51 protein-coding genes (1 of these 51 cut by a window edge) are annotated in these 57046 nt (G+C 66.2%); 12 read left to right on the top strand and 39 right to left on the bottom strand.

The annotated features are described in order from the left end of the window. Together G3N92_RS01500 and hemE are read right to left on the bottom strand one after the other, a co-directional pair. Positions 1–907, bottom strand: a 907-nt coding sequence (locus tag G3N92_RS01500; protein ID WP_206125677.1) for a DEAD/DEAH box helicase family protein, incomplete at its 3' end; no start/stop codon positions are given. A gap of 483 nt (positions 908–1390) precedes the next feature. Beyond that, positions 1391–2485 (bottom strand): uroporphyrinogen decarboxylase, encoded by a 1095-nt coding sequence (hemE, locus tag G3N92_RS01505; protein ID WP_339385907.1) that lies wholly within the window; start codon positions 2483–2485, stop codon positions 1391–1393. Between the two features lie 167 nt (positions 2486–2652). Here hemE and G3N92_RS01510 point away from each other — a divergent pair, with 167 nt between their 5' ends. Next, the gene (locus G3N92_RS01510) at positions 2653–3468 is read left to right on the top strand and encodes a transporter substrate-binding domain-containing protein (RefSeq protein WP_241014503.1); all 816 of its coding nucleotides are present in this window, start codon (positions 2653–2655) and stop codon (positions 3466–3468) included. A 729-nt stretch (positions 3469–4197) separates the two neighbouring features. On the opposite strand, the gene G3N92_RS01515 is transcribed toward G3N92_RS01510, so the two are convergent. The 19 genes from G3N92_RS01515 to G3N92_RS01605 form a co-directional block, all read right to left on the bottom strand. After that, positions 4198–6030: an AMP-binding protein gene (locus G3N92_RS01515; RefSeq protein WP_241014504.1), complete on the bottom strand. Its 1833-nt coding sequence runs from the start codon at positions 6028–6030 to the stop codon at positions 4198–4200. A gap of 164 nt (positions 6031–6194) precedes the next feature. Next, positions 6195–6620 (bottom strand): F0F1 ATP synthase subunit epsilon, encoded by a 426-nt coding sequence (locus tag G3N92_RS01520; RefSeq protein ID WP_206125680.1) that lies wholly within the window; start codon positions 6618–6620, stop codon positions 6195–6197. A 147-nt stretch (positions 6621–6767) separates the two neighbouring features. Then, on the bottom strand, positions 6768–8162 hold the full coding sequence (gene atpD, locus G3N92_RS01525) for a F0F1 ATP synthase subunit beta (protein ID WP_206125681.1): 1395 nt from the start codon (positions 8160–8162) through the stop codon (positions 6768–6770). 72 nt (positions 8163–8234) lie between these two features. After that, positions 8235–9113, bottom strand: coding sequence for a F0F1 ATP synthase subunit gamma (gene atpG / locus G3N92_RS01530; protein WP_206125682.1), 879 nt, complete (start codon positions 9111–9113; stop codon positions 8235–8237). Positions 9114–9185: 72 nt separating this feature from the next. After that, the gene (atpA, locus tag G3N92_RS01535; protein WP_206125683.1) at positions 9186–10727 is read right to left on the bottom strand and encodes a F0F1 ATP synthase subunit alpha; all 1542 of its coding nucleotides are present in this window, start codon (positions 10725–10727) and stop codon (positions 9186–9188) included. A gap of 44 nt (positions 10728–10771) precedes the next feature. Further along, entirely contained in the window at positions 10772–11311 is a 540-nt protein-coding gene (locus tag G3N92_RS01540; RefSeq protein ID WP_206125684.1) for a F0F1 ATP synthase subunit delta, read from the bottom strand. Positions 11312–11313: 2 nt separating this feature from the next. Further along, positions 11314–11784, bottom strand: coding sequence for a F0F1 ATP synthase subunit B (locus G3N92_RS01545; RefSeq protein WP_206125685.1), 471 nt, complete (start codon positions 11782–11784; stop codon positions 11314–11316). A 130-nt stretch (positions 11785–11914) separates the two neighbouring features. Next, positions 11915–12184 (bottom strand): F0F1 ATP synthase subunit C, encoded by a 270-nt coding sequence (gene atpE / locus G3N92_RS01550; RefSeq protein ID WP_013696170.1) that lies wholly within the window; start codon positions 12182–12184, stop codon positions 11915–11917. A gap of 76 nt (positions 12185–12260) precedes the next feature. Further along, entirely contained in the window at positions 12261–13112 is an 852-nt protein-coding gene (gene atpB / locus G3N92_RS01555; protein ID WP_206125727.1) for a F0F1 ATP synthase subunit A, read from the bottom strand. A gap of 154 nt (positions 13113–13266) precedes the next feature. Further along, the gene (locus G3N92_RS01560) at positions 13267–13794 is read right to left on the bottom strand and encodes an ATP synthase subunit I (protein WP_206125686.1); all 528 of its coding nucleotides are present in this window, start codon (positions 13792–13794) and stop codon (positions 13267–13269) included. Between the two features lie 254 nt (positions 13795–14048). After that, positions 14049–15179 (bottom strand): SLC13 family permease, encoded by a 1131-nt coding sequence (locus G3N92_RS01565; RefSeq protein ID WP_206125687.1) that lies wholly within the window; start codon positions 15177–15179, stop codon positions 14049–14051. A gap of 7 nt (positions 15180–15186) precedes the next feature. After that, complete coding sequence (locus G3N92_RS01570) at positions 15187–16074, bottom strand: ParB/RepB/Spo0J family partition protein (RefSeq protein ID WP_206125688.1); 888 nt, start codon at positions 16072–16074, stop codon at positions 15187–15189. Positions 16075–16112: 38 nt separating this feature from the next. Next, positions 16113–16883: a ParA family protein gene (locus tag G3N92_RS01575; protein WP_206125689.1), complete on the bottom strand. Its 771-nt coding sequence runs from the start codon at positions 16881–16883 to the stop codon at positions 16113–16115. A 56-nt stretch (positions 16884–16939) separates the two neighbouring features. Then, the gene (gene rsmG, locus G3N92_RS01580; protein WP_206125690.1) at positions 16940–17629 is read right to left on the bottom strand and encodes a 16S rRNA (guanine(527)-N(7))-methyltransferase RsmG; all 690 of its coding nucleotides are present in this window, start codon (positions 17627–17629) and stop codon (positions 16940–16942) included. Next, entirely contained in the window at positions 17626–19596 is a 1971-nt protein-coding gene (gene mnmG / locus G3N92_RS01585; protein ID WP_206125691.1) for a tRNA uridine-5-carboxymethylaminomethyl(34) synthesis enzyme MnmG, read from the bottom strand. The genes rsmG and mnmG overlap by 4 nt, the downstream gene beginning before the upstream one ends. A gap of 160 nt (positions 19597–19756) precedes the next feature. Continuing rightward, the gene (locus tag G3N92_RS01590) at positions 19757–20503 is read right to left on the bottom strand and encodes an ABC transporter ATP-binding protein (protein WP_206125692.1); all 747 of its coding nucleotides are present in this window, start codon (positions 20501–20503) and stop codon (positions 19757–19759) included. Then, on the bottom strand, positions 20500–22299 hold the full coding sequence (locus tag G3N92_RS01595; RefSeq protein WP_206125693.1) for a branched-chain amino acid ABC transporter ATP-binding protein/permease: 1800 nt from the start codon (positions 22297–22299) through the stop codon (positions 20500–20502). Before G3N92_RS01595 ends, G3N92_RS01590 begins: the two co-directional genes overlap by 4 nt. 4 nt (positions 22300–22303) lie before the next feature. Then, positions 22304–23359, bottom strand: coding sequence for a branched-chain amino acid ABC transporter permease (locus G3N92_RS01600; protein WP_206125694.1), 1056 nt, complete (start codon positions 23357–23359; stop codon positions 22304–22306). A 167-nt stretch (positions 23360–23526) separates the two neighbouring features. Beyond that, complete coding sequence (locus G3N92_RS01605) at positions 23527–24657, bottom strand: ABC transporter substrate-binding protein (protein ID WP_241014512.1); 1131 nt, start codon at positions 24655–24657, stop codon at positions 23527–23529. Positions 24658–24673: 16 nt separating this feature from the next. Between G3N92_RS01605 and G3N92_RS01610 the strand changes: the two genes are divergently transcribed. Beyond that, a complete protein-coding gene (locus G3N92_RS01610; protein WP_206125696.1) occupies positions 24674–24997 on the top strand; it encodes a hypothetical protein in 324 nt (107 codons plus the stop codon). A 524-nt stretch (positions 24998–25521) separates the two neighbouring features. On the opposite strand, the gene G3N92_RS01615 is transcribed toward G3N92_RS01610, so the two are convergent. The 6 genes from G3N92_RS01615 to G3N92_RS01640 all read right to left on the bottom strand — a co-directional run bounded on the left by G3N92_RS01615 (position 25522) and on the right by G3N92_RS01640 (position 32463). Further along, on the bottom strand, positions 25522–26496 hold the full coding sequence (locus G3N92_RS01615) for a branched-chain amino acid ABC transporter permease (RefSeq protein ID WP_206125728.1): 975 nt from the start codon (positions 26494–26496) through the stop codon (positions 25522–25524). Continuing rightward, positions 26496–27380: a branched-chain amino acid ABC transporter permease gene (locus G3N92_RS01620; protein WP_206125697.1), complete on the bottom strand. Its 885-nt coding sequence runs from the start codon at positions 27378–27380 to the stop codon at positions 26496–26498. Before G3N92_RS01620 ends, G3N92_RS01615 begins: the two co-directional genes overlap by 1 nt. A 100-nt stretch (positions 27381–27480) precedes the next feature. Further along, positions 27481–28683 (bottom strand): ABC transporter substrate-binding protein, encoded by a 1203-nt coding sequence (locus G3N92_RS01625; RefSeq protein WP_206125698.1) that lies wholly within the window; start codon positions 28681–28683, stop codon positions 27481–27483. 79 nt (positions 28684–28762) lie between these two features. Then, positions 28763–29524 (bottom strand): ABC transporter ATP-binding protein, encoded by a 762-nt coding sequence (locus tag G3N92_RS01630; RefSeq protein ID WP_241014513.1) that lies wholly within the window; start codon positions 29522–29524, stop codon positions 28763–28765. Positions 29525–29562: 38 nt separating this feature from the next. Beyond that, positions 29563–30342, bottom strand: a complete 780-nt coding sequence (locus G3N92_RS01635) for an ABC transporter ATP-binding protein (protein ID WP_206125700.1) — start codon at positions 30340–30342, stop codon at positions 29563–29565. Positions 30343–30771: 429 nt separating this feature from the next. Further along, positions 30772–32463 (bottom strand): GMC family oxidoreductase N-terminal domain-containing protein, encoded by a 1692-nt coding sequence (locus G3N92_RS01640; protein ID WP_206125701.1) that lies wholly within the window; start codon positions 32461–32463, stop codon positions 30772–30774. A 135-nt stretch (positions 32464–32598) separates the two neighbouring features. Between G3N92_RS01640 and G3N92_RS01645 the strand changes: the two genes are divergently transcribed. Together G3N92_RS01645 and G3N92_RS01650 are read left to right on the top strand one after the other, a co-directional pair. Beyond that, entirely contained in the window at positions 32599–33498 is a 900-nt protein-coding gene (locus G3N92_RS01645; protein ID WP_206125702.1) for a LysR family transcriptional regulator, read from the top strand. 229 nt (positions 33499–33727) lie between these two features. Beyond that, complete coding sequence (locus G3N92_RS01650) at positions 33728–34258, top strand: class IV adenylate cyclase (protein ID WP_206125703.1); 531 nt, start codon at positions 33728–33730, stop codon at positions 34256–34258. Positions 34259–34330: 72 nt separating this feature from the next. Here the strand turns inward: G3N92_RS01650 and G3N92_RS01655 are convergent, their stop codons facing one another. After that, positions 34331–34822: an Lrp/AsnC family transcriptional regulator gene (locus G3N92_RS01655; RefSeq protein ID WP_206125704.1), complete on the bottom strand. Its 492-nt coding sequence runs from the start codon at positions 34820–34822 to the stop codon at positions 34331–34333. Between the two features lie 139 nt (positions 34823–34961). Here G3N92_RS01655 and phhA point away from each other — a divergent pair, with 139 nt between their 5' ends. Both phhA and G3N92_RS01665 read left to right on the top strand, forming a co-directional pair. After that, complete coding sequence (gene phhA / locus G3N92_RS01660; RefSeq protein WP_241014506.1) at positions 34962–35873, top strand: phenylalanine 4-monooxygenase; 912 nt, start codon at positions 34962–34964, stop codon at positions 35871–35873. Between the two features lie 37 nt (positions 35874–35910). Then, positions 35911–36276, top strand: coding sequence for a 4a-hydroxytetrahydrobiopterin dehydratase (locus G3N92_RS01665; protein ID WP_206125705.1), 366 nt, complete (start codon positions 35911–35913; stop codon positions 36274–36276). A gap of 232 nt (positions 36277–36508) precedes the next feature. Here G3N92_RS01665 and G3N92_RS01670 read toward each other — a convergent pair whose 3' ends face one another. After that, entirely contained in the window at positions 36509–36739 is a 231-nt protein-coding gene (locus G3N92_RS01670) for a DUF3717 domain-containing protein (protein ID WP_206125706.1), read from the bottom strand. A 107-nt stretch (positions 36740–36846) separates the two neighbouring features. Between G3N92_RS01670 and G3N92_RS01675 the strand changes: the two genes are divergently transcribed. Together G3N92_RS01675 and G3N92_RS01680 are read left to right on the top strand one after the other, a co-directional pair. After that, complete coding sequence (locus G3N92_RS01675; protein ID WP_206125707.1) at positions 36847–37539, top strand: response regulator transcription factor; 693 nt, start codon at positions 36847–36849, stop codon at positions 37537–37539. A gap of 118 nt (positions 37540–37657) precedes the next feature. Next, the gene (locus tag G3N92_RS01680) at positions 37658–39214 is read left to right on the top strand and encodes a sensor histidine kinase (RefSeq protein WP_206125708.1); all 1557 of its coding nucleotides are present in this window, start codon (positions 37658–37660) and stop codon (positions 39212–39214) included. A gap of 87 nt (positions 39215–39301) precedes the next feature. On the opposite strand, the gene G3N92_RS01685 is transcribed toward G3N92_RS01680, so the two are convergent. The 7 genes from G3N92_RS01685 to mnmC form a co-directional block, all read right to left on the bottom strand. Further along, a complete protein-coding gene (locus G3N92_RS01685) occupies positions 39302–39841 on the bottom strand; it encodes an SET domain-containing protein-lysine N-methyltransferase (RefSeq protein ID WP_206125709.1) in 540 nt (179 codons plus the stop codon). Positions 39842–40110: 269 nt separating this feature from the next. Then, positions 40111–41223, bottom strand: coding sequence for an NADH:flavin oxidoreductase/NADH oxidase (locus G3N92_RS01690; protein ID WP_206125710.1), 1113 nt, complete (start codon positions 41221–41223; stop codon positions 40111–40113). A 202-nt stretch (positions 41224–41425) separates the two neighbouring features. Next, complete coding sequence (locus G3N92_RS01695) at positions 41426–42136, bottom strand: glutamine amidotransferase (protein WP_206125711.1); 711 nt, start codon at positions 42134–42136, stop codon at positions 41426–41428. 40 nt (positions 42137–42176) lie between these two features. Beyond that, a complete protein-coding gene (locus tag G3N92_RS01700) occupies positions 42177–42818 on the bottom strand; it encodes a MarR family winged helix-turn-helix transcriptional regulator (protein WP_206125712.1) in 642 nt (213 codons plus the stop codon). Between the two features lie 515 nt (positions 42819–43333). Next, complete coding sequence (locus G3N92_RS01705; protein ID WP_206125713.1) at positions 43334–44449, bottom strand: YbdK family carboxylate-amine ligase; 1116 nt, start codon at positions 44447–44449, stop codon at positions 43334–43336. 57 nt (positions 44450–44506) lie between these two features. After that, positions 44507–45721 (bottom strand): cation:proton antiporter, encoded by a 1215-nt coding sequence (locus tag G3N92_RS01710; protein ID WP_206125714.1) that lies wholly within the window; start codon positions 45719–45721, stop codon positions 44507–44509. A 753-nt stretch (positions 45722–46474) separates the two neighbouring features. Beyond that, positions 46475–48448, bottom strand: a complete 1974-nt coding sequence (mnmC, locus tag G3N92_RS01715; protein ID WP_206125730.1) for a bifunctional tRNA (5-methylaminomethyl-2-thiouridine)(34)-methyltransferase MnmD/FAD-dependent 5-carboxymethylaminomethyl-2-thiouridine(34) oxidoreductase MnmC — start codon at positions 48446–48448, stop codon at positions 46475–46477. A gap of 380 nt (positions 48449–48828) precedes the next feature. On the opposite strand from mnmC, the gene G3N92_RS01720 reads away from it, so the two are divergent. Then, positions 48829–49107 carry an HU family DNA-binding protein gene (locus G3N92_RS01720; protein ID WP_006401505.1) on the top strand — a complete coding sequence of 93 codons (279 nt, stop codon included), beginning with the start codon at positions 48829–48831 and terminating at the stop codon, positions 49105–49107. 95 nt (positions 49108–49202) lie between these two features. Here the strand turns inward: G3N92_RS01720 and G3N92_RS01725 are convergent, their stop codons facing one another. After that, complete coding sequence (locus G3N92_RS01725) at positions 49203–50510, bottom strand: GTP-binding protein (protein ID WP_206125715.1); 1308 nt, start codon at positions 50508–50510, stop codon at positions 49203–49205. Positions 50511–50751: 241 nt separating this feature from the next. Beyond that, positions 50752–51207 carry a lytic transglycosylase domain-containing protein gene (locus G3N92_RS01730; RefSeq protein ID WP_206125716.1) on the bottom strand — a complete coding sequence of 152 codons (456 nt, stop codon included), beginning with the start codon at positions 51205–51207 and terminating at the stop codon, positions 50752–50754. Positions 51208–51573: 366 nt separating this feature from the next. Between G3N92_RS01730 and gspD the strand changes: the two genes are divergently transcribed. Genes gspD through gspF form a run of 3 tightly spaced genes read left to right on the top strand, consistent with a single transcriptional unit; the run spans position 51574 to position 56631 of the window. Further along, entirely contained in the window at positions 51574–53931 is a 2358-nt protein-coding gene (gene gspD, locus G3N92_RS01735) for a type II secretion system secretin GspD (RefSeq protein WP_206125717.1), read from the top strand. Then, on the top strand, positions 53928–55409 hold the full coding sequence (gspE, locus tag G3N92_RS01740) for a type II secretion system ATPase GspE (RefSeq protein WP_206125718.1): 1482 nt from the start codon (positions 53928–53930) through the stop codon (positions 55407–55409). Before gspD ends, gspE begins: the two co-directional genes overlap by 4 nt. Positions 55410–55413: 4 nt before the next feature. Next, the gene (gene gspF / locus G3N92_RS01745; protein ID WP_206125719.1) at positions 55414–56631 is read left to right on the top strand and encodes a type II secretion system inner membrane protein GspF; all 1218 of its coding nucleotides are present in this window, start codon (positions 55414–55416) and stop codon (positions 56629–56631) included. Positions 56632–56782: 151 nt separating this feature from the next. Here the strand turns inward: gspF and G3N92_RS01750 are convergent, their stop codons facing one another. After that, positions 56783–57046: the 3' portion of a type II secretion system protein N gene (locus tag G3N92_RS01750; protein WP_206125720.1), read on the bottom strand. It continues 147 nt past the right edge of the window; the window shows 264 of its 411 coding nt (coding positions 148–411); the start codon falls outside the window, past its right edge — the gene reads right to left on this strand; its stop codon occupies positions 56783–56785.

Below are 57046 nucleotides of genomic sequence, written 5' to 3' on the forward strand. Positions count from 1 at the left end.
GCCGCGCGCGCTCGCCCTCGGCCAGCCCGCTGTGCAGCGTGACGATCGCGCCGGGCGGCAGCACGGCCGCGAAGCGCGCGCGAAACGCCGCCTCGAACTGCGGCGTCAGGTTGATTTCGGGAACCATCACCAGCGCCTGCGCGCCGGGCCGTTCGTCGAGCAGCGCGGCGAGCGCGTGCAGGTAGACCTCGGTCTTGCCGCTGCCGGTCACGCCGTGCAGCAGGAACGGCGCGAAGCCGCGCGCGGCGCGGATCGCATCGAGCGCATCGGTCTGCTCGGCGTTCAGCGCCGGGGGCACAGGCGCGGACACCCGGTTATCCACCGCTTGTCCACCGGCGTCGGCCACCGGGATTTCGTCGCAGGCGGCCCAGCCCGATTCGCACCAGGCGTCGAGCGTGGCCTGCGCCTTCGGATGCAGCGCACGCAGTTCGGGCAACGTCAGCGAGGCTTCGTCGCGCAGTGCCTCGGCGAGCCGGCGCAGCGCGGCGGCGCGCGCGGGCAGGGCGTCGGGCAAGGCCTCGCGGCCGGCCGGCAGCAGGCGGTAACGGATTTCGGGAGCGAGCAGGCGGCCCCAGCGCGACGCATCGCGCAGCGCCTGCGGCAGCGCCGGCAGCGCCACTTCGCCGCGCCCGCGCTGGTAGTAATCGGCCGCGAACGCGACCAGATCGAGCCACGCATCGGCCAGCGGCGGCAGCTCCGCGCAGAGCTCGGCCACGTCGCGCAGGCGGTTCGCGGGCACCTCGGTGTGAGTGGCGACTTCGCAGACAAGCCCCACCGCCAGCCGCTTTCCGAACGGCACCTGCACCAGCATGCCGACCTGCGGCGGCACCGCGCCGCGATAGCGGTAGTCGAACAGCGTCTGCAGCGGATGATCGAGCGCGACGCGCACGTAGAGATCCCTGCTCATCGGCCGCCCAGCGTGCCTGACGAAGCCATCGATGGCGCGATCGACGGCCGGCTCTCGGCCGGCGACGCGAAGTTAAAGTAAAACATCACTTTCGGCGCTAAGTTTCGGATTCTGATTAGGAATCGGCGGAAGCCGGCCCGGCCTGTGGATAACTTTGTTGAGAACTCGATCTTGACTGTCTCAAACTGGCCTCTCCGCGTACCGGACGCTGCTTTTCGGGGCATCGGACCGCCTGTCGCGGAGCCTTGTCCAGCAAGGCTGCTATCCGATTTTCAACGCAATAGCATGGGCATTTTGTGGATGGGGCGCTCTACCGCGCCGCAACGAGCAAAATGTGCATAAGTCAAGTCTTGACAAGCCGGGAAGTGCCGCTCGGCGGGCACCTGCGCCCCGATTACGCCGGCAGGCCCGGCCGCCGCGCGCTGCGGCGCAGCATCGCGGCCCGCCGATCGAACCCGTGCGGGGCCGCCCCTCGGCCGGCGTTCAGCCCAGCGAACCGGCGCGCAGCGTGCGGCTATGGCGATGCACTTCGTCCACCAGCTCCGCGACGCTTTCGGGCGGCGTGAACTGCGAAATGCCGTGGCCCAGGTTGAAGATGTGGCCCGGGTGATTGCCGTAGCTGTCGAGCACCGCGCGGGCTTCCATGCGGATCGTCGCCGGCGGCGCGAACAGGATGGTCGGATCGAGGTTGCCCTGCAGCGCCACCGAGCCGTTCACGCGCGCGCGGGCCTGGCCGAGATTGACCGTCCAGTCGAGGCCGACCGCATCCACGCCGCTGGCCGCGATGTCCTCGAGCCAGAGGCCGCCGCCCTTGGTGAAGGTGATGACCGGAATCTGTTCACCGTCGTGGTTGCGCTTGAGCTGGGCCACCACGCGTCGGATCGGATCGAGCGACAGGCGCTGATACGCGCCGTCGGCCAGCGCGCCGCCCCAGGTGTCGAAGATCATCACGGCCTGCGCGCCCGCTTCGATCTGCGCGTTCAGGTAGGCGGCCACCGCGTCGACGTTGACGTCGAGGATCTGCTTCATCAGGTCGGGCCGCGCGTAGGCCATCGATTTCACGGTGCGGAAATCGTCCGAGCCGCCGCCTTCCACCATGTAGCAGGCGAGCGTCCACGGGCTGCCCGAGAAACCGATCAGCGGCACGCGCTGGCGGCCCTGCGCATCGGTCAGCGCGCGGCGGATCTCGCGCACGGCGTCGGTCACGTAACCGAGCGTCGCGCCGATGTCGGGCACGGCGAGCTTGGCGACGTCGGCTTCGGTGCGCACCGGGTGCGCGAATTTCGGCCCTTCGCCCTGCAGGAACTCGAGGCCGAGACCCATCCCGTCGGGAATCGTCAGGATGTCGGAGAACAGGATCGCGGCGTCGAGCGGGTAGCGCTCGAGCGGCTGCAACGTCACTTCGGTCGCGTATTCCGGGTTCTTCGCGAGGCCGAGGAAGCTGCCGGCGCGCGCGCGCGTCGCGTTGTACTCGGGCAGGTAACGGCCGGCCTGGCGCATCAGCCAGATCGGCGTGTAGTCGGTCGGCTGGCGGCGAAGCGCGCGCAGGAAGGTGTCGTTGAGCAGGTTATGAGCCACGATATGAGCGACGAAGCGTGTGCAAACGCGCATTCTACCGGAGCCGCCCGCCGGCGGCGGCGGCCCGCTATCATCGGGCCACAGACGACACACGACGAAAGGCGCGCCGCACGCCGCCCTTCGCCGCTTCCGGAGACAGATCGATGATTCCCGCCCGCCGCGCTTCCATGTTCGCGTCAACGCGCCTGGCCGCCTGCGCACTGGCCGCCTGCGCCACGTTCGCCGCCGGTGCGGCCCATGCCGCGACCGACGCCGATTCCGCCGCCCCGGCCGCCGCCCCCGCCTCGCGGCTCGACGCGGTGCTCGCGCGCGGCACGCTGCGCGTCTGCACCACGGGCGACTACCGGCCCTATACGTATTACCGGCCCGACGGCCGTTTCGAAGGCATCGACATCGACCTGGCCGAATCGCTCGCGCGCTCGCTCGGCGTGAAGACCGCGTTCGTCAAGACGAGCTGGCGCACGCTGACCGACGATTTCGTCGCGCGGTGCGACATCGCGGTGGGCGGCATCTCCACCACGCTCGACCGCCAGCGCCGCGCGTTCTTCACGCAGCCCACCGTCAAGGACGGCAAGACGCCCATCGTGCGCTGCGCCGACGCCGCGCGCTTCCAGCGCGTCGATCAGATCGACCAGCCGTCCACGCGCGTGATCGTGAACCCGGGCGGCACCAACGAGCGTTTCGCGCGCCAGTACCTCACGCACGCGCAGTTGACCGTCTACCCGGACAACGTGACGATCTTCCGCCAGATCCTCGACGGCCACGCCGACGTGATGGTGACCGACGCATCCGAAACCCTGCTGCAGCAGAAGCTCAACCCCGGCCTGTGCTCGGTGCACCCGGAGCAGCCGTTCCAGTTCGGCGAGAAGGCGTACATGGTGCCGCGCGGCGACGTGGTGTTTCAGCAGTACGTCGATCAATGGCTGCACCTCGCCCACGAAACGGGCGAATTCCAGGCCGTGACGGACACCTGGCTGAAGTGAGCGCGCAAATCGCGCATCGGCGGCCGCCGCGCTCTGTTTCCGTTCCTTACGACGCCCGGCGAACGTAACGGCGCGGGCGGCGGCGGCCGGCCCCCGTCGGCGCGTTCCTGCTGCAAGACTTGCCGCAGTCTTGCAGCGTTCGCAAGCGTCGCCCCGAACGTGTCGCAAGCCGGCAATTTGCCCGCTCCGGCCAGCCCGATTGCGCACCGCTGCGATGCATTGGCCGATCGGCAGGATTGTTTCCCTTCGAAATATGAGGGATTATCCTCATGCACCAAATTAAAAATTTGCTCAGTGCGGGAACGACTATTCAGCACCGCATGAAAAAACAAAATAATTAACAAAAAGATCGGCGGAAAAGACGGTAAAAATGACCCCGATTTTAGCCCTCCGGCGGAGTAAAAAATCCCGCATCGCCTTATCTGGCGGGCGTTACAACCGGATACACTTTGTTACCGCATAGGCCCTCTAATTCGCCCACAATGGCTCTCACGGTTTCAACACGGATGTGGTCTTTCTTGTGCGGCGTGTGAGCGGATACGATGCGCAGCGAATAGTCCGTCGGTTTCATACCGAATCCCTTCTCAGGGGCATCCTTGTTGGAATCGTGATCGGCGCAAGCCGATTGCTTCCACCTTTGGTCTCCTCGCGCTAACCCCGTAGCGTGTGGTTTTTAGCGGACTCTTAAGTCCGCTTTTTTTCGTCCATAGCAAACGCAAGCGCCGGCCTTCAGGCCGTTTTCTGCTGCGTCAGCCCCAGTTCGTCGATCATCGCCTCGCGCATCACGAACTTCTGCACCTTGCCCGTCACGGTCATCGGCAAGGCATCCACGAAGCGCACATGGCGCGGCACCTTGTAGTGCGCGATCTGGCCGTCGCAATAGGCGCGCAGCTCGGCTTCGTCCATCGTCGCGCCCGCGCGCAGCACGATCCACGCGCACACCGCCTCGCCGTATTTCGCATCGGGCACGCCGAACACCTGCGCGCTCTGCACCTTCGGATGACGGAACAGGAATTCCTCGATCTCGCGCGGATAGATGTTCTCGCCGCCGCGGATCAGCATGTCCTTGAGCCGTCCGACGATGTTGCAGAAGCCGTCCGCGTCGAGCGTGGCGAGGTCGCCGGTGTGCATCCAGCCGTCGACGATCACCTCCTGCGTGCGCGCCGCGTCACCCCAGTAGCCCGCCATCACCGAGTAGCCGCGCGTGCAGAGTTCACCCGTTGCACCGACCGGCACGACCGCGCCGCTCGCATCGACGATCTTCGCCTCCAGGTGCGGCTGGATCCGGCCGACCGTGGTGGTGCGCTTTTCGAGCGAATCGGTGGTGGTGCTCTGGAACGACACGGGGCTGGTTTCCGTCATGCCGTAGGCGATCGTCACCTCGGCCATGTGCATCTCGGCCACGACGCGCTTCATCGTCTCGATCGGACACGGCGAGCCGGCCATGATGCCGGTGCGCAGCGAGCGCAGGTCGAAGCGGCCGAATTCGGGATGATCGAGCTCGGCGATGAACATGGTCGGCACGCCGTGCAGCGCGGTGCAGCGTTCCGCCTCGACGGCCTCGAGCGTGGCGAGCGGATCGAACGCCGCGCCGGGGAACACCATCTTCGCCCCCACCGACACGCAGGCCAGCACCGCCAGCACCATGCCGAAGCAGTGATAGAGCGGCACCGGGATGCAGAGCGCGTCCTGCTCGGTGAGTTGCATCACGCTGGCGATCGCGCGCGCGTTGTTGACGATGTTCCGGTGCGTCAGCGTCGCGCCCTTGGGGCTGCCGGTGGTGCCGCTGGTGAACTGGATGTTGATCGGATCGGTATCGGCGAAGCCCGCGCCGAGCACGTCGAGCCCGGCGTGTGCGCGCAAGGTCCGGCCGTGCGCGAGCAGATCCGCGAAGCGCAGCATGCCGGCCGGCGCCGCCTCGCTCATCGACACCACCGTGCGCAGCGTCGGCACGCGTGCGGCGCGCAGCGCGCCCGGCGCGTGCGTGTCGAGTTCCGGCGCGAGCGTGCGCAGCATCTGCGTGTAGTGCGAGGTCTTGAACGATTCGGCCGCGATCAGCAACTTGCAGCCGACCTGGTTCAGCGCGTAATCGAGCTCGGCGAGCCGGTAGGCGGGATTGATGTTGACGAGGATCGCGCCGATACGGGCCGTGGCGAACTGCGTCAGCAGCCATTCGACGCGGTTCGGCGCCCAGATGCCGACGCGCTCGCCCGGTGCGATGCCCAGCTCGATCAAAGCGGCGGCCAGCGCGTCGACCGCCTCGCCGAACTCGCGCCAGCTCCAGCGCACGCCCTGCTCGCGGAACACCACGGCCGGGCGTTCGGGGAAGCGTGCGATGGTATCGGCCAGGAAGCGGCCCACGGTGGCGTGGCTCAGGGCGGGCGTGGCCGCGCCGCGAACCTGGGAGAGGCCGTCGAGCGGAGCGATGCCGTTCTCGCGGCGCTCGCCGCCCTTGCCTGCCTGATCCAAGCCGTTTGGCCGATCGTCGCTGTGCAGGCGGCCGGCGCCGTCTGACGCGCCGTCGCTGCCTCGATCGCCCGGGTTCGCCGCCATCGTCGCCATCGCTGTCTCCGACCGTGCCTTGAGCGAGCGATTCTGCCCTGCCTGACAGTCGGCTGACATCAGGGTTAGCGCGCCTGTACATCGGCGGCGATGCGCCGGCGCCGGGCGAAAAAAAAGCAGCCCGAAGGCTGCTTCTTCCTGCCTGCGCGCAAGGCGCGGGCGTGTCAGTTCTTGCTGCGGATCTTCGCGAGACGCTGGATCGCTTCGAGCTGCGCCATGGCCGTCGCGAGTTCCGACTGGGCCTTGGCGAGGTCGATGTCCGACTTCGCGTTCTGCAGCGTTTCCTCTGCACGGCGCTTGGCTTCTTCCGCCTTCGCGCTGTCGAGATCCTTGCCGCGGATCGCGGTATCGGCGAGCACGGTCACGGCGCCCGGTTGCACCTCGAGGATGCCGCCGGCCACGAACACGAACTCGTCCGCGCCGCTTTCCGACTCGATGCGCACCGCACCCGGACGGATCCGGGTGATGAGCGGCGTGTGGCCCGGCAGAATGCCCAGCTCACCCGATTCGCCCGGCAGCGCGACGAACTTCGCCTGGCCCGAGAAGATCTGCTCTTCCGCGCTGACGACGTCTACTTTGATGGTTGCCATATGGACTCCTGTCGGCGGGAGCTACTGCTTCGGCACTTGCTCCCGCCCCATGCCGCAATTGGCAAGCGTTGGCGCTTCAGCGCCTATTCTTGCCTTGCGGCGGTCGACGGGAGCAAGCGCGTCAGCGCTTGCTCCGATCCTGCACCCTTACTGGATCTTCTTGGCCTTTTCGAAGGCTTCGTCGATCGTGCCGACCATGTAGAACGCCTGTTCCGGCAGGTGGTCGCACTCGCCGTCGACGATCATCTTGAAGCCGCGGATCGTTTCCTTCAGCGGCACGTACTTGCCCGGCGCGCCCGTGAACACTTCGGCGACGTGGAACGGCTGCGACAGGAAACGCTGGATCTTCCGTGCGCGGGCGACCGTTTGCTTGTCTTCCGGCGACAGTTCGTCCATGCCCAGAATCGCGATGATGTCGCGCAGTTCCTTGTAGCGCTGCAGCGTCATCTGAACGCGACGCGTGATCGTGTAGTGCTCTTCGCCGATCACGTTCGGGTCGATCTGGCGCGAGGTCGAGTCGAGCGGATCGACTGCCGGGTAGATACCCAGCGAGGCGATGTCACGCGACAGCACGACGGTAGCGTCCAAGTGGCCGAAGGTGGTAGCCGGCGACGGATCGGTCAAGTCGTCCGCAGGGACGTACACGGCCTGAACGGACGTGATCGAACCCGTCTTGGTCGACGTGATGCGTTCCTGCAGCTTGCCCATTTCTTCCGCCAGCGTCGGCTGGTAGCCCACGGCCGACGGCATACGGCCGAGCAGTGCCGACACTTCGGTACCGGCCAGCGTGAAACGGTAGATGTTGTCGACGAAGAACAGCACGTCGAGGCCTTCGTCACGGAAGTGCTCGGCCATCGTCAGGCCGGTCAGCGCGACGCGCAGACGGTTGCCCGGCGGCTCGTTCATCTGGCCGTAGACCAGCGCGACCTTGTCGAGAACGTTGGAGTCCTTCATTTCGTGGTAGAAGTCGTTCCCTTCACGGGTACGCTCGCCCACGCCCGCGAACACGGAGTAACCGCCGTGTTCCTTCGCGATGTTGTTGATGAGCTCCATCATGTTGACGGTCTTGCCCACGCCGGCACCGCCGAACAGGCCCACCTTGCCGCCCTTTGCGAACGGGCACACGAGGTCGATGACCTTGATGCCGGTTTCGAGCAGTTCGGTCGACGGCGACAGTTCGTCGAACGCCGGGGCCTTCTGGTGGATCGAGCGCGTGGTTTCGCTCACGATCGGGCCGGCTTCGTCGATCGGACGGCCGAGGACGTCCATGATGCGGCCGAGGGTCGGCTTGCCGACCGGCACCGAGATCGGCAGGCCGGTGTTCTTCACCAGCACGCCGCGGCGCAGGCCGTCGGATGCGCCCAGACAGATGGTACGAACGATGCCGTCACCCAGCTGTTGCTGGACTTCGAGCGTCAGTTCCGAACCTTCCAGAATGAGTGCGTCGTAGATCTTCGGCATGCTGTCGCGCGGGAATTCCACGTCGATAACGGCGCCGATGCACTGTACGATCTTGCCTTCTACCAAAGCAGTAGTACTCATCGCTTTTCCTTTCAATACCTGATTCTTTACTCGCGCAAGGGCGCAGTTTCGAGGCGACAGTCGCTGGCTCGCTTAAACAGCGGCGGCACCGCCGACGATCTCAGACAGTTCCTTCGTGATCGCTGCCTGGCGGCTCTTGTTGTACGACAGCTGAAGCTCGCTGATCACGGTCTTCGCATTGTCGGACGCAGCCTTCATCGCGACCATTCGCGCCGATTGCTCGGACGCCATGTTTTCCGCCACGGCCTGATACACGAGGGCCTCGACGTAACGCACCAGCAACTCGTCCACCACTGCCTGCGCATCCGGCTCGTAGATGTAATCCCACGAGGTCGAAGGCGTGCCGTCTTCGCCGTTCTCGAAGTGCTGGGGTGCCAGCGGCAGCAGCTGCTCGATCACCGATTCCTGCTTCATCGTGTTGATGAAGCGCGTGTAGGCGATGTAGACAGCCGACAGCTTGCCTTCCGAGTACGCGTCGAGCTGCACCTTGACCGCGCCGATCAGCGCGTCGAGATGCGGCGTGTCGCCCAGATGGACGACCTGCGAGACCACCTTGCCGCCGAAGCGGTTCAGGAAGCCGAGGCCCTTGCCGCCGATGGCGGTGGCTTCGAACTTCTGGCCTTGCTTCTCGAGTTCCTTCAGCTTGCTGACCGTCGCGCGCAGAACGTTCGTGTTCAGACCGCCGCACAGACCCTTGTCGGTCGTGACGAGGATCAAACCGGCCGTCTTGGCATCTTCGTTCGCCACCATGAACGGGTGGCGGTATTCCGGGTTCGCGCGGCTCATGTGCGCAGCAATCGCGCGGACCTTGTCGGCGTACGGACGGGCTGCGCGCATGCGCTCCTGCGCGCGGCGCATCTTCGACGCCGCGACCATTTCCATCGCCTTGGTGATCTTGCGCGTGTTTTGCACGCTCTTGATCTTGCCGCGAATTTCCTTCATTCCAGCCATTGCTTGCTCCTTGACCGAAGCAGTGCGTCAGCGCTTACGCGCGTCGCACCGCTTCGAGGTGTCCCTCGCGGATCAATAGGCACCCGACTTCTTGAAGGACTTCAGCGCTTCGTGCAGCGCGCCGTCATCTTCCTTCGCCAAAGCCTTGTTGTCTTCGATACGCTTGACCAAGTCTGCGTGGCTGGCCTTCAGGTACTCGCGCAGGCCCTTTTCGAAGGCGAGCACGTCCTTGACTTCGACGTCGTCGAGGTAGCCGTTGTTGGCCGAGAACAGCGCGACGGCCAGTTCCCAGACTTGCAGCGGCTGATACTGCGGCTGCTTGAGCAGTTCCGTCACGCGGCGGCCGCGTTCGAGCTGCTTGCGCGTGGCGGCGTCGAGGTCCGAAGCGAACTGCGCGAACGCAGCCAGCTCACGGTACTGGGCCAGATCGGTACGGATACCGCCCGACAGCTTCTTCACGACGTTCGTTTGCGCTGCGCCACCGACTCGCGACACCGAGATACCGGCGTTGATTGCCGGGCGGATGCCTGCGTTGAACAGATCGGTTTCCAGGAAGATCTGGCCGTCCGTGATCGAGATCACGTTGGTCGGCACGAATGCCGTGACGTCGCCTGCCTGCGTTTCGATGATCGGCAGTGCCGTCAGCGAACCCGTCTTGCCCTTCACTTCGCCGTTCGTGAACTTCTCGACGTACTCTTCCGAGACGCGAGCCGCACGCTCGAGCAGACGCGAGTGGAGATAGAACACGTCGCCGGGATACGCTTCGCGGCCCGGCGGGCGGCGCAGCAGCAGCGAGATCTGGCGATAGGCCCAGGCTTGCTTGGTCAGATCGTCATAGATGATCAGGGCGTCTTGACCGCGGTCGCGGAAGTATTCGCCCATCGTGCAACCGGCGTACGGTGCGAGGTACTGCATCGCGGCCGAATCCGACGCCGAAGCCGACACGACGATGGTGTATTCCATCGCGCCGGTTTCTTCGAGCTTGCGCACCACGTTCATGATCGACGAAGCCTTCTGGCCGATCGCGACGTAGATACAGATCAGATCCTTGCCCTTCTGGTTGATGATCGTGTCGATCGCGACGGCGGTCTTGCCCGTTTGGCGGTCGCCGATGATCAGCTCGCGCTGGCCGCGGCCGACCGGCACCATGGCGTCGATCGACTTGATGCCGGTTTGCACCGGCTGCGACACGCCGTGACGCCAGATCACGCCCGGAGCGATCTTCTCGATCGCGTCGGTCGCCTTGGCGTTGACGGGGCCCTTGCCGTCGATCGGGTTGCCGAGCGCATCGACCACGCGGCCGATGAGTTCCGGGCCGACCGGCACTTCCAGGATGCGACCCGTCGTCTTGACGATGTTGCCTTCGCTGATGTGACCGTAGTCGCCCAGAATCACGGCGCCGACCGAGTCGCGCTCGAGGTTCAGCGCGAGGCCGAACGTATTGCCCGGAAATTCGAGCATTTCGCCTTGCATCACGTCCGACAGGCCGTGGATGCGCACGATGCCGTCCGTCACGGAGATCACGGTGCCTTGATTGCGAACGTCTGCGTTCGCTTCCAGGCCCTGGATCCGGCTCTTGATCAGCTCGCTGATCTCAGAGGGATTGAGTTGCATATTCGCTCCTGATGTTCAATTCTGTTGCGTGCCGGCTGCGGCGCTCAGGCGGTCAGTGCGGCTTGCATGCTGGCGAGCCGCGCACGGACCGAGGTATCGAGCACTTCGTCGCCCACCGTCACGCGCACGCCGCCGATCAGCGACGCGTCGATGTCGACCGTGGCTTTCAGCGTGCGACCGAACTTCCGTTCGAGGCTCGCGACCAGCTCGGCGAGCTGCGCGCCTTCGAGCGGGAACGCGCTGACGATGCTCACGTCCGCCGCGCCTTCGCGCGCGTTCTTCAGTGCGTCGAATTGCTCCGCGATTTCCGGCAGCAGCACGATGCGGTGATTGTCGACCAGCATCTGCACGAAGTTCTTCGCTTCCGCGCTGCCGGCGAGCGGCGACTTCACCGCGGCGAGCAGCAGTTCGGCGATCTGAGCACGCCCGACCTTCGGGTTCGACGCGACAGACAGCACTTCGGGCAGTTGCGCAACCTGGGCCAGCTCTCCTGCGAGCGTGGACCAGGCGGCGACGTCACCAGCCTCGGCCACGCGAAACAGCGCTTCTGCGTAAGGGCGGGCAATGGTTGCAAATTCGGCCATGATCAGAGCTCGGCTTTCAGTTGAGTCAGCAGTTCGGCGTGTGCCGCCTGGTCGACTTCGCGCTTCAGGATCTGTTCGGCGCCCTTGACGGCCAGCGTCGCGACATCCGCGCGCAGCAGTTCACGAGCCTTCACGATTTGCTGTTCGGCGTCGGCTTTTGCCTGGGCGACGATGCGGGCGGCTTCTGCCTGCGCATTCGTCTTGATTTCTTCGGCAACGGCGAGCGCGCGCTTTTCAGCGTCGGCGATTCGCTGCTGGCCGTCGGTGCGAGCCTGTGCGAGTTCCTGGTCGGCGGCCTTGTGTGCCGCTTCGAGTTCCGCCTTGCCCTTTTCCGCAGCGGCCAAGCCGTCGGCAATCTTCTTCGCGCGTTCGTCGAGTGCGTTGATCAGCGGCGGCCACACGAACTTCATCGTGAACCACGCGAGGATCAGGAACACGACCATTTGCGCAAACAGGGTTGCGTTGAGATTCACGGTGTTTCCTTAGTCTGCTATCCGGGAAAATGAAACGGTAAGGCGCTCATCGAGTTGCATCCGATCAGCGCCCGGGATCTCCGTTCCGCCCTGCGCCCGCCATGTGCGAGCGCAAAATTTCCGGTGAACCTTAGCCTGCGAGCTTCGACAGGAGCGGGTTCGCGAATGCGAACAGCATCGCCACGCCCACGCCGATCAGGAATGCCGCGTCGATCAGGCCGGCCAGCAGGAACATCTTCGTTTGCAGCGGGTTGATCAGTTCCGGCTGACGTGCGCAGGCTTCGATGTACTTGCCGCCCATCAGGCCGATACCGATACAGGCGCCGACGGCACCCAGGCCGATGATGATGCCGATACCGATTGCGGTCAGACCCTGAATGTTGGCGATGAAAGCTTGCATGATCACTCCTATTTGAAAAGACTTGGAACTAGAGATTTAAAAAACCGAAAAACGAAAACTGCCGCCCGTCGCGCACTCAGTGCGTTTCGTGCGCCTGGCCGAGATACACCAGCGTCAGCATCATGAAGATGAATGCTTGCAACAGAACAATCAGGATGTGGAAGATTGCCCAGACGCTGCCCGCGATCACATGGCCAACGAAACCGAGAACCGTTGCATCGCCGCCGAAGCTCCAGATACTGCCCAGCAGAGCGATCAGCAGGAACACCAGTTCACCTGCGTACATGTTGCCGAACAGCCGCATGCCGAGCGATACGGTCTTGGCGATGTATTCGACGATGTTCAACGCGAGGTTGGGGATCCACAGTGCCCAGTGCGCGCCGAACGGCGCCGACACCAGCTCGTGCGCAAAGCCGCCGACGCCCTTGATCTTGATGCTGTAGTAGATCATCAGCACGAACACGCCCAGCGCGATGCCGAGGGTGCCGTTCAGATCGGCGGTCGGGACGATGCGGTGATGCGAAATGACGCCGGACAGACCGAGCCAGCCGATCACGCGGCCCGGCAGGTCGACGGGGAGAAAGTCGAGCGAGTTCATCAGCAGCACCCAGACGAAAACCGTCATGGCCAGCGGTGCGATGAACGTGCGGTTGCCGCGAACGACGGCCTTCGATTGGTCTTCGACCATTTCGACGACCAGTTCGATCAGGCATTGGAAGCGGCCCGGAACGCCCGGGGTCGCCTTGCGTGCGGCGAGGCGCAGCACGAGGATGGTCACGAGGCCACACACGATCGACCAGAACAGCGTGTCGAGATTCCATACATGGAAATCGACGATCGACGTCTGATTCGCGGTGGAGAAGTTCTGCAAGTGGTGCGCAATGTACTCGGACGGATCCAGAGCGTGCGTGCCTTCGCTAGCTGCCATAGTCGTTAATGCCACCCAAATTGTCGAAAATCGTTGTTTTACGTATTGCCGCAAAAATTTATTGCGGGAACACGAGAGCGCAACTTCCGGTCAGACCTGCGATACTGGCGTATGCTGCATCGCAACGTGTCTTCCGGTTTGCCGCAAAATGCTGTTACCGCCAGGCGAGCGCGAGCCAGTATGTCTTCAACGCAACGAGGTAGGTGACGAGAAGCGGCACCCAGTGCACGTCCGGAAACCGGACCGCCACCGCGGTGAACATCGCGATCGTCAAACCCAGCTTCAGCGCTTCGCCGAACATCCAGCCCATCACCGTGTTCGCGCCGCCGAACCTCAGTCTCGCTGCGAACACCGCACTCGGTACCCAGCCAATCGCTCCGCCCAACAATGCCGATTGCGCAGCAGCGCCTGGTGACTTCGAAAACAGCCACCACGCCAGCGTTGCAACCAGGGACAGGACCATTTGCGCGATCACCACCCGAAACGGGGTAACGCGCGATGGCCGACTCACGTCCGGACCGAACAGCGCTTGCGCCTCGGCCCGCGTGAGCGGAACGATATTGTTATCTTGCTGCTCGACATCCCACGTGTCTGCCCGTGGAGCGCCGTGCTGCTGCCCGGCAGCGACATGCTGCGCGTGGGGATGTTCGTCGTGCCTGTTGTTCGGCGCCTGACTCGCCATCGCCATCTTCCGCAAAATCGCTGTAAGCCTTCAGCTTTCCACAAGCTTTCAGGGCTACCGTGCTAACAAATCCCGGCGATTGTAAGCGATAGCCGCATGCGATTCAAGGTTTTGGACGCGACAAAAACACGACGAAAACGATGTGACGCGAGGGAAAAATCGCGTCATTTTCCGACGTCTGACAACAGTTGAAAGCAATGGCCGGCGGTCAGCTTTCAACACCATGCCGCCCGCCCGAATCGGCGCGACTTAGCTCAGACGAAATGCAGCCACAGCGCGCCGAGTGCGTAGGCGATCAAACCGAACGGCACGCAGACCAGATGGAACGGCCCCCAGATGCCGGGCGTTTTCGCGAGCCGCACCGCGATCAGGTTCGCCAGCGAGCCGATCGCGAAGCCGAAACCGCCCACGCTGACGCCAAACGCGAGCGCCCGCCAATCGCCGCCGAACTCCGAAAGCAGGATCGCGGCCGGCACGTTGCTGATGCCCTGGGACAGGACGGCGCCCGCTGTATAAAGGCGCAGCGGGGCATCGAGCCCGAGTTGCGCAACCGCACCATGCACGGCGGGCAGCGCCGCGGCGCCGCGCAACACCACGAACATCAGCACGAAGATCAGCAGCAGCAGCCAGTCGATCTTCAACACGGCGTCGCGCCGCACGGCCGCGAACACCAGCGCCACCGCGATCACGCCGGGCACCGCGAAGTGCAGATCGGCCGCCACCACGAACGCCGCGAACAGCACCGCGGCCGTCAGCGCGAGTGGCCGGCGCACCGCATGCGGCTCGCTGTCGCCCGAAAAATCGAGCGGTTTGGCGCGGAACAGACCGGCCGCCAGCACCAGCAACATGGCCATCGTCATCAACGCGAGCGGTGCCAGTTCGATCACGAAGCGACCAAATGACGCACCACTGCGCTGCCAAAGAAACAGGTTCTGCGGGTTGCCGAGCGGCGTGGCGATCGAGCCGGCGTTCACGGCGATCGCCAGACAGATCACGAGGCGCTTGATCGGCAACGGCGTGAGCCGCTGCAGCGACACCACGAGCGGCACGGCGACGAACAGCGCCACGTCGTTGGTCAGCCAGGTGGCGAGCACGGCGGCGAACACGATCAGCAGCATCGCGAGCGAGCGCTCGGTGCGCACGCGATGCACGATCCGGTGTGCGAGCCACATCAGGAAGCCCGACAGCTCGAGCGCCTTGGTCACCATCAACAGGCCGGCGAGCGTCGCCACCGTCTGCCAGTCGACCAGCCCGGCGAGCGCGGCCAGCGGCCGCGGCCGCGCGATCTGCAGGATCGCCAGCGCGACGACGAGGATGGACAGCACCGGCTCGCTCGCAACGAACGCCAGCCATTTGCGCGGAGCCACCCCGCTCACCTGACTCATCGGCGCCTCAGGCGGCGATATTGCCGCGCAGGCGCAGGAGGATGCCCTCGAGCGCATCGAGATCGCCGAAGTCGATCGTCAACTGCCCGCGGCCACGGCGGCCCAGCTTGATCTTGACGTTCGAGGCGAGCATGTCGGACAGCTCCTCCTCGAGCCGGCGCGTGTCGCGGCCGCCGTCTTCCTTCGACTTGGCCTTCAGCGTCGGCGCTTCCTTGGTGGTGTGCGCAACCAGTTTCTCGGTTTCGCGCACCGACAGGCGGCGGTTGACGACCTGATGCGCCAGCGTGATCTGCGTGGCGGCATCGACGGCCAGCAGCGCGCGCGCGTGGCCCATGTCGAGATCGCCGGCCAGCAGCATGGTCTGCACCGGTGCGGCGAGGTTCAGCAGGCGCAGCAGGTTCGACACCGCGCTGCGCGAGCGGCCCACCGATTCGGCGGCCTGCTCGTGGGTGAAGTTGAATTCGTCGAGCAGGCGCTGGATGCCGTGCGCCTCTTCGAGCGGATTCAGATCCTCGCGCTGGATGTTCTCGATCAGCGCCATGGCCGCCGCGGCCTGGTCGCTGACCTCCTTGATCAGCACCGGCACTTCCGTCAGCCCGGCCAGACGCGAGGCGCGGAAACGCCGCTCGCCCGCGATGATCTCGAAGCGATCGGCGCCGACCGGGCGCACCAGGATCGGCTGCATCACGCCCTGCGCACGAATGCTCGACGCCAGCTCCTGCAGCGCGCCCTCGTCCATCCTCGTGCGCGGCTGGTATTTGCCGGCCTGCAGCTTGTCGAGCGGCAGCGTATTGAGCGCGCCCTCGATCTTCACGGCTTCGGTGATGTCGGCGCTGCCGCCGAGCAGGGCTTCGAGCCCGCGTCCCAGGCCTTTCTTCTTTGCTACCGCATTCATCGACTTTCCCTCGTTCGATAGTCCGCTGGAACGACGCGTCAAAGCGTCTGCACCCGTTCGATCATCTCGGCGCCGAATTGCAGGTAGGCCTGCGCGCCGCGCGATGCGCGATCGAACACCACGCCCGGCAGCCCGTAGCTGGGCGCCTCGGCGAGCCGCACGTTGCGCGGGATCACCGTGTCAAACACCTTGTCGCCGAAGTGCGCCTTCAACTGATCCGACACCTGCTGCTGCAGCGTGATGCGCGGGTCGAACATCACGCGCAGCAGGCCGATCACCTTCAGCTCGCGGTTCAGGTTCGCGTGGATCTGCTTGATGGTGTTGACCAGATCGGACAGGCCTTCGAGCGCGAAGTATTCGCACTGCATCGGGATCACCACGCCGTGCGCCGCGCACAAGCCGTTCAGCGTCAGCAGCGACAGCGCCGGCGGGCAATCGATCAGCACGAAATCGTACTGATCCTCGATCTTCTCGATCGCCGCCTTCAGTTGACGCTCGCGATTCTCGACGTCGACCAGTTCGATTTCCGCACCGGCCAACTCGCGGTTGGCAGGCAGCACGTCGTAGTCGAGCGACTCGGGGCGCACGCGCGCCTGCTCGATCGATACGCCGTCGACGAGCACTTCGTAGACGGTCGATTCGCAGGTGGCCTTGTCGATACCGCTACCCATGGTGGCATTGCCCTGCGGGTCCAGGTCGATCAGCAGGACACGCTGTTGCTGGGCGGCGAGGCTCGCGGCGAGATTGACCGTCGTGGTCGTCTTGCCGACCCCACCCTTCTGGTTGGCCACACAGAAGATTTTTGCCATCGTTGGTTTGTCCCTCAATCAAAACATCGGGTGCGGCTTGGCGCACCCTTCATCATTCAATGTGCTTCGGCAACGCCGACTTCGATCAGATGGCGCTCGGCATCGAGTGCCGGCACCGCAAGCCGGATCGTCTGGCGAACTTGCGAGCCTTCCGGCAAACGGGCGATTTCGTCGTCGGGCTGCACGCCCTTCATCGCCCAGATTGCCCCGCCCGGCGCCACCAAGTGCCGGGCAAGGGCGACGAAATCCGACAGGTCGGCAAACGCGCGCGACACGATCACGTCGAACTGGCCCGGCACTTCGTGGCCCGGACGCAGCGTCTCGACGCGGCCCGTGACGACCGACAGGTTCGCGAGCTTCAGCTCGGCCTTGGCTTGCGTCTGGAATGCGGACTTCTTGTGGACGATATCGTTGAGCGTGACCTGCCAGTGCGGAAACACGATGGCCAGCACGATGCCGGGCAACCCGCCGCCCGAGCCGACGTCGAGCGCCGTCGTGGCCTTCAGGCCGCGCAGATGCGGCACGATCGACAGCGAATCGAGGATGTGCTGAATCATCATCTGGCGCGGATCGCGGATCGCGGTCAGGTTGTAGACCGCGTTCCACTTGCCGAGCAGTGCGACGTAGTCGAGCAGCTTCGTCACCTGAGCCTCGTCCAGCGCGATGTCGAGCGAGGCAAGTCCTTCGGTCAGCAGCGCGTGCAGCGCATCGCGGGAGCCCCCCGCCATTGCGTTACGCCCCGTCATTGCTGCGTCGGGACGTTGTTGCCCCCTGCTTCGCCGGACGTCGAACCAGCTGCCGCGCCGCGACGGCCGAGGCCGCGCTTCAGATGCACCATCAACAGCGAGATGGCGGCCGGCGTGATGCCGGAAATCCGCGATGCCTGGCCGACCGTTTCAGGCCGATGCTGCTCGAATTTCTGGCGCGCCTCGAACGACAGACCACGCACTTCCGCGTAGTCGATGCCTTCCGGCAGTCGCGTGTTCTCGTGCGCACCGTTGCGTTCGATCTCGCCAGCCTGGCGCTCGATATAGCCCTGGTACTTGATGCCGATCTCAATCTGTTCTTCGATCTGGGCAAGCAGCACCGGATCGTCGGCCAGCGCTTCGGCCGGGCCGCATTCGCCGCCACGCAATCCGCACACGCCGGCATAGCTGATGCCCGGACGGCGCAGCAGTTCGGCGAGGCTGTATTCGTGATCGATCGCCTTGCCGAGCAGCGCTTCCGCTTCGTCGGCCGGCAACGTCTTCGGCGTCACCCAGGTCTTGCGCAGGCGTTCTGTTTCACGTGAAACAGCATCGCGCTTGCGACAGAACGCGTCCCAGCGGGCGTCGTCGATCACGCCCAGTTCGCGGCCTATTTCGGTCAGGCGCATGTCGGCGTTGTCTTCGCGCAGGCTCAGACGATATTCGGCACGGCTCGTGAACATGCGATACGGCTCGGACACGCCTTGCGTAACCAGGTCGTCGACGAGCACGCCGAGGTAAGCCTGGTCGCGGCGCGGGCACCATGCTTCCTTGTCCTGCGCATAGCGGCCGGCGTTGATCCCGGCCAGCAGACCCTGTGCGGCCGCTTCTTCATAGCCGGTCGTGCCGTTGATCTGGCCCGCGAAGAACAACCCGTCGATCACCTTGGTTTCCAGCGATGCCTTCAGGCCGCGCGGATCGAAGTAGTCGTACTCGATCGCATAACCGGGCCGCAGGATGTGCGCGTGCTCGAGCCCGCGCATCGAATGCACGAGGTCGAGCTGCACGTCGAACGGCAGGCTGGTGGAGATTCCGTTCGGGTAGAACTCGTGGGTGGTCAGCCCTTCCGGCTCCAGGAAGATCTGGTGCGAATCCTTCGAGGCGAAACGATGAATCTTGTCTTCGATCGACGGGCAGTAGCGCGGGCCGACACCGGCGATCACACCCGTGTACATCGGCGAACGATCGAGGCCGCCGCGGATGATGTCGTGCGTGCGCTCGTTGGTATGCGTGACCCAGCACGGCATCTGGCGCGGGTGCATATCGGCGCGGCCGAGAAACGAGAACACCGGCACCGGATCGAGATCGCCCGGCTGCTCCTCGAGCTTCGAAAAGTCGATCGAGCGACCGTCGATACGCGGCGGCGTACCGGTCTTGAGGCGGCCTTGCGGCAGCTTCAGTTCCTTGAGACGCGACGACAGCGTGACTGCCGCCGGGTCCCCTGCCCGCCCGCCGGTGTGGTTGTTCAGGCCGACGTGGATCTTGCCGTCCAGGAACGTGCCAGCCGTCAGCACCACCGCGCGCGCGCGGAAGCGGATGCCGATCTGCGTAACAGCGCCCACCACTCGCTCGCCCTCGACGATCAAATCGTCCACGGCTTGCTGGAACAACCAGAGGTTCGGCTGGTTTTCGAGGCGGCTGCGGATCGCCTGCTTGTAGAGCAGACGGTCGGCCTGGGCCCGCGTGGCGCGCACGGCCGGGCCCTTCGAGGAGTTCAGGATCCGGAACTGGATGCCCGATTCGTCGGTGGCGATGCCCATGGCGCCGCCCAACGCATCGACTTCCTTGACCAGATGGCCCTTGCCGATCCCGCCAATCGACGGGTTGCAGCTCATCTGCCCGAGTGTCTCGATGTTGTGCGTCAGCAGCAGCGTTTTCACGCCCATGCGCGCGGACGCCAAAGCGGCTTCCGTACCGGCATGACCGCCGCCAACGACGATCACGTCAAATTCAGTGGGATAAAGCATTGCGGATTTCGCGTCAGAACGATCGCGAACCTAGAGAGAAGTATGGGGCGAATTATAGCGGGTTCGCTTTTGGCCCGAATATCGTCCGAATGGACGAGGCGCAAAAATCGCTGTGTTTCACGTGAAACACGCCGCATTTTTCCAACAGACCGGCCGCCGATCAGCCGGATTTGCGGGTCAAGCCAAGGTAGCTGTCGATCACGCGAGGGTTCTGCGCCAGTTCGGCTGCCGGCCCGTCGAGCACGAATTCGCCAGTTTCGAGCACATAGCCGTGGTCGGAAATCTGCAGCGCCGCCCGCGCATTCTGCTCGATCAACAGGATGGCGACACCCGTTTCACGCAGCGCACTGACGATGTGGAAGATCTCTTTCACGATCAGCGGCGCCAGCCCGAGGCTCGGTTCGTCGAGCATCAACAGATCGGGCTTGCCCATCAGCGCGCGGCCCAGCGCGAGCATCTGCCGCTCGCCGCCGGACAGCGTGCCGGCCGCTTGCCTGCGCCGCTCCTTCAAGCGCGGGAACAGCGCGAACACCGGATCGAGCTGGTCGAGATAGTGCGCCTCGCCTGCCTGCTTGCGGCGGTACGCACCCAGCACGAGGTTGTCTTCGACCGTCATCGATCCGAACAGCTCGCGCTTTTCCGGCACCAGGCACATACCGCGCACGACGCGCTGTTCCACCGGCAAGGCCGCCACCGTTTCACCGCGATAACGCACTGCGCCGCTGGCCCGCCCGGTAGCCGGCAACGCGCCCATGATCGCGTTCAACAGCGTCGACTTCCCTGCCCCGTTCGGGCCGATCACGCTGACGATCTGCCCCGGTGCGACGCGGATCGACGCGCCGTGCAGCGCCTCGACCTTGCCGTAACGCACCGACAAGCCGTCGACTTCGAGGATCGCCGCCATCATTCCACCCCGCCGAGATAGGCTTCGAGCACGGCCGGATCGCGCCTGACTTCGTCCGGCGGCCCCTCCGCGATGCGTGCGCCGAACTCCATGACGACGAGTCGATCGGCCAGATTCATCACGAAATCCATGTCGTGCTCAACCAGCAACACGCTGATGCCCTCGTCGCGCAGCCTGTGCAGCAGCTCGGCCAATTGCTGCTTTTCCCGATAACGCAGCCCGGCCGCCGGCTCGTCGAGCAGCAGCAACGTCGGATCGCAGCATAGCGCGCGGGCAATTTCGACGATCCGTTGCTGCCCCAGCGCCAGGCTGCCCGCCTCGTCATGCATCTGTGCGCCCAGGCCCACGCGCTGCAATTGCGTGGCCGCTTCAGCCAGCAACCGTGCTTCCTCACGCGCATTGAGCCGCGCGACGCTGCGCCAGACACCGGCCGAGCCGCGCAAGTGCGCGCCAATCGCGACGTTCTCCAGCACCGTCATACCAGGCACCAGCTTCACATGCTGGAAGGTGCGGCCGATCCCGCGCCGAACGATTTCACGTGAAACCATCAAATCGATCCGCTCGCCACGGAAGCGGATGGCGCCGCCCGTCGCTCGCGACACGCCCGTGACGAGGTTGAACGTGGTGGATTTACCCGCGCCGTTCGGGCCGATCAGGCCGACGATCTGTCCCGCTTTGACCTCGAAGCTGATGTCGTTGACGGCGACCAGCCCGCCGAACGTCTTGGTCACCCGCGCCACTTCCAGCAGCGATTCGCCGGCCACGGGCCGCGCACGACGCGGCAACGGCTCGGCCGATTCCGGCACCCTCGCCTGCGGGCCGTGCGACGGAAAGCGTCCGATCCAGCGCCGTGCGAGAAACGGCCAGACGCCGTCGCGCGCCGTCTGCAACAGCACCACCATCAGCACGCCGAACACGATGATCTCGAAGTTGCCGTCCTGGCCAAGCAGCTTCGGCAGCAGCGATTGCAGCCAGTCCTGCAGGATCGTGAGGATGGATGCGCCAAGCACCGCACCCCAGACATGCGCGGCCCCGCCCACTACCGCCATGAACAGGAACTCGATGCCGTGATTGAGCCCGAACGGGGTCGGATTCACGGATCGCTGCAAGTGCGCGTAGAGAAAGCCCGACACGGCTGCCAGCACGGCCGCATAGACGAAGATCGTCACGCGCAGCCACGCCGTGTTCACACCCATCGCCTCGGCCATCGCGGCGCTGCCGCGCAGCGCGCGGATCGCCCGGCCGGGCCGGCTGTCCAGCAGATTGCGCACCGACACGATGGCCGCCAGCACCACGAGCCAGATCAGGTAATAGAAGCTGCGGCCGGTGTCGAACGTGAAGCCCGGCACGTGCAGCGCCGGGATGCCGTTGATGCCGTCGTACTTGCCGAGCCACGCCAGATTGCCGAACAGATAAAACAGCGCAAGGCCCCAGGCGATCGTGCCGAGCGGCAGGAAATGCCCGGACAGCCGCATCGTCACGGCGCCGAGCACCAGCGCGACGAGCGCGGTCAGCACCACGCCGGCCACCAGACCGAGCCACGGCGAGAGGCCGCAGGCGGTGCTCAGATAGGCCGTGGCGTACGCACCGATGCCGACGAACGCGGCTTGTCCGAAGCTCGTCATGCCACCAATGCCGGTCAGCAGCACCAGGCCGATCGCGACGATCGCATCGAGGCCAATCGTGTTCAGCAGCGTGATCCAGAACTCGGGAATCCGCAGCGCGCCGGGCAGCACCGGCAACGCGAACAGCACGACCGCGAACGCCGCGAACAGGCGATGGCGAAGCCGCATCTTCATCGCGTCAGCCCTCCTCGTCGTCGTTCTGCGGCGACGCGAGGCTGCGCCAGAGCAGCACCGGGATGATCAGCGTGAACACGATCACCTCCTTGTACGCGCTGGCCCAGAACGACGCATACGATTCGAGCAGGCCCACCAGCACGGCGCCGGCCGCAGCAAGCGGGTAACCGACCAGCCCGCCGATGATCGCGCCGACGAACCCCTTCAGCCCGATCAGGAAACCCGAGTCGTAATAGATCGTCGTCAGCGGCCCGACCAGAATGCCGGACAGCACGCCAAGCGCCGACGACAGCGTGAACGCGAGCCGCCCCGCCTGCGTCGTGCCGATCCCGACCAACTGCGCGCCGAGCCGATTCACCGAGGTCGCACGCAGCGCCTTGCCCGCGATCGTCCGGCCGAAGTACAACGCCAGCGCGGCGATCATCGCCAGCGCCGTGACGATCACCACCACGCTCTGCATCGAGATCGTCTGCGCGCCGAGCGCGATCTGTGCATCGGAGAACGCCGCCGTGCGCGAGCCTTCCGCGCCGAACATCACGAGGCCCAGCCCGACCATCGCGAAGTGCACGGCCACCGACACGATCAGCAGCACGAGCGTGCTGGCCTCGGCGATCGGCTGATAAGCGAGCCGGTAGACGAACGGCCCCATCGGCACGACGATCGCCAGCGTCAACGCGATCTGGGCCAGCATCGGCAACGCGGTGTTCGCCGTCGCATGCGCCACGGCGAACACCGCGACAGGCATCAGCACGCAGCGGCCGGCCAGCGTCGTCAACGTGCGGCCAAGCGCGTGGCGGTGTTCGCGATGCCGGAGCAACGCCGCCACGTCGAGCACGAAGCTGGCGATGCCGAGCACGACGAGCAGCCAGCAGGTCGCGGGCACCTTCTGCGCCTGCAACGCCGCCAGCGTCAGCGCGCCATAGGCCACGAACTCGCCTTGCGGGATGAAGATCACGCGCGTCACGGAAAACACCAGAACCAGCGCCAGCGCGAGCAGCGCATAGATCGCACCGGTCGTGATGCCGTCCTGCGCGAGAATCAGCGCAATCGAAAGATCCATGCGATCGAATCCGGTTGGGTCGGGAAGCGGAGATCGAAACGGTGGCAGAAGCGGCGGCAAAAGCGGTGGCAGAAGCGGCCACGAAAGCGGAGGCAAACGCGGGCGGCGCCCGCCAGGCAAGGCAAGCGCCGCGATGTTTCACATGAAACATCGCGGCCGGCGGCCAATCAATCGGCCTGCAGCTTCCACCTGCCGTCGACGATCTGCACCATCACGCGGGCGCGGGCATCGAAGCCGTTGTGATCGGACGGCGACGTGTTGAACACGCCGTGCGACGCCGGCAGGTTGCGGAGGTTTTCGAGCGCCGTGCGCAACGCTTCGCGGAATGCGGGCGTGCCCGGCTTGCCGGCCTTCAGCGCTTCGGGAATCGCCCGCTGCAACATCAGCCCGGCGTCCCACATATGGCCGCCGAAGGTCGACAGCGAGCCTGCGCCATACGCCGTCTCATAGGCCGCCTTGTAGGCCAGCGCGGGCGTCTTCACGGGGTTGGAATCGGGCAACTGGTCGGCCACCAGCACCGGGCCGGCCGGCAGCAATTCGCCGTCGCAATCCTTGCCGCAGACGCGCAGGAAATCGTTGTTGGCCACGCCGTGCGTTTGATAGACCTTGCCCGCGTAGCCGCGCTCCTTGAGCGTCCTGGCCGGCAACGCGGCCGGCGTGCCGGCCCCGGCGATCAGCACCGCGTCGGGCCGCGTGGCGAGCAGCTTGAGCACCTGCCCCGTCACGGATGTGTCCGGGCGGTTGTAGCGCTCGTTGGCGACGATCCGGATGCCGTTCGCGGCGGCGGCCGCCGTGAACACGTTCGACCAGCCGTCGCCGTACGCATCGGCGAAACCGATGAAGCCGACCGTCTTCACGCCGTGCTTGGCCATGTAGCTCGCGATCGCGTCGGCCATCAGCCGGTCGTTCTGCGGCGTCTTGAACACCCACGCGCGCTTGGCATCCATCGGGGAAATGATCTGCGCACTGGCGGCCAGCGAGATCATCGGCGTGCGGCCCTGCGCGGCCACGTCGATCATGGCCAGCGAGTTCGGCGTGATCGTCGAGCCGACGACCGCGTCGACACGATCCTCGTCGATCAGCTTGCGGGTGTTCTGCACGGCGCGGCTCGAATCCGATGCGTCGTCGAGCACGATGTAGCTGATGGTTTGGCCGCCGATCGTTTTCGGCAGCAGCGAAACCGTATTCTTCTCGGGGATGCCGAGCGACGCGCCCGGCCCCGTGGCCGACACCGACACGCCCACCTTCACCTGCGCCGCCGCGGCCGTCACGCCGCAGGCCAGGCTCGCCGCCAGCATCGCTCGCGTCCATCGCTTGATCGTCATGCCCTGTCTCCCCACGTTGTTCGTTGTCGTCGATATCGTCGTGGCGGCCACCGGCCGGCCGATCGCCCGTTGCGCATGCAATAAAAAGGCGCGCCTCGAAGCACGCGTCCTGTTCGAGCGATTGACCGATCGCCGCGGCCGCGGCGCCGGCCGGTGCTGGGAAACGTCCGCCGCCCTTGCAACGGCAGCGGCTACTTCCGCCGACAGGCTGCTTAAAAGGCCCGCCACGCCCCTCGCCGTGCGCATCCAAGGTCAGGGCCTTGGACGCGCCACCCGCGGCCCGGCAAACACACGCAACCGCTCCGGCGATTGATCCCGAGCACCCTGCCCACCCGGCGCGGAACGAGCCCTGATCGGCCCATGAGCGCGCCCGCGAATCGCGCGGCGTCACCGCGCCGAATGCTTGGCGAAAGCGAGTGTAGCGGGCGCCACGAGCGCGCGACAAACCGGGTAAACGGCAAGACACCGAAACCGGAGAACGATGGAAATTCAGGGAAAACGAAACAGGAAGGGATGCGGAAAAACCGGATGCGCGAACCGCCGCGCCAAATGAAAAAGCGCTGTTGGATTCCGTCCAACAGCGCTTTGGGGCCGGGCACTTTGTGCCTCGATTGTCTCCTCGTTCTCCACCTGCAAAATCTGTGTTCGCGGTGCATCAGAACTGGAACGAAGATTAAACAAGCGTGGAATTACGAGCAACCTAGCATTTACCCCTATGGTGCATCGCCGCACGGAAATTGGGCACAATTCCCGGCAACGAGGCGTCCATTTGACGGGCGTTCGCGGCCGTTTCACGCTGCGTACACCCTGCGCCGGCCAGCGCTTTGACGCTGCGCATCACGACGTGCCGAGCGGCTTCACGCGCGCCACGATCTCGCCCACGATGCCGCGCCGGAACGCCAGCACGCAGGCAATGAAGATCAGGCCGGTGACGATCGAGGTCGATTCGCCGAGCGAGCGGAACCAGTCGACGCCCGTGACCGACGCGAGCCCACTGCCGATATCGCCGAGCCGCTCCTCCAGCGCGACGATCAGCGCCGCGCCCAGCAACGGGCCGAACAGCGTGCCCATGCCACCCACCAGCGTCATCAGGATCACGAGGCCGGACATCGTCCAGTAGGCGTCGCCGAGCGTCTCGAAGCCGAGCACCACCACCTTCAGCGCGCCGGCCAGCCCGGCCAGCGCTGCCGACAGCACGAACGCCAGCAGCTTGAAGCGATCGGTGTCGTAGCCGAGCGAGATCGCGCGCGGCTCGTTCTCCTTGATCGCCACCAGCACCTGGCCGAACGGCGAATGGACGATCCGCACGATGCCCATCGCCGCGAGCGCCACCACCACCAGCACCACGTAGTAGAGCGTCAGGTCCTGCGACAGATCGAGCAGGCCGAACAGCCGGCCGCGCGCGACGCCCTGCAGGCCGTCCTCGCCGTGCGTGAACGGCGCCTGCAGGTAGACGAAGTAGATCATCTGCGCGAACGCCAGCGTGATCATCGCGAAATAGATGCCCTGCCGACGGATCGCGAACAGGCCCACCACCAGCCCCACCAGCGTGGCCGCCGCGGTGCCGGCCGCCACGCCCAGCTCGGGCGTGAAGCCGAGCGTCTGGATCGTGTAGCCGGTCAGGTAGCCGGCCGTGGCAAGGAACATCGCATGGCCGAACGACAGCAGCCCGGTATAGCCGATCAGCAGGTTGAAGGCGGCCGCGAACAGCGCGAAGCACATCACCTTCATGACGAACAGCGGATAGACGCCGACGAACGGCGCGCACGCGAGGCCGGCCAGCAGCAGGCCATAAAGCACTTTTCTCTGCATCATCTTTCCTTGCCGAACAGGCCCGCCGGGCGGACCAGCAGCACCAGCGCCATGATCACGAACACCACGGTGGCCGATGCCTCGGGATAGAACACGCGCGTGAAGCCCTCGATCACGCCGAGCAGCAGGCCCGTCACGATCGAACCGAGGATCGAGCCCATCCCGCCGATCACCACCACGGCGAACACGGTGATGATCATCGGCTGCCCCATCAATGGCGACACCTGAATCACGGGCGCGGCGAGCACGCCCGCGAACGCGGCCAGCGCCACGCCGAAGCCATAGGTGAGCGTGATCATGCGCGGCACGTTCACCCCGAACGCCTCGACCAGCTTCGGGTTCTCGGTGCCGGCGCGCAGGTAGGCGCCCAGGCGCGTCTTCTCGATCACGAACCAGGTGACGAGGCACACCGTCAGCGACGCCACCACCACCCAGGCGCGGTAGTTCGGCAGGTACATGAAGCCGAGATCGGTCGCGCCGGTCAGCAACGCGGGCACGTCGTAGGGCTGGCCCGACGCGCCGTAGATCGAGCGGAACACGCCCTCGATCACCAGCGTCAGGCCGAACGTCAGCAGCAGGCCGTACAGGTGATCGAGCCGGTAGAGCCAGCGCAGCATGGTCTTTTCGATCAGGATCCCGAACAAGCCGACGATCAGCGGCGCGATCGCCAGCATCGCCCAGTACGGCAGGCCGAAATAGTTGAGCCCCATCCACGCGAGCATCGCGCCCAGCATGAACAGCGCGCCGTGCGCGAAATTGATCACGTTGAGCAGCCCGAAGATCACCGCGAGCCCAAGGCTCAGGATCGCGTAGAACGAGCCGTTGACGAGGCCGAGCAGCAACTGGCTCAGCATCGCCGACAACGGAATGCCAAAGATGTTCATCGAATCTGCCGTCTGTTAAGGGTGCGCGACACATGCGCCGCCGGCTCACCGTGGTGGCCGGCGGCGCACGCGCATCACCGGACGCTGCGAACGAGCCGGCTCACTTCCACAACGCGCAGCGCGATTCCTGCTTGGTGCCGTAGGCCTGATCGCCCGGGATCGTCGCGAGGATCTTGTAGTAGTCCCAAGGTTCCTTCGATTCCGACGGCTTCTTCACTTCCATCAGGTACATGTCGTGGATCATGCTGCCGTCCTGGCGCACGTAGCCCTTCGCGTAGAAGTCGTCGATCTTGGTTTTCTTCAGTTGCGCCATGACCTTGTCGGCGTCGGTCGAGCCCACCGCCTGCACGGCCTTCAGATAGGTCGTCACCGACGAATAATCGGCGGCCTGCAGGCTCGACGGCATCTTCTTGGTCTTCGCGAAATAGCGCTGCGCCCACTTGCGCGAGGCGTCGTCGCGGTTCCAGTACCAGCTGTCGGTCAGCACCAGGCCCTGCGTGGTGTCGAGGCCGAGGCTATGGATGTCGTCGATGAACACCAGCAGCGCGGCGATCTTCATGCTCTTGGTGATGCCGAACTCCTTGGCGGCCTTGATCGCGTTGACGGTGTCGCCGCCCGCGTTGGCCAGGCCGAGGATCTGCGCCTTCGAGGCCTGCGCCTGCAACAGGAACGACGAGAAATCCGACGCCGAGAGCGGATGGCGCACCGCGCCGAGCACCTGCCCGCCGTTGGCCTTGACCACGTCCGAGGTGTTTTTCTCGAGCGCCTTGCCGAACGCGTAATCGGCGGTCAGGAAGAACCAGGTCTTGCCGCCCTGCTTCGTGACGGCCGAGCCGGTGCCCTTGGCCAGCGCCATCGTGTCGTAGGCGTAGTGCACCGTGTACGGCGTGCACTGTTCGTTGGTCAGCGTGTCGGCGCCGGCGCCGATGTTGATGTACACGCGCTTCTTCTCGGCCGCGACCGAATTCATCGACAGCGCCGTGGCCGAATTCGTGCCGCCCACCAGCAGGTCCAGGCCGTCACGATCCATCCACTCGCGCGCCTTCGAGGCAGCGATGTCGGCCTTGTTCTGGTGATCCGCATACACCAGCTCGATCGGCTTGCCGTTCACCTTGCCGCCGAAATCCGCGATCGCCATGCGGATCGCTTCGAGCCCGCCCTGCCCGTCGATATCGGCGTACAGCCCGGACAAATCGGTGATGAAGCCGATCTTCACGGCATCGGCCGCGTGCGCCGGGCCGGAGGCGGCCGCGGCGGCGAACGCGGTGACGAGACAGGCGCGCGCGAGGGTGCTCAGTTTCATTGACGTCTCCTGGTGTGATGCACTTGTGGTTATGGAGCGCGCCGCCGCCGCGCGTGGCGGCCGCGGCGCGCCCGGCACGTCAGACGCCGAGCAGCGCGTGCAGCGCGGGCATCTTGTCGTCGAGTTGCGCCGCCTCGACATGCTCGACGATGCGGCCGTGCTCCATCACGTAGAAGCGGTCGGCGAGCGGCGCGGCAAAGCGGAAGTTCTGTTCGACCATCACGATCGTGTAGCCGCGCGCCTTCAGCGCGACGATCATGCGCGCGAGCGTCTGCACGATCACGGGCGCGAGGCCCTCGGAAATCTCGTCGAGCAGCAGCAGGTTCGCGCCGGTGCGCAGGATGCGCGCCACCGCCAGCATCTGCTGCTCGCCGCCCGACAGCCGCGTACCCTGGCTGTGCCGGCGCGTCGCCAGGTTCGGAAACAATGCGTAGATTTCGTCGAGCGACATCGCGTTCTCGCGCGGCCCGACCGCCGGCGGCAGCAGCAGGTTCTCCTCGCACGACAGGCTCGAGAAAATGCCGCGCTCTTCCGGGCAATAGCCCACGCCGCCGTGCGCGATGCGGTGCGTGGGCAGCGCGATGGTTTCGCGGCCCGCGATCCGGATCGAGCCGCGCCGCCGGCCCGTCAGGCCCATGATGGCGCGCAGCGTGGTGGTGCGGCCCGCGCCGTTGCGGCCCAGCAGCGTGACCACCTCGCCGCGCCCGACCGTCATCTCCACGCCGTGCAGGATGTGCGATTCGCCGTACCAGGCTTCGAGATCGTGGATCGCCAGCGCCGGCGCGGCCTGCGCGTCGGCCACCTTCAGCGACGCGTCGAACGCCGCGGCCGCGCCGTGCATCGAGCCGGCCAGCGCCGGTTCCCGCCGTTCGCCCGCGCTCATCCGTGCGCTCCCGTCAGCCCGGCGTCGGCGCTGCCCATGTAGGCCTCGATCACCAGCGGATTCTTCGATACTTCGGCGTACGTACCTTCGGCCAGCACCTCGCCGCGTTGCAGGACGGTGATGGTGTCGGAGATGCCGGCGATCACGTTCATGTTGTGCTCGACCATCAGGATCGTGCGCCCGGCCGAGACTTTCTTGATCAGCGCCGTGACGCGATCGACGTCCTCGTGGCCCATGCCCTGGGTCGGCTCGTCGAGCAGCATCAGTTCGGGCTCCATCGCGAGCGTGGTGGCGATCTCGAGCGCGCGCTTGCGGCCGTACGCCAGCTCGACGGTGCGCACATGCGCGAAATCGGTCAGGCCGACCTGGGTCAGCAGATCCATCGCACGGTCGTCGAGGCGGCGCAGCGAACGCGCGCTGCGCCAGAAATGGAACTCGCTGCCGAGCGTGCGCTGCAGGCCGACGCGCACGTTCTGCAACGCCGTCAGATGCGGGAACACCGCCGAGATCTGGAACGAGCGAATGATGCCGCGCCGCGCGATCTGCGAGGGCCGCTCACGCGTGATGTCGAGGCCGTTATAGACGATCTGCCCTGACGTGGGCTTGAGGAACTTGGTGAGGAGATTGAAGCAGGTGGTCTTGCCCGCGCCGTTCGGGCCGATCAGCGCATGGATCGAGCCGCGCCGCACGCGCAGGTTGACGCCGCCCACCGCGGTGAAGCCGCGGAATTCCTTGGTCAGCCCGCGCGTCTCGAGAATCGTGTCGCCGAGAATCATGTCCGCTTCCGTCCGATATGACGCGAAACACCGCAAAAATCTCGCGCGAGCCACTGCGCCGCCGCGTGCCGATGCGACCTGCCCCCGAGCCAGGCGCGGGCATCCGGCAGCGACGCGCGTGCGTCGGCACGCATGCCTGCTGCGCAGCATTGTCGCGCCGTTGGTGCAGTGCATTCATCGGGATTTGCACTAAGAGATCGCATTGCGCGCGGGCGCGCCGGTTGCGATGGCGCGCCGCGGCATTGCCGGAAACCTCGATTGCGGGACGGATTGTGGTGCGCTATCGCGAGCGTGGTCGGCGGTCGGCGGTCGGCGGTCGGCGGTCGGCGGTCGGCGGTCGGCGGTCGGCAGTCGGCAGTCGGCAGTCGGCAGTCGGCAGTCGGCAGTCGGCAGTCGGCAGTCGGCAGTCGGCAGTCGCGACAGCGTCGATCAGATGGCAGTGGCGGCGGTCACCGTCGGCGGCACCGGCGCGATCACGGTCTCGACCGCCCCGCCCGCGCGCCGGTCCGCGCGGATCATGTCGCTCGCGCGCTCGGCGATCATCAGCGTCGGCGAATTGGTGTTGCCCGACGTGATCAGCGGCATCACCGATGCATCGACGATCCGCAACCCCGCCACGCCGCGCACGCGCAGGCGGCTGTCGACCACGGCCTGCGGATCGTCGGCGCGGCCCATCCGGCAGGTGCCGACCGGATGGAAGATCGTCGTGCCCACCGCGCCGGCCGCCTCGGCCAGTTCGGCCTCGGTTTGATAGCGCGTGCCCGGCAGCACTTCCTCGGGCCGGTAGCGCGCGAGCGCGGGCGCGGCCGCGATGCGACGCGTGAGGCGCAGCGCGTTGGCGGCCACGCGCCGGTCCTCGTCGGTCGACAGGTAGTTCGGTGCGATGGCGGGCGCCGCGAACGCGTCGGGCGACGCGATGTGGATGCTGCCGCGCGAGGTCGGCCGCAGGTTGCAGACCGACGCGGTGAACGCGTCGTAGCGGTGCAGCGGCTCGCCGAAACGCTCGAGCGACAGCGGCTGCACGTGATATTCGAGATCGGCGCGCGCCATCGACGGATCGGAGCGCGTGAACACGCCGAGCTGCGACGGCGCCATCGCCATCGGCCCGCTTTGCCGCAGCAGGTATTCCGCGCCGATCGCGAGCTTGCCCCACCAGTGCGCCGACAAGGTATTCAGCGTGCGCACGCCCGACACGCGAAACGCGCTGCGCAATTGCAAGTGATCCTGAAGATTCTCGCCGACGCCGGGCAGGTCGCGCTGCACCGCGATGCCGAGCGCGCGCAGGCGCTGCGCGTCGCCGATGCCGGACAGCTCCAGCAGCGCCGGCGAATTGACCGCGCCCGACGCGACGATCACCTCGGCGCGCGCGTTCGCGACGAACGCCTGGCCGCCGCCGCGATATTCGACGCCGCGGCACCGCGCGCCCTCGAACACGAGCCGCTCGGCCTGCGCGCCGGTGATGATCGTGAGGTTCGAGCGCGACAGCGCGGGCCGCAGGAACGCCTTCGACGCATTCCAGCGCACGCCGCGTTTCTGGTTCACCTCGAAATAGCCGACGCCGGTGTTGTCGCCGCGGTTGAAATCGTCGGTGGCCGGCACGCCGGTTTGCTGCGCGGCCTGCGAGAACGCCTCGAGGATCTCCCAGCGCAGCCGCTGCTTCTCGACGCGCCACAAGCCGCCCGCGCCGTGCATGTCGCTCGCGCCGCCGTGGTGATCCTCGCTGCGCCGGAACACCGGCAGCACGGAATCCCAGGCCCAGCCCGCGTCGCCCGTCAGGCGCGCCCAATCGTCGTAATCCTCGCGCTGGCCGCGCATGTAGATCATGCCGTTGATCGACGACGAGCCGCCCAGCACCCGCCCGCGCGGATACGACAGCGCGCGGCCGTTGAGGCCGGCTTCCGGTTGCGTTTTATAGAGCCAGTCGGTGCGCGGATTGCCGATGCAGTAGAGATAGCCGACCGGGATATGGATCCAGTGGTAATCGTCCTTGCCGCCCGCTTCGAGCAGCAGCACCGACACGTCGGGATCCTCGCTGAGGCGGTTCGCCAGCACGCAGCCTGCCGTGCCCGCGCCGACGATCACGTAATCGAATTCGCCTTCGAGCGTGCGGGGGGATGTCACGATCTGTCTCCTTTCGTTTTTGGCGCTGCGCGGGCAGCTTGCCGGCAGCGAATGCATCGAAGCGTACCCGCGCCCCGCGATCCGAATCCAATGAGTTATGCTGAACAGCTTTATAAGCATCGCTAATATCGCTCGATGGATCTGATCCTGCTCCGTGCGTTCGCCACGGTGGCGCGCGAAGGCAACCTGACGCGCGCGGCCGCACGCCTGTGCCTGACGCAGCCCGCCGTCAGCCTGCAGATCAAGCATCTGCAGCAGACGCTCGGCGTGGTGCTGTTCACGCGCACCTCGCGCGGGCTCGTGCTGACGCGCGACGGCCAGGCGCTGCTGCCGCACGCGGAGCGCGCGCTGTCGGCCGCCAGCGACGTGCAACGCGCGGCCAGCGCGCTGCGTCAGGAAGTGCGCGGCCGGCTGCGGATCGGCACCGTGCTCGATCCCGAATTCCTGCGTCTGGGCGGCTTTCTGCGGCAGCTCGTCGAAACCTATCCGCAGATCGAAACCGAGCTGCGCCACGGCATGTCGGGCTGGGTGCGCGAGGCCGTGCGGGCGCGCGAGCTCGACGTCGGCTATTCGATCGGCCGCCCCGACGACGACGATCCGCTCGACGGCGTGCTGTTCCACACGCTCACGCTGACGCGCTACCAGTACCGCGTGATGGCGCCGGCCGGCTGGAAGGAGCGCGTGCAGCGCGCCCGCGACTGGCGCGCGCTGGCCGCGCTGCCGTGGATCTGGACGCCGCCCTCGTCGGCCCATCACCGCCTGCTGTCGCGCCGCTTCGCCGAGGCCGGCGTGCAACCGGTGAAGGTGGCCGAGGTCGATCAGGAACCGTCGATGCTGGATCTCGTGAAATCGGGCGTGGGCTTGTCGCTGGTGCGCGATTCGATCGCGCTGCGCGAGGCGCACGCGCACGCGCTGGTGATCGTCGAGCCGGTCAGCGTGCCGACCGAGCTGACGTTCATGACGCGCGCCGACCGGCGCGAGGAACCGGTGATCGCCGCGGCGCTGCGGCTCGTCGAGCAACAATGGGCCGGATAGCGCCAAAGCCCCGCCAGGCAAGGCGGTGTATTCGAAATTCCGGGAATTTCCTCACCTTTAAACGGTGAGCACAATGAATGAAAAATCCTCACCTTCCGGATTTTTCCTCACCTTTCGCGGTAACCGTTTTCCTGGCCTTTCGGCCAGCGTCACGCCACGGACTCCGACTTTTTGCTAGATTCTTCCTCCCAACCCAAGCGATTCGATCGCCCAGAACGAGGAGAACTGCATGGCACGCAATATCGAGATCAAGGCCCGCGTCAGCGACTTTGACGCCCTGCGCGACAAGGCGGCATCGCTCGCCACCGAAGCTCCGCTGTTCTACCGTCAACAGGATTTCTTCTACGACGTGCCGCGCGGCCGGCTCAAGCTGCGCCGCTTCGACGACAACACCCCGCCCGAGCTGATCTTCTACCAGCGCGACGACCGCGACGGCCCGAAGGTGTCGTACTACACGCGCAGCCCGGTCACGAACCCCGAAGCGATGCACGCGCTGCTGGCCACCGCGCTGACCACGCGCGGCATCGTCAGCAAGGAGCGTCACGTCTATCTGGTCGGCCGCACGCGCATCCATCTGGATCGCGTCGACGGGCTCGGCGATTTCATCGAGCTGGAAGTGCTGCTGGCCGAGGACGACGAGGAAGCCGGCGGCGAGGCCGAGGCGCACGAGCTGTTCGCCAAGCTCGGCGTGCCGGCCGAGGCGCTGGTGGCGGTGGCCTATGTGGACCTGCTGGCCGCGCCGGCGGCGGAAGCGGCCTGAACCCGGCAACCAAGCGTCAGCAACAGCCGGGCGGGCGCGCTCCGCCCGGCGTCGCGATCCGGCGCGCCCCGCTCAGGCGGGCGCCGCGCCCGGCTCCAGATGCGACAGCGGCAGCGGCCCGTTGCGCTTGAAGGTGGTCAGCACGATGTTCGAGCGCACGCTGTCCACGCCCGGCACGCGCATCAGCTTCTTCATCACGAACGACGACAGCGCGTTCAGGTCCGGCGCCACGATCCGCAGCAGATAATCGGCATCGCCCACCACCGCGTGGCATTCGAGCACCTCGGCCAGCACGTCGATCTGCTGCTGGAACTGCTCGATGATCGAATCGCCGTGATGCTTGAGCTTCAGGCTCGTGAACGCGGTCACGCCAAGCCCGAGCCGCTCGGGGCGCAGCACCACGCGATAGCCGTCGATCACGCCGGCCGATTCGAGCCGCTGCAGGCGGCGGCCGATCTGCGACGGCGACAGCGGCACCTGCTCGCCGAGCTGCTGGTGCGTGGCGCGGCCGAAGCGCTGCAGCACGTCGAGCAGCGCCAGATCGAAGTGATCGAGTTCCAACATGAAAATTCTCCGCGTGAATTGTGATTTTGATGCGCGATTATCGCATTAATCGGCAATTCCACGTCGAGATTGCGCCCTTCCCGCGCGTTGTCCGCTCTACACTGGCATTCATCGTCACCGATCGAACAGAGAGCCAGTCATGTCCACCGTCGTCACCGCGAAGCTGCAGGAGCAGTTCGACGCGGGTCTCGAAACCCGCGCCGATTTCACGATCGATCAGCCGCTCGACCGCTACGGCCGGGTGGATCACGCGGTGTGGGCGGAACTCTATGCGCGCCAGACGGCGCTGCTCGAAGGCCGCGCGGCCGACGCGTTCGTGGCCGGCATGAAGCGCCTGACGCTGCCGGCCGATCGCGTGCCGTCGTTCGCGGACGTGAACCGTCAACTGAAGCCGGCCACCGGCTGGGAAATCGTCGCGGTGCCGGGCCTCGTGCCGAGCGACGTGTTCTTCACGCATCTGGCGAACCGCCGGTTTCCCGTGACCTGGTGGATGCGCCGCCCCGATCAGCTCGATTACCTCGAGGAACCGGATTGCTTCCACGATCTGTTCGGCCACGTGCCGCTGCTGATCGATCCGGTGTTCGCCGACTACATGCACGCGTACGGCCAGGCCGCGCTGGCCGTGATCGACGATCCGGAGGCGCTCGCGCTGCTCGGCCGGCTCTACTGGTACACCGTGGAATTCGGGCTGATCCGCAGCCAGGACGACCCGGATACGCTGCGGATCTACGGCGCCGGCATCGTGTCGAGCCGCGGCGAATCGGTCTACAGCCTCGAAAGCGCGGCGCCGAACCGGATCGGCTTCGATCTCGATCGCGTGATGCGCACCGCCTACCGCATCGACACGTTCCAGAAGACCTACTTCGTGATCGACGATTTCGCGCAGTTGTTCGCGCTGGCCAAGGTCGATGCGCGCGCGCTGGCGCGCCGCCTGGCCGAGCTCGGCGAGCACCCGGCCGGCGCGGTGCTCGAGGGCGACCGCGTGTTCCATCGCGGCACCGGCGAAGGCTGGGCCGAGGACGCCGACGCAAGCGATCGCGTCGCGGCCTGACGCGCGATCAAATCCCGCATCGCGCAAATATGGAAGAATGTCCGGATCGGCGCGCCGCCTGCTGCGGGCGCGCCCCATCCGCAAGCGAGGCCATCGAATGATTCACAAGCTCACATCGGACGAACGCAAGACGCAACTCGCCACGCTGCCCCACTGGTCGGCCGTTCCGGGCCGCGACGCGATCCAGCGCAGCCTGCGCTTCGCCGATTTCAACGCGGCGTTCGGCTTCATGACGCGCGTCGCGATCAAGGCGCAGGAAATGAATCACCACCCCGAGTGGTTCAACGTCTACAACCGGGTCGACATCACACTGTCCACGCACGATGCCGACGGCCTGACCGAACGCGACATCGCGCTCGCCCGCTTCATCGATCAGGCCGGCAGCGGCGCCCAGCTCGGTTGATCGGGAGCCCGAACGTTCGCGCCGAACCCGACACCTGGCCGACAGACACCTGACATCCTCAAGACAAGCTGCAAGGCGCACCGCGCGAGCGTCATACTGATAGGGTTCCGACGTTCCGCATCCGTCATACGAACCGCCGGATCGCAGCGTGCAAAAACGGAACGCGCGTCAACGCCGAAGCGTGGACGCGCGTTGCTTGATTCAGAAAGATTGCGCGAAGCCGCGCCGGCTGTCAGTTTTCCAGGCCGCTCGTGAGGCGCGTGTAAGACTCCCAGGCACGACGTGCGATGGGGTCCAAACCTTCCAGTTTCAGTGCGCTTTGCCGCTGTACAATCAGCAACGCATACGGCTTGGAAAGCGCGCTCGCTTCTTCGCACAATCTGAGTTCGTCGCCGCTGGACGGCGAACGGGCGCGCCAGAAATTGATCGCGGCTTCGAGTTCGTAGATCGAGATGTCGGACATAGTTGGAATTTCGTTCGCTAGCCGCCTTGCTGTCGTCGGCCACGCGACATGCTGTTGGAAACGGCGTCGTGCTGTCCCAGCCAACCCATTGTACTTGAGCGAATCCCATGCGACTCCTCCTCATCGAAGACGACCGCCCCATCGCACGCGGCATCCAGAGCAGCCTCGAACAATCCGGCTTCACGGTCGACATGGTTCACGACGGCATTTTCGCCGAGCAGGCGCTCGCGCAGAATCGCCATGAGCTGGTGATCCTCGACCTGGGCCTGCCCGGCATCGACGGCATGACGCTGCTCTCGCGCTTCCGTCAGACCAATCGCCACACGCCGGTGATCGTGCTGACCGCCCGCGACGAACTGAACGACCGCGTGCAGGGCCTGAATTCGGGCGCCGACGACTACATGCTCAAGCCGTTCGAGCCGGCCGAACTCGAGGCGCGCATCCGCGCCGTGATGCGCCGCAGCGGCCCGCACAGCGACATGCCGCGTCCGGAAGTCTCGCTCGGCGGCGTGCGCCTGTCGGGCGTCGATCGCCGCATCTTCAACGACGACAAGCCGCTCGAACTGTCGCCGCGCGAATTCGCCGTGCTCGAAATGCTGCTGCTGCGCCACGGCCGCGTGGTCAGCAAGGCCCAGTTGCAGGATCACCTGACGCACTTCGGCGGCGATCTCGGCGACACCGCGATTGAAGTCTACGTGCACCGCGTGCGCAAGAAGCTCGAACAGTGCCGCGTGGAAATCGTCACGGTGCGCGGCTTCGGCTACCTGCTGCAGGAAATCCGCCAGCCGGCGAGCGTCTGACGCCCGCCCCGCCTCCGGGCGCGCAGGCGGCATGCCCGCCGCGTTCCCGCCGGCACGCTTGCGAACACCGCGCCCGGCCCGCTCGCCGGGCGCTTCCTTTTGACGGTTGACCGACGCGATGTCCACTGACCCGGCCGCTTCCAGCCTGCGCCGCTCGCTGCTGCGCCGCCTTGCCGCCCCGCTGTCGATGCTGGCGCTGATGAGCGGCCTGATCGCCTACTGGCTCGCCTGGCAATACACGCAGCACGTGATCGACCGCTCGCTGGCCGATCTCGCCACCGCCATCTCCAAGCAGATCCAGATCGCCGGGCCGGACGCGCCGTTCACGGTGCCGCCGCTCGCGCAGGCGATGTTCTCCGATCCGGCCGAGCAGCTGATCTACCGCATCAGCGACGGCGAGCACGAACTGGCCGGCGATTCGCGCCTGCCGCTGCAGGGCACCAGCGTGCGCCGGATGCACTACGCCTACGTGTTCGAGGCCGATTACGAGGGCCAGGCCGTGCGCGTGGCCCAGGTGCGCGTCGAGCAGACCGACAACGGCAATCCGATGATCGTCGAGGTCGCGCAGCCGGTGCGGCACCGCTATCAGATCGCCGCCGAGTTCCTGGTGGCGATCATGATGCCGCTGTTGTTGCTGCTGCTGGCCGGCTGGGGGATCGTCTGGCGCGTCGTGAACCAGCAGCTCGGGCCGCTCACGCATCTGGCCGATTCGCTGAACCGGCAGACGCACACGTCGCTCGAACCGGTCGACGAAACCGAGGTGCCGCTCGAAATCCGGCCGCTGACGAGCGCCATGAACGCGCTGCTCGGCCGCCTGAAAACCGCGCTCGACGCGCAGCGCAAGTTCATCGCCGACGCCGCGCACCAGTTGCGCACGCCGCTGACGGCCGTGAAGCTGCACGCCGAACAGGCCGCCGTCGCGCGCGATCCGCAACAGACGCTGACGGCCGTGCACGAGCTGCGCGCCGCGGCCGATCGCGCGGTGCGGCTGTCGAATCAGTTGCTGTCGCTGGCGCGCGCCGAGCCGGGCGAACAGGCGGCCCGCTTTGTCGACGTGGATCTGGCCGCGCTGGCGTTCGAAACCGGCGCCGAATGGGTGCCGCGCGCGCTGGCCGCGCACGTCGATCTCGGCTTCCAGACCTGCGACGACAGCGCCGCCGCTCGGGATGGCCAATCGATCCACGCCAACGGCGACGACGTGGACGCCGACGATCTGCCACCCGACGAATTCGACCTGGCCAACGTGGAACCGCTCGTGGTGCGCGGCAACCCGGTGCTGCTGCGCGAGGTGATCGCGAACCTGCTCGACAACGCACTGAAGTACGTGCCGCTGGCGCGCCCCGACGGCGCGCGGATCACCGTGAACGCCTCGCAGGTCACGCTGCCGAACGGGCGCCTGGCCGGCGAGATCGTGGTGGAAGACAACGGCTCGGGCGTGCCGCAAGGCCAGCAGGCGGACCTGTTCAAGCGCTTCTTCCGCGGCGATGCGCAGAGCGGCAACGGCGTGGAAACGGGCGCGGGCCTCGGCCTCGCGATCGTCTACGACATCATCGCGATGCACGACGGCGACGTGCTGTACGCCGATGCGCCGGAAGGCGGCTCGCGCTTCATCGTGCGGATCCCGCTGGCGAGCAAGCCGGTGGCGGCCCCGGCCACCGATCCGCAGCACGGCTGAACCGCCGAATCGGCGAAGCGTCCCGCAAAATGCAAGACGGCGCTTCGCGCGCCGTCTTTTGCTGCCTGCCGCCGGTGATCCCGGCGCTTACTTCTTCTTGCCCTTCTCCTTGCGCTCGGCCTTGGCTTCCTTCTCGGCCTTGGCCTTCTTCGATTTCTTCTTTTTCTTCTTGTCCGATTCGTCGTTGACGGCCAGCAGCGTGCCGCGGCACGTGCTTGCGCCGCAATGGCACGCGTACTCGCGCTTCAGTTCCTTGGTCAGCTTCTCGTCGATCACGAGGCCGTAGTCGTAAAACAGCTCCTCGCCGGCTTCGAGGTCGCGCAGCGCGCGGATATGCACGCGGCCGGCGGTTTCCTCGGCTTCGCAGTTCGGCGCGCACGAGTGGTTGATCCAGCGCGCGCTGTTGCCGTCGACCTTGCCGTCGATCACGTCGCCGCCCTCGAGCGCGAAGTAGAACGTGTGATTCGGATCGCTCGGATCGTGCGGATGACGGCGCAGCGCCTCCTTCCAGGAGATCCGCTCGCCCTTGTACTCGACCACGCGCTCGCCCGTCTTGATCGGCGCGGCCGCGAATACGCCCTTGCCGTGAACGCCGGAACGGCGCACGACGATCCTGCGTGAACTCATCGATGAATCCTTGTGAAGACGATGGATGACGCGAAGGCGGCGGCAAGCCGGCCGCCGTCCGCATGCGGCGCGCGATCTGCGTCGCGCGCGCGGAGACGTCGAAGCGACGCGCCCGCGACGGGCCAACCGCATGCTACACGTTCGGGCTTGCTTCGTTCAACCGATCATGCGCGAACGGCATGGATCGGCGCGAATCGACACGGCAACGGGCGGCTTGTCGCGTCGATCCGGCTTCATGGCTCGCAGCGCGTGCGAGCGCGCGGCAGGCGTCAGCGCTGGCCGAACGACACGTCGCCGAACAACGCCTTCTGCTCGCGCGGTTGCGAGCGCCAGTATTGCGGCGGCGCCGTGACGCTGGCGCCGAGTTCGGCGGCCGCGTGCCACGGCCAGCGCGGGTCGTAGAGCATCGCGCGGGCCAGCGCGACGAAATCGGCATCGCCGTCGGCCACGATCTTCTCGGCCTGCGCGGCTTCGGTGATCAGGCCGACCGCGAACACGGGCAGATCGGCCGCATGACGCACGGCGCGCGCGAACGGCACCTGGTAGCCCGCCGACAGCGGAATCTTCTGCAGCGGCGAGACGCCGCCCGACGACACGTCGATCCAGTCGCAGCCGCGCGCCTTCAGCGCCTTCGCGAATTCGATGGTTTCGTCGAGCGTCCAGCCGCCCTCCACCCAGTCGGTGGCCGACACGCGCACGCCCACGGGCCGGTCGGCCGGGAACGCGGCGCGCACGATGTCGAAGATCTCCAGCGGAAAGCGCATGCGGTTTTCGAGCGAGCCGCCGTATTCGTCGTCGCGCCGGTTGGCCAGCGGCGACAGGAACTGGTGCAGCAGATAGCCGTGCGCGGCATGCACTTCGAGCGCGTCGACGCCGAGCCGCGCAGCACGCTTGGCGGTGGCCTCGAACGCACGGCGCACGCGATTCAGCGCCGCGGTGTCGAGCGCCAGCGGCGGCGTCTCGCCATCCTTGTGCGGCACGGCGGACGGCGCGTGCGGCAGCCAGCCGCCGTCGGCCACCTCGATCAACTGGCCGCCTTCCCACGGCGCCTGGCTCGATGCCTTGCGGCCCGCGTGGCCGATCTGCATCGCCACGCGGATCGGCGAATGCCGGCGAATCGCGGCCAGCAGCGGTTCGTAGGCAGCCTCGGTGGCGTCGTCCCACAAGCCCAGATCGCCCGGCGTGATGCGGCCGTCCGGCTCGACGGCCACCACTTCGGTGCACAGCATCGACGCGCCCGACAGCGCGAGGCTGCCGAGGTGAATCGTGTGCCAGGCCGTCGGCTCGCCGCGTTCGGCCGAGTACTGGCACATCGGCGACACGACGATACGGTTCGGCAACGTGATGCCGCGCAAGGTGAAGGGAGAAAACAGGACGCTCATCGCAGGCTGGCTCGCAACGGGGGGACGGAAGCGAACGAGGTTAGCACGCAGCGCACAAGGCTGCTGACGCCGCTCCGGGCGGCTTGCCGGGGCTCTGCCCTGCCGAACCGCTGGCGAAGCCGTCAGCGGCTCGCTCAAGCGAAATAAAGCAAAACGGCACGCGCTGGCGTGCCGTTTCGTGGAGGATGCCGCAGGCTGGGGATCAGAGCCCGACCGAGCCGAGCCATTCCGAGAACATGCGCGCCGCGGCCGGTTCGAGCACCGGGCCGTGCAGCGCCGTGGCCGAACGCAACTGCTTCGCGTCGACGCCGGGCGCCGAACCGATTTCGCTGGCATGGCCGATCAGCCAGGCTTCGAAGGTTTCGGTCGAGACTTCCGGGTGGCATTGCAGCGCGAGGACATGCTGCCCCCACGAGAACGCCTGGTGCGCGCAATCGGGCGTGGCGGCCAGGTGGATCGCGCCGGGCGGCAGATCGAACGTGTCGCCGTGCCAATGCAGCATCGAGGTGTGCGCACCGGACAGATGCCGCAGCGGCGACGCCTCGCCGGCCGCCGTCAACGCGAGCGGCGTCCAGCCGATTTCCTTCGCCTTGCCCGGATACACGCGCGCGCCGAGCGCCCGTGCGATCAATTGCGCGCCGAGACAGATGCCGAGCGTCGGCAGCCCGGCATCGATACGCTGGCGGATCAGTTCGACGAGCGGCGCGGTGGTGGGATACAGATCGTCGTCGTAGGCGCTGATCGGGCCGCCGAGCACGACGAGCAACGACGGCTCGCAAGCGTCGAGCACCTCGACGCGCGAGGTGCCGACATCGACATAACGGACGCGCCGGCCGCGTGCGCCGAGCACGCGCTCGAAGCTGCCGAGATCCTCGAAGTGGACGTGGCGGATCGCTACGACTTCTGCATTCATCAAACCGGGCTCCGTCTGGCGCGCCACGCGCGGCGCCTTGTTACAGCTGCGCGAATATCTTCCAGGTCTTCTTCTGCGTCAGTGCGTCCGCTTCTTCATGAACGGAGCAGTCGAGACGCAGATCGCTGTCGGCCATCGTCAGATTCAGCAGCGCGCAGCGGTAGCTTGCCTTGCGGCCGGCCTTGGCCGGCTCGAAGTGCTTGCAGGTCACGCACATGCGGTGTTGCGGCGCCTGGCCGGCCACCTGCAGTTCGCGCATCACCTTCAGCAGCGCGCGGTACAGCGCGCCTTGCTCGTCGCCGCCCAGAACGCCGACTGCCTTCGAGAGGAAGTCGGGCCATTGCAGCGCCTTCTTGGCCGCGGTGCGGCCACGGGCGCTGAGGCGAACGGCGAGTGCGCGGCCGTCGTCGAGCGCACGGCGCTTTTCGACGAGACCCTTGGTTTCGAGCGTGCTGACCGCATCGCTGGTGGTGGCCGCGGTCAACTGGGTTTCCCGGGCGATCTCGCCGAGACGCATCGGGCCCTTGCGCTGCAGCAGCAGCACGAGGATTTCGCCCTGCGTCGGCGTCAGACCCGCGCCTTCCGCCCAATTCCATGCTTCGCTCCGCATGGCCGTACTCAATCGCAACAGGCTGTGGGTCACACGACCCGCTGCCTCGTTCCCGTAAACGCCTTCGCTCATAGTCTTTTCGCTGTTGCCGGCCTCGGTTCGAACCGATGGCCTTTGTGGGGAGATCCGTGTCCGGGTCTGTCATCGAGCATCGAGATGCAGTGTCCGGAACGGCGCACCGATGCCCGTTCACCATGACTGATACGCCACGAACCGGCCTGCCAACGCAGTGCTATCCGGCACCGTCGTTCGCAAAGCCGACATTCTAAGCGAGAGCAGAAAATCGCACAGCTAAGTTATCCAAATAAGTCTGTGGATAAATCCGGGATAACTAAACGATCCGCCTGTGCCATTAAGAACGACTCTCATGTGCACGCACGCAACTGCTTTCAATCGACAAACAGGCAAGCACGGCAGGAGAGCGAAACGATCGTGCGCGGGACGCGCAGAGCCTTGAGTTTGCTGGGAAAGCGCCGGTTATCCACAAGCGCCCGGGGGAAATTGATTCAGACTACTACATTTGTCCGGCCGGCCCGAAAGCCGGTCGGACTTTCTGCCGCAGATACCGGCGGCGGAAATAGTCTTTTTCATTCACGCCAGCGCAAACATTGCTGACGCACCGTTTCGTTCAGCGATTTTTCCTGTTTGAAGACCGTGCGCAGCCACGATGCGTCGTTGACGCGCGCCTTCGCGAGCGCGCCGATTTCGTCGAGCGCGGCGCGCGAGCCGAGCGCGGCCGCATGCGGCGCGAGACGGTCGAGCGTATCGAGAATGTCTTCGGCAATGGTGCGGCGCTCGCCCGTTTGCGGATTCACGCAGGTGCCGTCCAGGCCGAAGCGGCACGCCTCGAAGCGGTTGAACGTGTAGACCAGGTAATCGTCCTCCGACAGCTTCAGCGGCTTGTCGAGCAGCAGGTAGCGCGCCAGCGTCTGGATGTAGCAGGCGATCGCCGCGGCGCGATCGACCGACAGCGGCGTGTCCATCACACGCACCTCGATCGTGCCGAAGCCGGGCTTCGGCCGGATATCCCAGTAGAAATCCTTCATGCTGTTGACCACGCCCGTGTTGACCATCTTCGAGAAGTATTCCTCGAAGCCGTCCCAGGTCAGCGTGTACGGCGCGCGGCCCGACATCGGAAACGCGAACACCGAATTCAGGCGTGCAGAATGAAATCCGGTGTCCACGTTCTGCACGTACGGCGACGACGCCGACAACGCGATGAAGTGCGGGATGTAGCGCGACATCGAATGCAGCAGGAACAGCGCGCTGTCGGCATCGGGGCAGCCGATGTGCACGTGCTGGCCGAACACCGTGAACTGCTTGGCCAGATAGCCGTACAACTCGGACAGATACTGGAAGCGCGGCGCGTCGTAGATCTGCCGGTCGCTCCATTGCTGGAACGTGTGCGTGCCGCCGCCGGCGAGGCCCACGTTGAGCTGATCGGCCGCCTTCACGAGCACGTCGCGAATCGTGCGCAGTTCGTCGAGCGCCTGATCGTGCGAATGGCAGATGCCGGTCGACAGCTCGATCATGCTTTCGGTGATTTCCGGCGTGATCGCGCCGGGATGCGGTTCGTGCTCGACGAGGCGCATCAGGTCCGATGCCGCCTTCGTCAGATCGTAGTTGTGCGTGTTGACGACCTGGATTTCCAGCTCGACGCCGAACGTGAACGGCTCGGAATTGTTGAAGGTTTCGAGTGCCATGACGACTTCCGGATAACGGGTTGGGTGCCGCCGCGGCGCGGGCCCCGGCGGCGCCGATCAGCTTGCGTCGCGCCGTTCGCCCACCGCCGACAGGCTGCGATAGACGAAGGCCGGACCGACAAGCTGCAGCAGCACGATCGAACACATCACGACCGCGCGCAGATGCGGATCGAAGTTCGGATACATCTGATAGGTGTCGTCGACGAGCAGGTAGGCCAGCGCCGACATCGGCGCGAGCGACAGGCCCAGCGCCACGCCCTGCTTCACGTTGATGCCGCTCTTCCTGGCGAACGCCACCACGCCGATCAGCTTGGCGACGATGCGCGTGGCGATCAGCACCAGCGCGATCAGCCCGCCGGTGGCGAGGTCGTGCCAGGTGAATGAGGTCAGCGTCAGCACGAACAGAATGACGGTCAGCAACCAGCCGGCCGTGCCGAAATGCTCGGGCCAGAGTTGCGGACGCGCTTCGAGATTCTTCACGACGATGCCGGCCAGCAGCAGCGTCAGCACGGTCGACAGCTTGAGCGCCTGGGCGATCGCGATCGCCAGGACCACCAGGCCGAACAGCGCGACGAACGAATGCTCGTCGCGCATGGCCGGCGCGATGTGACGGAACAGGTAATTGCAGGCGCGCGCGAGCAGGTACGCGAGGAGCATCGAGCCGGCGATCAGATACAACGGCTGCAGGATCGTCGCGAACACGTTGCCGTATTCCTCCTGGTGCAGCCAGCTTGTCAGCAATTTCGTCAGAACCACCGAATACACGCTGTTGAGCGCGGTCAGCGTCAGCAGACGCTGCGAGACCTGCCCTTCCGCGCGCAGTTCGGTCTTCAATTGAATGGCCATGGCGGGCGACGTCGCCACGGCGATCGCCGCCAGCACGATCGACACCATCGCCGGCACGTTCAGCACGAGCAGCACCGTGAGCACCAACGCGAACGTCAACGTGGCTTCGGCCACGCTGGTGGCGATCAGCCAGGGGTTGCGGCGGATCCAGCGCAGATCGAGCCGGCTGCCGAGTTCGAACAGCAGCAGGCCGAGCGCGACGTTGATCAGGAGGCGCGCGGTGTCGCTGGTGCTGGCGTCGATCGCACCAAATCCGGCCGAGCCGGCGATCAGGCCGATCACGGCATAGCCGGTGACGCGCGGCAAGCGCCAGGCGCGGTAGCAGAGTTCGCCGCACAGGCCCGCAGCGAACAGCGCGATGCCGGCCCAGAACACGGCGTCGGGTACGAGCGGCCAATTCGGTAGAAACGAGAATGCCGACTTCATCGAGGTGAACTCTCCTATACGAAGGCAACCGGCTGCGACGCTGGGTCGAGCGTGTCGAACGAAATGGCGCGCTGGCTTGGCTGGTTGCCCCGTTGTTGTTGTGTGCTGGATCAGGGCGTCAGGACACGGGATTTCCCGATTCGCGGCGCTTGAGGATGCCGCTCGGGCAACGGCCGATCTGACTGCCGGCCTGGCGTGACGGAAACAGCGCGATCTCTCATCCTCAGATTCCGATTCGCTTGAACTGTTCCTGGTGTGCTGCACCGGTGGCATCCCGGTACAGCGCGGTGGTGTCCGATTGTGCCACATCTATTTCGCACCGGATCGGATTTATCCGAGCGCTGGCCGGCCGGCGGATGCCATGGGTTTATAACCACAGGTTTACCTGTATGTATACGTAGTAGTAGTTAACAACAGCACCGATTTTCTGTGGATAACCCCGGTAAACCTCACAGATTCATGGATTTGCCAAACTCATAAGACGCCGCACAGCCTGTGTGCTCGCACAGTGATTCACAGAACAACTTTTGCTGTGCTGTGCGGCCGCCTCAAGTTACCCCGTTTACGTCCACTGTGGTTACACAGAGAACTCACGGGGAATCCGTGTGCTTATCCACAGATGCCGGTGGATAAGCTGCGCCGCACAGCCGCCGTTTTCGGGGCGGCTGTGCGCAATCGTGCTGGCGTAAGCGGGGATGGGTGAAGGCGGGGATGCCGTGCGGCGCACCGTTGGCGCGGCAGGCGGACGGCGTTTCAGCCGGCGCGGCCCTGGCGCAGGGCGCGGAGCAGGAAGCGTGCGGGATCGATCGCTTCGGCCAGCTCGCGTTCGATCGGCCAGGGCTCGCCGTCGAGCTGCGAGGCGATCAGTTCGGCGCACAACGCGGCCCAGATGAACCCGCGCGAACCGAAGCCGAATGCGCCGTAGAGGCCGGCCGCACGCGGCACGTCGCGTGCCTGCGCGCCCGATAGCGCGGCGGCTCGGGCGGCCGCTTCGGCTTCGTCGCCCAGCTCGCCCGCCATCGGCAGGCGGTCGCTCGCCACGCAGCGGAACGCCACGCGGCCGGCCAGCGTGGCCGGATCCGCCATGGCGGCTGTATCGATGTTGCTGCATGGCAGCAGCGCGGCGAGCCGGGCCAAGTTCTCGCGATGGCCGCTGGCGCGCAGGGCCGGATCCGCGTCGTCGGGATCGTAGGTCGCACCGGTCAGGGCGGTGCCGTCGGCGAATGGAATCAGGTAGCCGTCGCCGATCGCCGGCAGCGCGACGGCGGGTGCGACGCCAGCCGGCAGCACGGTCAGTTGGCCGCGCACGATCTGCACCGGCGCATGACGCAACTGCGCGACGCGCGGCGCGTCGGCCGCATTGGCGACGATCGCCACCGACGCCTCGGCCAGCGTCTTGCCCGCGGCATCGACGGCGCGCCAACCGCCGCCGTCGCGCGGCACGAGCTGCGCGACCGCCACGCCATGCAGGCGCGTGAGCCGCTCGCCCGCCATCGCGCACGCAGCGCTCGCGAGCGCCGCCGGATCGAGCGAGCCGCCGTGCGGAAAGAACCATCCGCCGTGCGCCGTAGCGGTGTGCAGGCGCTCGGCCGCCTGGTCGCGCGTGAGCAGAACGGCCAGCGTTTCCGGCATGCCGAGCGCGGCCGCGGCCGCCTGCATGCGTTCGAACTCGTCGTCGTTGCAAGCCAGTTGCAGCAGGCCGTTCGCGCTGCGGGCGAAGTCGTGACCGGCTGCCTCGAACGCACGCCAGCGCGACAGCGCATACAGATAGCCGGCGCGCGACAGCCGTGCGCCGAAGTTGTCGTCGATCGCGACGAGCGGATGAAACACGCCGGCCGGATTGCCCGACGCTTCGCCTGCCACGTCGTCGCGACGTTCGATCAGCGTGACGCGCCAGCCGCGCGCCGTAAGACGCTCGGCAAGCGCGCTGCCGGCAAGCCCGGCGCCGATCACGATCGCATCGCGTGCCGCGACGTCGCAAGCGCGCGGCGGCTCGTGGCGGCGCACCTTCCAGCGCGGCGCGAAAATACCCGCACGATGTTCTTCCCGATACGAAAAGCCCGCGTTTTGCAGGGCTTTTCGCATCGCGTCGTCGATCGTATCGATGGCGAACGTGGCATCTTCATCGGCCAGCTTGGCGAGCGCGCGACATGCGGCGTCGGCATTGCCGCCGCGATTGTTCCGGACTGCGAAGGTATCGAGATGGAACGCATCGGCGCGCAGCACGAGCGACGACAGCATCGCATCGGGATCGCCGAACGCGAGCGTCAGGATCACGCCGCCGGCATCGAATTCCAGGCGATGCAGGCCCGGCGCGAGGATCGGCCACGCGCCGGCAAGCGCATCGATCAGGCGTTCGAATTCCGATGTCATAGTGGTTGCATTCGCAACCATACGTTCGGCGGCCCGGCGCAGATCGTCGCGTGAAAACGGATGCGCCTCGATTGCTACGTAGTGCAGACGTTCGCTTCGAGCCGGATCGGCGCGCCACGCGGCCCAGGTGGCGAGAAAGCGCCATCCGGCGCCGAAGCCGGTTTCGACGATCGTGAAGCTGCGCCGCCCGCGCCAGCGCTCGGGCAGCCCGTTGCCGTGCAGGAAGCCGCTGCCGGCTTGCGCTGGCGCAGCATATGTTTCGGTTGCGGCAGGCTGCAGAGCGCCATGAACGGACGAAACGAGCGCGCCGTTTTCGCGGAGCTCGAGCGTGGCAGGGATCAGTCGGTCGGTCATGCGAAACATTCGAAATGGGCCGGCATCGGCCTGGAAGCCCCGCCCCGCTTGGCGTTGGCAAAAACCAACGTCGCCGCGCGAGGCCAGGTTCGCACGCTTGACAAGGCCGTACGGTGCGCGGCAAAAATGCGGGCAACGGCGCTGGAATCCGGCAAAATCCGGATGAAAATCTTTGAAACCCTTGTCGTTATTGGGTTTGCGCTGCGCTATCATAGCAAGCGCCGTAAAGCGGAAGCGCCTCAGGCGCCTTCGCTGTTACGAGGCGCGGCGCGGTCCGACTGCGCCCTGCCGTCGCCGCGAACTGCGATGCAACGGTAGGCGTACGTATAATCGGCGCGTCCGCGCTGTTCGTGTCAACTTAACCTGAGAAAGGAACCTTAATGAACAAACAGGAACTGATCGACGCCGTCGCCGCACAGACGGGCGCCAGCAAGGCACAAACCGGCGAAACGCTGGACACGCTCCTCGAAGTGATCAAGAAGGCCGTGTCGAAAGGCGACGCGGTTCAGTTGATCGGCTTCGGCAGCTTCGGCTCGGGTAAGCGTGCAGCACGTACCGGCCGCAACCCGAAGACGGGCGAAACCATCAAGATTCCGGCAGCCAAGACCGTCAAGTTCACGGCTGGCAAGGCATTCAAGGATGCAGTGAACAAGCGCTAAGTTCTGCGTTTGTGAACGGAAAAACCCGCCTTTCGGCGGGTTTTTTTTCGTCCCCGGCATGACGCCGGGGCGCGGTTGCGCAGCAGGATGCGCGCTCAGTGACGATGAACGATCTCGTCGTCGTGATCATGATCGTCGTCATGATCGTGATCGTGTTCCTCGATGTCCCAGGCGGGAAACGGATCGGGCAACGCGTGCCATGCATCGTGGCCCGCCGCGAATTCCGCATCGTCGAGCAGGCACGCGTCGAATTGCGCGCGCCATGCGTTCGCATCGAGGCCCACGCCGATCAGCACCAACTCCTGGCGGCGGTCGCCGATCGTCGTGTCGTCCGGATCGCCGTGCCAATCGGCGGCGATTTCGTCGAGCAGCGCCGGATCGTCGTCCGGCCATTCGCTGCGATCCTGCGCGGCCCACCAGAGCCCGGCCGGGCCGTGACGGCACACGCCGCCGGCCTGCGACAGCGAGCCGCCCACTTCGTTGCGCGTCGCCAGCCAGAAGAAGCCCTTGCTGCGCAGCACGCCCTTCCACTCGTTGTGCAGCAGCGTCCAGAAGCGCTGCGGATGAAACGGCCGGCGCGCACGATAGACGAAATGACCGATGCCGAATGCGTCGGCGGCGCCGTGCGCATGCGCGTGGCCGCCATCGTCGTCGTGGCCGTCGTGGCGATGTTCGAGCGGCGCGACCCAGCCCGGCGCGTTTGCGGCTGCCTCGAAATCGAAGCGGCCGGTATCGATCAGCTCGGCTACCGGCACCGCGCCGAAGCGGCTCACCACCTGATGCGCGCGCGGATTGAGGCTGGCGAGAATCCGCTGCAGCGTCGCGAGTTGCTCGGCGTCGACCAGATCGGCCTTGTTGATCACCAGCACGTCGCAGAATTCGATCTGCTCGATCAGCAGTTCGACCAGTTGGCGATCGTCGTCGCCGGCCTTGGCCAGGCCGCGATCGGCCAGGCCTTCGTCGGAACCGTAATCGCGCAGGAAATTGAAGGCGTCGACCACCGTCACCATCGTGTCGAGCCGCGCGACGTGTTCGAGCGACTCGCCGTCGTCCTCGACGAACGTGAAGGTTTCGGCGATCGGCATCGGCTCGGCCACGCCGGTCGATTCCACCAGGATCGCGTCGAAGCGGCCCGCGGCGGCCAGCCGGCGGATCTCCACGAGCAGATCGCCGCGCAGCGTGCAGCAGATGCAGCCGTTCGACATCTCCACCAGTTGCTCATCGACGTGCGACAGCGCTGCCTTGTCGCCGACGCGCGCACCGTCGATATCGACGCCGGCCAGATCGTTGACGATCACGGCGATGCGCAGGCCGTCGCGATTGGCGAGCACGTGATTCAGCAGCGTGGTCTTGCCGGCGCCGAGAAAGCCGGACAGCACGGTAACGGGCAACGGCGAGTTCATGGCGATGGGTACCCCGGAAAAAGACGAAAGCGGCCGCCCGCGCGAGCGCATGGCGGCATGAAAGCCGCATTGTGCATCAAACGCGCGGGTGGGCGGACTTGCCGGGCAGGCTGGAGGGGAATCGGGCGGGAGAAGCAGGCAGGAGAAGCGGGGGGACAACGAGGACAACGGATGGACGGCTGCCGGGAGACGGCGGCCCGACGGTGCGTTCGCGCCACGGCCCGAACGCACCGCTCGCGACTCAGTGCGGTTCGTTCGCCGTCGGCAGCAGGCGCCATTTGGCCAGGATCGCCGCGATCTGCCGCGCGTATTTATCCCGCAGCGACGGCGTTTCGGAGTGATAGGCGCCGACCGCCGCCCAGGTGTTGCCGAACTTGTTCATCTTCTGACGCAGGTGCCACGCCGCAATATAGACGTTCTTGCACGGCTGCATCAGCGTGTCCTTGGTGATCCCGTATTGGGACAGCCGCGACAGATGGATCGAGTTGATCTGCATGATCCCGTAATCGGTCGAACCGTTCGCATTCCGGTTGATCGCGTCGGGTGTGTTGTGGGATTCCTGCCACGCGATGGCGCGAAGGATCAGCGGATTGACCTTCTGATACTTGGCGGCTTCGTCGTAACAGTCGGCATGCGCGGGGGCGCTGAAGCCGGCTGCGGCAAGCCACGACACGAGAAGAAAACACCTAATTTGCATTAGGAAGCCTTCAAATAGCTGGAAAAACGGGAAATCGGGGCGGGAAAACCCCCAACGCGGAAAGCGGGCGCAGGCGCTGCGCCGCCCGTATCATACCGGTGCCTTGGCGCATCCTGCCACCGCCAGCGGCGGATGTTGCGGGCAGCGGACACGGACTTTTCCGGGGCTTTTTATTTAGAAATCTTGCGAAAACTTGCTAAAAAAATAGGCCGATCCGCAGCTCTTGTGACCGAAATGCAAAAAGCGAGAGCCCTCTCGACCAATGTGATATTTCGGACACGAAAAGCTGATAATGTCCGTTTTTTGATTTCCGCAACCACGCTCTACCGTCGGATACGGCCTTACCCGGCATCGACTACCCACCACATGACAACCACTCGTTTTGCTATGCGGCGCGCTGCAAAAGCGCTCGTCGTCGCCGGAATCGTCGCGTCCCAGATCGCGGTCGCGCATGCTCAGGTCACGCTCAATTTCGTCAATGCCGACATCGATCAGGTCGCCAAGGCCATCGGTGCCGCAACCGGCAAGACGATCATCGTCGACCCGCGCGTGAAGGGGCAACTGAACCTGGTTTCCGAAAAATCGGTGCCCGAGGATCAGGCGCTCAAGACGCTGCAATCGGCGCTGCGCATGCAGGGTTTCTCGCTGCTGCAGGATCACGGCGTCCTGAAGGTCGTGCCGGAGGCCGACGCCAAGCTGCAGGGCGTGCCTACCTATATTGGCAACGTGCCGCGCGCCTCGGGCGACCAGATCGTCACGCAGGTGTTCGAGCTGCATAACGAATCGGCCAACAACCTGCTGCCGGTGCTGCGTCCGCTGATCTCGCCGAACAACACCGTGACCGCGTATCCGGCGAACAACACGCTGGTGGTCACCGATTACGCCGACAACGTGCGCCGCATCGCCCAGATCATCGCGGGCGTGGACAGCGCGGCCGGCAACCAGGTGGTGGTGATGCCGCTGCGCAACGCCAACGCGATCGACGTGGCCAGCCAACTCGGCAAGCTGCTCGATCCGGGCTCGATCGGCAACACCGACGCCACGCTGAAAGTCAGCGTCACGGCCGATCCGCGCACCAATTCGATCCTGCTGCGCGCCTCGAACGGCTCCCGGCTGGCCGCGGCCAAGCGGCTCGTGTCGCAACTCGACGCGCCGAGCGGCGTGCCGGGCAACATGCACGTGGTGCGCCTGCGCAACGCCGACGCCGTGAAGCTTGCAAAAACCCTGCGCGGCATGCTGGGCAAGGGCGACAGCAGCAGCTCCAGCTCCACGAACGACGCCAATTCGTTCAATTCGGGCAGCGGTTCCGGCGGCGGCAGCAACTTCTCGACGGGCACGGCCGGCACCGCCCCGCTGCCGTCGGGTTCGTCGTCGCTGACCTCCGGCTCGGGCTCCGGTTCGGGCAGCAGCCTCGGTGGCGGCAGCGGCGGCAAGAACGACGGCTTCCTCAGCAGCGACAAGGACAAGAGCGACGACAACCAGCAGGGCGGCATGATCCAGGCCGATTCGGCCACCAATTCGCTGATCATCACCGCGTCGGATCCCGTCTACCGGAACCTGCGCGCCGTGATCGACCAATTGGACGAGCGCCGCGCGCAGGTCTATATCGAGGCGCTGATCGTCGAACTGAATTCCACGACCTCGGCCAACCTCGGTATCCAGTGGCAGGTCGCGAACAACGCGCTGTACGCGGGCAGCTCGCTCGGCACCAACGTGTCGGGCCTCGGCAACACCATCACCGGGCTGACGTCGTCGGCCGCGCAGGGCGCCGCGAGCGGCCTCAACGGCGGTGCGGCGGCGGCCGCCGCGCTCACGCCGGGCCTCAATATCGGCTGGCTCAAGAACATGTTCGGCATCACCGGCCTCGGCGCGCTGCTGCAGGCGTTCTCCGGGTCGAGCGACGCGAACGTGCTGTCCACGCCGAATCTGGTCACGCTCGACAACGAGGAAGCCAAGATCGTGGTCGGCCAGAACGTGCCGATCGCCACCGGCTCGTACTCGAACCTGACGAGCGGCAACAGCAACAACGCGTTCAACACCTACGACCGCCAGGACGTCGGCCTGACGCTGCACGTGAAGCCGCAGATCACCGAAGGCGGCATCTTGAAGCTGCAGATCTACACCGAGGATTCGGCGGTGCTGCCGAGCACCACGTCGTCGTCCAGCACGATCGGCGTGCCGACCTTCACGAAGCGCTCGATCCAGTCCACCGTGCTGTGCGACAACGGCGAGATCATCGTGCTCGGCGGCCTGATGCAGGACAACTACCAGGTCGGCAACAACAAGGTGCCGCTGCTCGGCGACATTCCGTGGATCGGCCAGTTGTTCCGCTCGGAAGGCAAGCAGCGCCAGAAGACCAACCTGATGGTGTTCCTGCGCCCGGTGATCCTGAGCGACCAGGCCACCACGCAGGCCGTCACGGCGAACCGCTACGACTATATCCAGGGCGTGCAGGGCGCGTACAAGTCGGACAACAACCTGATCAAGGATCGCGACGATCCGGTTGCGCCGCCGATGCCGATCGGCCCGAGCGACGGCGGTGCGCCGGCCGCGAACCTGTTCGACCTGTCGCGCATGACGCGCCGCCCCGGCTATCCGCCGAATCCGGCCAGCGCGCCGGCCGCCACCGCGCCCACCTCGGGCGTGGCCGCGCCGGTGCCGGCGCCGGTCGTTCAGCCGGTGCCCGCCCAAGGCGTGACCACCCAGCCGGGAGCGCAGCCGTGAACGACGCCGTCCAGGACGCGCAGGGCGACGCCGGCCCGTCGGCGATCGCCGCGCGCCTGCTGCCCTACGGCTTCGCGAAGGCCGGCCAGATCCTCGTCGCGCAACAGGACGGCGAGGCGATCGAGGTGTGGATCAGCGAGCGCACGACCGATGCGGCGCTGGCCGAGGTCGCCCGCAATTTCGGCGCGCTGACGGCGCGCCGCCTGCCCGCCGACGAGCTCGCGCAGGCGATCAACACCGCGTATGCGCGCCAGGACGGCAGCGCGGCGCAGGTGGTGGGCGAAGTGGAAGGCGAAGTCGATCTGTCGCGCCTGATGCAGGACATCCCCGAGGTGGAGGACCTGCTCGAATCGGAAGACGACGCGCCGATCATCCGCATGATCAACGCGCTGCTGACGCAGGCCGCGCGCGAGCAGGCCTCGGACATCCACATCGAGCCGTTCGAGAACGCCTCGGTGGTGCGCTTCCGCGTGGACGGCACGCTGCGCGACGTGGTGCGCCCGAAGAAGGCGCTGCACGGCGCGCTGATTTCGCGGATCAAGATCATGGCGCAGCTCGACATCGCCGAGAAGCGCCTGCCGCAGGACGGCCGGATCACGCTGCGCGTGGGCGGCCGCCCGGTGGACGTGCGGGTGTCGACGCTGCCGACCGGCCATGGCGAGCGCGCCGTGCTGCGTCTGCTGGAAAAGGATTCGAAGCGCCTCAATCTCGAAGCGCTCGGCATGGGCGGCGACACGCTCAGGCAGTTCGACAAGCTGATCGCGCGGCCGCACGGCATCGTGCTGGTGACCGGCCCGACCGGCTCGGGCAAGACCACCACGCTCTACGCGGCGATGTCGCGGCTCGAAACGGCCACCACCAACATCATGACGGTGGAAGATCCGATCGAATACGACCTGTCCGGCATCGGCCAGACGCAGGTGAACGAGCGGATCGGCATGAACTTCGCGCGCGCGCTGCGCTCGATCCTGCGTCAGGATCCGGACGTCATCATGATCGGCGAAATCCGCGACCTCGAAACCGCGCAGATCGCCGTGCAGGCTTCGCTGACGGGCCACCTGGTGCTCGCCACGCTGCACACCAACGACGCCGCGTCGGCCGTCACGCGGCTGACCGACATGGGCGTCGAGCCGTATCTGCTGGCGTCGTCGCTGCTCGGCGTGCTCGCGCAGCGTCTGGTGCGCCAGCTGTGCCCGCACTGCAAGACGCCGCGCGAGGAAGACGGCCGCACCCTCTATCACCCGGTCGGCTGCGAGAAATGCGGCCATTCCGGCTACACCGGCCGGCGCGGCGTGTACGAGCTGCTGACGATCGACGACGACATCCGCTCGCTGGTGCATCGCAACGCGCCCGATTCGGAAATCCTCGCCTCGGGCCGCGCCCGGGGCATGCGCACGCTGCGCGACGACGCCGAACGCTGGCTCGAACAGGGCAACACGTCGCTCGAGGAAGTGCTGCGCGTGACGGGAGGCGCATAGCGCGATGCCGGCATTCCGTTTCGAAGCGATCGACGCAGGCGGCCGCCCTCAGAAAGGCGTGATCGAGGCCGACAGCGCGCGCGCCGCGCGCGGCCAGTTGCGCATTCAGGGCCTCACGCCGCTGGTGGTCGAGCCGGCCGCGAAACGCTCGGCCGGGCAGCGCAAGCAGCGCCTGTCGATCGGCCGCAAGATGTCGCAGCGCGAGCAGGCGATCCTGACGCGCCAGCTCGCCAGCCTGCTCACTGCCGGGCTGCCGCTCGGCGAGGCGCTGGCGGTGCTGACCGAGCAGGCCGAACGCGATTACATCCGCGAGCTGATGGCGGCGATCCGCGCCGAGGTGCTGGGCGGCCATTCGCTCGCCAGTGCGCTGGCCGAGCATCCGCGCGATTTCCCCGAAATCTATCGCGCGCTGGTGGCGGCCGGCGAACACACCGGCAAGCTCGGCCTGGTGCTGTCGCGCCTGGCCGATTACATCGAGCAGCGCAACGCGCTCAAGCAGAAGATCGTGCTGGCGTTCACCTACCCCGGCATCGTCACGCTGATCGCGCTCGGCATCGTCACGTTCCTGCTCAGCTACGTGGTGCCGCAGGTGGTCAACGTGTTCGCGAGCACCAAGCAGCAGCTGCCGGTGCTGACGGTCGTGATGATGGCGCTGTCGGCGTTCGTGCGGAACTGGTGGTGGGCGATCCTGATCGGCGTGGCGTTCGTGGTGTGGGCCGCGAAGGCCACGCTGTCGCGCGACGGCCCGCGCCTCGCGTTCGACCGCTGGCTGCTCGGCGCGCCGCTGGCCGGCAAGCTGGTGCGCGGCTACAACACGGTGCGCTTCGCCAGCACGCTGGCGATCCTGACCGCGGCCGGCGTGCCGATCCTGCGCGCGCTGCAGGCCGCGGGCGAAACGCTGAGCAACCGCGCGATGAGCCGCAACATCGAGGACGCGATCATCCGCGTGCGCGAAGGCACCTCGCTGTCGCGCGCGCTCAATCACGTCAAGACGTTCCCGCCCGTGCTGGTGCACCTGATCCGTTCGGGCGAGGCCACCGGCGACGTGACCACCATGCTCGACCGCGCGGCCGAAGGCGAGGCGCGCGAACTCGAACGCCGCACCATGTTCATGACGAGCCTGCTCGAACCGCTGCTGATCCTGGCGATGGGCGGCATCGTGCTGGTGATCGTGCTGGCGGTGATGCTGCCGATCATCGACCTGAACAACATGGTGCAGTGAGGCGGCAGGCGCTTGGGCAAGCGCTCGGCATGGGCAAGACACGCAAAACGGGCCGCACGATGCGGCCCGCTTGCGGCATGAACGGCAGGCCCTGAAGCGGGCGGCCCCGATCGCGTGACTGGGGCGGCGCCTGCTTCAGGGCAGCGGCGGCTCAGCGTACGTAGATGGTGGCGCCGGGCGCGTTGGCCGGCAGGAAGATTTCGGTGTGCGCGCCGTTGCGGTCGATCACGATCGAGCGGGCGCGGACTTCGGCGAGTTTCGTGCCTTGCATGATGTCGCTGCCCAGCGAGATCGCGCGAGCCGGTTCGCCGCCCGCGCCGATGATCGCGGCGGCGCCCTGACGCAGGGCGAGGATGCCGAACAGGTGGATGTCCTGTACCGGGTTGTGCGTGAGCTGCCCGCCGAACAGCGCGGC

The sequence above is a fragment of the Burkholderia sp. Ac-20379 genome (assembly GCF_017104645.1).
Classification (GTDB): Bacteria; Pseudomonadota; Gammaproteobacteria; order Burkholderiales; family Burkholderiaceae; genus Burkholderia.

What these genes read in the sequence shown, in the direction of transcription:
- G3N92_RS01510 (WP_241014503.1), top strand. Translation starts at nt 2,653, where the DNA reads ATGTTCGCGTCAACGCGCCTGGCCGCCTGCGCACTGGCCGCCTGCGCC.
- G3N92_RS01515 (WP_241014504.1), bottom strand. Translation starts at nt 6,030, where the DNA reads ATGGCGACGATGGCGGCGAACCCGGGCGATCGAGGCAGCGACGGCGCG.
- G3N92_RS01520 (WP_206125680.1), bottom strand. Translation starts at nt 6,620, where the DNA reads ATGGCAACCATCAAAGTAGACGTCGTCAGCGCGGAAGAGCAGATCTTC.
- atpD (WP_206125681.1), bottom strand. Translation starts at nt 8,162, where the DNA reads ATGAGTACTACTGCTTTGGTAGAAGGCAAGATCGTACAGTGCATCGGC.
- atpG (WP_206125682.1), bottom strand. Translation starts at nt 9,113, where the DNA reads ATGGCTGGAATGAAGGAAATTCGCGGCAAGATCAAGAGCGTGCAAAAC.
- atpA (WP_206125683.1), bottom strand. Translation starts at nt 10,727, where the DNA reads ATGCAACTCAATCCCTCTGAGATCAGCGAGCTGATCAAGAGCCGGATC.
- G3N92_RS01540 (WP_206125684.1), bottom strand. Translation starts at nt 11,311, where the DNA reads ATGGCCGAATTTGCAACCATTGCCCGCCCTTACGCAGAAGCGCTGTTT.
- atpE (WP_013696170.1), bottom strand. Translation starts at nt 12,184, where the DNA reads ATGCAAGCTTTCATCGCCAACATTCAGGGTCTGACCGCAATCGGTATC.
- atpB (WP_206125727.1), bottom strand. Translation starts at nt 13,112, where the DNA reads ATGGCAGCTAGCGAAGGCACGCACGCTCTGGATCCGTCCGAGTACATT.
- G3N92_RS01560 (WP_206125686.1), bottom strand. Translation starts at nt 13,794, where the DNA reads ATGGCGAGTCAGGCGCCGAACAACAGGCACGACGAACATCCCCACGCG.
- G3N92_RS01565 (WP_206125687.1), bottom strand. Translation starts at nt 15,179, where the DNA reads ATGAGTCAGGTGAGCGGGGTGGCTCCGCGCAAATGGCTGGCGTTCGTT.
- G3N92_RS01570 (WP_206125688.1), bottom strand. Translation starts at nt 16,074, where the DNA reads ATGAATGCGGTAGCAAAGAAGAAAGGCCTGGGACGCGGGCTCGAAGCC.
- G3N92_RS01575 (WP_206125689.1), bottom strand. Translation starts at nt 16,883, where the DNA reads ATGGCAAAAATCTTCTGTGTGGCCAACCAGAAGGGTGGGGTCGGCAAG.
- rsmG (WP_206125690.1), bottom strand. Translation starts at nt 17,629, where the DNA reads ATGACGGGGCGTAACGCAATGGCGGGGGGCTCCCGCGATGCGCTGCAC.
- mnmG (WP_206125691.1), bottom strand. Translation starts at nt 19,596, where the DNA reads ATGCTTTATCCCACTGAATTTGACGTGATCGTCGTTGGCGGCGGTCAT.
- G3N92_RS01590 (WP_206125692.1), bottom strand. Translation starts at nt 20,503, where the DNA reads ATGATGGCGGCGATCCTCGAAGTCGACGGCTTGTCGGTGCGTTACGGC.
- G3N92_RS01595 (WP_206125693.1), bottom strand. Translation starts at nt 22,299, where the DNA reads ATGAAGATGCGGCTTCGCCATCGCCTGTTCGCGGCGTTCGCGGTCGTG.
- G3N92_RS01600 (WP_206125694.1), bottom strand. Translation starts at nt 23,359, where the DNA reads ATGGATCTTTCGATTGCGCTGATTCTCGCGCAGGACGGCATCACGACC.
- G3N92_RS01605 (WP_241014512.1), bottom strand. Translation starts at nt 24,657, where the DNA reads ATGCTGGCGGCGAGCCTGGCCTGCGGCGTGACGGCCGCGGCGGCGCAG.
- G3N92_RS01615 (WP_206125728.1), bottom strand. Translation starts at nt 26,496, where the DNA reads ATGCAGAGAAAAGTGCTTTATGGCCTGCTGCTGGCCGGCCTCGCGTGC.
- G3N92_RS01620 (WP_206125697.1), bottom strand. Translation starts at nt 27,380, where the DNA reads ATGAACATCTTTGGCATTCCGTTGTCGGCGATGCTGAGCCAGTTGCTG.
- G3N92_RS01625 (WP_206125698.1), bottom strand. Translation starts at nt 28,683, where the DNA reads ATGAAACTGAGCACCCTCGCGCGCGCCTGTCTCGTCACCGCGTTCGCC.
- G3N92_RS01630 (WP_241014513.1), bottom strand. Translation starts at nt 29,524, where the DNA reads ATGCACGGCGCGGCCGCGGCGTTCGACGCGTCGCTGAAGGTGGCCGAC.
- G3N92_RS01635 (WP_206125700.1), bottom strand. Translation starts at nt 30,342, where the DNA reads ATGATTCTCGGCGACACGATTCTCGAGACGCGCGGGCTGACCAAGGAA.
- G3N92_RS01645 (WP_206125702.1), top strand. Translation starts at nt 32,599, where the DNA reads ATGGATCTGATCCTGCTCCGTGCGTTCGCCACGGTGGCGCGCGAAGGC.
- G3N92_RS01650 (WP_206125703.1), top strand. Translation starts at nt 33,728, where the DNA reads ATGGCACGCAATATCGAGATCAAGGCCCGCGTCAGCGACTTTGACGCC.
- G3N92_RS01655 (WP_206125704.1), bottom strand. Translation starts at nt 34,822, where the DNA reads ATGTTGGAACTCGATCACTTCGATCTGGCGCTGCTCGACGTGCTGCAG.
- phhA (WP_241014506.1), top strand. Translation starts at nt 34,962, where the DNA reads ATGTCCACCGTCGTCACCGCGAAGCTGCAGGAGCAGTTCGACGCGGGT.
- G3N92_RS01665 (WP_206125705.1), top strand. Translation starts at nt 35,911, where the DNA reads ATGTCCGGATCGGCGCGCCGCCTGCTGCGGGCGCGCCCCATCCGCAAG.
- G3N92_RS01670 (WP_206125706.1), bottom strand. Translation starts at nt 36,739, where the DNA reads ATGTCCGACATCTCGATCTACGAACTCGAAGCCGCGATCAATTTCTGG.
- G3N92_RS01675 (WP_206125707.1), top strand. Translation starts at nt 36,847, where the DNA reads ATGCGACTCCTCCTCATCGAAGACGACCGCCCCATCGCACGCGGCATC.
- G3N92_RS01680 (WP_206125708.1), top strand. Translation starts at nt 37,658, where the DNA reads ATGTCCACTGACCCGGCCGCTTCCAGCCTGCGCCGCTCGCTGCTGCGC.
- G3N92_RS01685 (WP_206125709.1), bottom strand. Translation starts at nt 39,841, where the DNA reads ATGAGTTCACGCAGGATCGTCGTGCGCCGTTCCGGCGTTCACGGCAAG.
- G3N92_RS01690 (WP_206125710.1), bottom strand. Translation starts at nt 41,223, where the DNA reads ATGAGCGTCCTGTTTTCTCCCTTCACCTTGCGCGGCATCACGTTGCCG.
- G3N92_RS01695 (WP_206125711.1), bottom strand. Translation starts at nt 42,136, where the DNA reads ATGAATGCAGAAGTCGTAGCGATCCGCCACGTCCACTTCGAGGATCTC.
- G3N92_RS01700 (WP_206125712.1), bottom strand. Translation starts at nt 42,818, where the DNA reads ATGAGCGAAGGCGTTTACGGGAACGAGGCAGCGGGTCGTGTGACCCAC.
- G3N92_RS01705 (WP_206125713.1), bottom strand. Translation starts at nt 44,449, where the DNA reads ATGGCACTCGAAACCTTCAACAATTCCGAGCCGTTCACGTTCGGCGTC.
- G3N92_RS01710 (WP_206125714.1), bottom strand. Translation starts at nt 45,721, where the DNA reads ATGAAGTCGGCATTCTCGTTTCTACCGAATTGGCCGCTCGTACCCGAC.
- mnmC (WP_206125730.1), bottom strand. Translation starts at nt 48,448, where the DNA reads ATGACCGACCGACTGATCCCTGCCACGCTCGAGCTCCGCGAAAACGGC.
- G3N92_RS01720 (WP_006401505.1), top strand. Translation starts at nt 48,829, where the DNA reads ATGAACAAACAGGAACTGATCGACGCCGTCGCCGCACAGACGGGCGCC.
- G3N92_RS01725 (WP_206125715.1), bottom strand. Translation starts at nt 50,510, where the DNA reads ATGAACTCGCCGTTGCCCGTTACCGTGCTGTCCGGCTTTCTCGGCGCC.
- G3N92_RS01730 (WP_206125716.1), bottom strand. Translation starts at nt 51,207, where the DNA reads ATGCAAATTAGGTGTTTTCTTCTCGTGTCGTGGCTTGCCGCAGCCGGC.
- gspD (WP_206125717.1), top strand. Translation starts at nt 51,574, where the DNA reads ATGACAACCACTCGTTTTGCTATGCGGCGCGCTGCAAAAGCGCTCGTC.
- gspF (WP_206125719.1), top strand. Translation starts at nt 55,414, where the DNA reads ATGCCGGCATTCCGTTTCGAAGCGATCGACGCAGGCGGCCGCCCTCAG.